Annotated in this window: 44 protein-coding genes (1 of these 44 running past the window's edge); 33 read left to right on the top strand and 11 right to left on the bottom strand. The window is 28.1% G+C overall.

All coding sequences use genetic code 11. The annotated features are described in order from the left end of the window. Window positions 1-859 carry the 5' portion of a TAXI family TRAP transporter solute-binding subunit gene (locus Q0H31_RS01205; RefSeq protein ID WP_295295191.1) on the bottom strand. 86 nt of this gene lie to the left of the window's left edge, so the window shows 859 of its 945 coding nt (coding positions 1-859); the start codon lies at window positions 857-859; the stop codon falls past the left edge of the window. Window positions 860-1154: 295 nt separating this feature from the next. On the opposite strand from Q0H31_RS01205, the gene Q0H31_RS01200 reads away from it, so the two are divergent. The 8 genes from Q0H31_RS01200 to Q0H31_RS01165 all read left to right on the top strand — a co-directional run bounded on the left by Q0H31_RS01200 (window position 1155) and on the right by Q0H31_RS01165 (window position 13437). Continuing rightward, window positions 1155-2849 carry an FAD-dependent oxidoreductase gene (locus Q0H31_RS01200; protein WP_295295190.1) on the top strand — a complete coding sequence of 565 codons (1695 nt, stop codon included), beginning with the start codon at window positions 1155-1157 and terminating at the stop codon, window positions 2847-2849. Between the two features lie 285 nt (window positions 2850-3134). Beyond that, window positions 3135-4163: a leucine-rich repeat domain-containing protein gene (locus Q0H31_RS01195; protein ID WP_295295189.1), complete on the top strand. Its 1029-nt coding sequence runs from the start codon at window positions 3135-3137 to the stop codon at window positions 4161-4163. Window positions 4164-4387: 224 nt separating this feature from the next. Beyond that, a complete protein-coding gene (gene flgK / locus Q0H31_RS01190) occupies window positions 4388-6301 on the top strand; it encodes a flagellar hook-associated protein FlgK (RefSeq protein WP_295295187.1) in 1914 nt (637 codons plus the stop codon). A 155-nt stretch (window positions 6302-6456) separates the two neighbouring features. Then, on the top strand, window positions 6457-9258 hold the full coding sequence (locus tag Q0H31_RS01185) for a methyl-accepting chemotaxis protein (RefSeq protein WP_295295185.1): 2802 nt from the start codon (window positions 6457-6459) through the stop codon (window positions 9256-9258). 78 nt (window positions 9259-9336) lie between these two features. Further along, the gene (gene lnt / locus Q0H31_RS01180; protein ID WP_367117120.1) at window positions 9337-11376 is read left to right on the top strand and encodes an apolipoprotein N-acyltransferase; all 2040 of its coding nucleotides are present in this window, start codon (window positions 9337-9339) and stop codon (window positions 11374-11376) included. 12 nt (window positions 11377-11388) lie between these two features. Then, entirely contained in the window at window positions 11389-12516 is a 1128-nt protein-coding gene (locus tag Q0H31_RS01175; RefSeq protein ID WP_295295180.1) for a chemotaxis protein CheB, read from the top strand. Between the two features lies 1 nt (window position 12517). Beyond that, entirely contained in the window at window positions 12518-13006 is a 489-nt protein-coding gene (locus tag Q0H31_RS01170) for a hypothetical protein (RefSeq protein ID WP_295295178.1), read from the top strand. A 23-nt stretch (window positions 13007-13029) separates the two neighbouring features. Further along, window positions 13030-13437 carry a hypothetical protein gene (locus Q0H31_RS01165; protein ID WP_295295176.1) on the top strand — a complete coding sequence of 136 codons (408 nt, stop codon included), beginning with the start codon at window positions 13030-13032 and terminating at the stop codon, window positions 13435-13437. Here Q0H31_RS01165 and Q0H31_RS01160 read toward each other — a convergent pair. Beyond that, window positions 13434-13910 carry a hypothetical protein gene (locus Q0H31_RS01160; protein WP_295295174.1) on the bottom strand — a complete coding sequence of 159 codons (477 nt, stop codon included), beginning with the start codon at window positions 13908-13910 and terminating at the stop codon, window positions 13434-13436. The genes Q0H31_RS01165 and Q0H31_RS01160 overlap by 4 nt on opposite strands. A gap of 423 nt (window positions 13911-14333) precedes the next feature. Between Q0H31_RS01160 and Q0H31_RS01155 the strand changes: the two genes are divergently transcribed. From Q0H31_RS01155 to Q0H31_RS01130, 6 genes are all read left to right on the top strand, one after another. Next, the gene (locus Q0H31_RS01155; RefSeq protein WP_295295172.1) at window positions 14334-14462 is read left to right on the top strand and encodes a CAT RNA binding domain-containing protein; all 129 of its coding nucleotides are present in this window, start codon (window positions 14334-14336) and stop codon (window positions 14460-14462) included. Window positions 14463-14465: 3 nt separating this feature from the next. Beyond that, window positions 14466-15182: a PRD domain-containing protein gene (locus Q0H31_RS01150; RefSeq protein WP_367117119.1), complete on the top strand. Its 717-nt coding sequence runs from the start codon at window positions 14466-14468 to the stop codon at window positions 15180-15182. A 107-nt stretch (window positions 15183-15289) separates the two neighbouring features. After that, window positions 15290-17215, top strand: a complete 1926-nt coding sequence (locus Q0H31_RS01145) for a beta-glucoside-specific PTS transporter subunit IIABC (RefSeq protein WP_295295168.1) — start codon at window positions 15290-15292, stop codon at window positions 17213-17215. A 209-nt stretch (window positions 17216-17424) separates the two neighbouring features. Then, window positions 17425-18861 carry a 6-phospho-beta-glucosidase gene (locus Q0H31_RS01140; RefSeq protein WP_295295166.1) on the top strand — a complete coding sequence of 479 codons (1437 nt, stop codon included), beginning with the start codon at window positions 17425-17427 and terminating at the stop codon, window positions 18859-18861. 365 nt (window positions 18862-19226) lie between these two features. Beyond that, window positions 19227-20930 carry a tetratricopeptide repeat protein gene (locus Q0H31_RS01135; RefSeq protein ID WP_295295164.1) on the top strand — a complete coding sequence of 568 codons (1704 nt, stop codon included), beginning with the start codon at window positions 19227-19229 and terminating at the stop codon, window positions 20928-20930. 314 nt (window positions 20931-21244) lie between these two features. Beyond that, complete coding sequence (locus tag Q0H31_RS01130) at window positions 21245-22342, top strand: ankyrin repeat domain-containing protein (protein ID WP_295295162.1); 1098 nt, start codon at window positions 21245-21247, stop codon at window positions 22340-22342. Window positions 22343-22440: 98 nt separating this feature from the next. Here Q0H31_RS01130 and Q0H31_RS01125 read toward each other — a convergent pair whose 3' ends face one another. Continuing rightward, window positions 22441-22836 carry a hypothetical protein gene (locus tag Q0H31_RS01125; RefSeq protein ID WP_295295160.1) on the bottom strand — a complete coding sequence of 132 codons (396 nt, stop codon included), beginning with the start codon at window positions 22834-22836 and terminating at the stop codon, window positions 22441-22443. Between the two features lie 125 nt (window positions 22837-22961). Between Q0H31_RS01125 and Q0H31_RS01120 the strand changes: the two genes are divergently transcribed. From Q0H31_RS01120 to Q0H31_RS01105, 4 genes are all read left to right on the top strand, one after another. Next, window positions 22962-23432 (top strand): hypothetical protein, encoded by a 471-nt coding sequence (locus Q0H31_RS01120; protein ID WP_295295158.1) that lies wholly within the window; start codon window positions 22962-22964, stop codon window positions 23430-23432. Window positions 23433-23852: 420 nt separating this feature from the next. Further along, a complete protein-coding gene (locus Q0H31_RS01115; protein WP_295295156.1) occupies window positions 23853-25223 on the top strand; it encodes a phage terminase large subunit in 1371 nt (456 codons plus the stop codon). Window positions 25224-25631: 408 nt separating this feature from the next. Then, window positions 25632-26741 (top strand): hypothetical protein, encoded by a 1110-nt coding sequence (locus Q0H31_RS01110; protein ID WP_295295154.1) that lies wholly within the window; start codon window positions 25632-25634, stop codon window positions 26739-26741. 276 nt (window positions 26742-27017) lie between these two features. Next, complete coding sequence (locus Q0H31_RS01105) at window positions 27018-28157, top strand: cell surface protein (RefSeq protein ID WP_295295152.1); 1140 nt, start codon at window positions 27018-27020, stop codon at window positions 28155-28157. A 315-nt stretch (window positions 28158-28472) separates the two neighbouring features. Here the strand turns inward: Q0H31_RS01105 and Q0H31_RS01100 are convergent, their stop codons facing one another. The 4 genes from Q0H31_RS01100 to purF all read right to left on the bottom strand — a co-directional run bounded on the left by Q0H31_RS01100 (window position 28473) and on the right by purF (window position 35323). Next, on the bottom strand, window positions 28473-29381 hold the full coding sequence (locus Q0H31_RS01100; RefSeq protein WP_295295150.1) for an Rpn family recombination-promoting nuclease/putative transposase: 909 nt from the start codon (window positions 29379-29381) through the stop codon (window positions 28473-28475). Window positions 29382-29441: 60 nt separating this feature from the next. Further along, window positions 29442-30725, bottom strand: a complete 1284-nt coding sequence (locus tag Q0H31_RS01095) for an adenylosuccinate synthase (protein WP_295295148.1) — start codon at window positions 30723-30725, stop codon at window positions 29442-29444. A 291-nt stretch (window positions 30726-31016) separates the two neighbouring features. Next, window positions 31017-33554, bottom strand: coding sequence for an endopeptidase La (gene lon / locus Q0H31_RS01090; RefSeq protein WP_295295147.1), 2538 nt, complete (start codon window positions 33552-33554; stop codon window positions 31017-31019). A 377-nt stretch (window positions 33555-33931) separates the two neighbouring features. Continuing rightward, a complete protein-coding gene (gene purF / locus Q0H31_RS01085; protein WP_295295145.1) occupies window positions 33932-35323 on the bottom strand; it encodes an amidophosphoribosyltransferase in 1392 nt (463 codons plus the stop codon). 170 nt (window positions 35324-35493) lie between these two features. Between purF and Q0H31_RS01080 the strand changes: the two genes are divergently transcribed. From Q0H31_RS01080 to Q0H31_RS01060, 5 genes are all read left to right on the top strand, one after another. Further along, the gene (locus Q0H31_RS01080) at window positions 35494-36552 is read left to right on the top strand and encodes an ATP/GTP-binding protein (protein ID WP_295295143.1); all 1059 of its coding nucleotides are present in this window, start codon (window positions 35494-35496) and stop codon (window positions 36550-36552) included. A gap of 4 nt (window positions 36553-36556) precedes the next feature. Continuing rightward, entirely contained in the window at window positions 36557-37222 is a 666-nt protein-coding gene (locus Q0H31_RS01075) for a DUF3226 domain-containing protein (protein ID WP_295295141.1), read from the top strand. 348 nt (window positions 37223-37570) lie between these two features. Continuing rightward, a complete protein-coding gene (locus Q0H31_RS01070; RefSeq protein ID WP_295295139.1) occupies window positions 37571-38815 on the top strand; it encodes an extracellular solute-binding protein in 1245 nt (414 codons plus the stop codon). A 147-nt stretch (window positions 38816-38962) separates the two neighbouring features. After that, the gene (locus Q0H31_RS01065; protein WP_295295138.1) at window positions 38963-39835 is read left to right on the top strand and encodes a carbohydrate ABC transporter permease; all 873 of its coding nucleotides are present in this window, start codon (window positions 38963-38965) and stop codon (window positions 39833-39835) included. Between the two features lie 273 nt (window positions 39836-40108). Beyond that, window positions 40109-40957 carry a carbohydrate ABC transporter permease gene (locus Q0H31_RS01060; protein WP_295295136.1) on the top strand — a complete coding sequence of 283 codons (849 nt, stop codon included), beginning with the start codon at window positions 40109-40111 and terminating at the stop codon, window positions 40955-40957. 310 nt (window positions 40958-41267) lie between these two features. Here Q0H31_RS01060 and Q0H31_RS01055 read toward each other — a convergent pair whose 3' ends face one another. Further along, window positions 41268-42428, bottom strand: a complete 1161-nt coding sequence (locus tag Q0H31_RS01055; protein WP_295295134.1) for a hypothetical protein — start codon at window positions 42426-42428, stop codon at window positions 41268-41270. Window positions 42429-42543: 115 nt separating this feature from the next. On the opposite strand from Q0H31_RS01055, the gene Q0H31_RS01050 reads away from it, so the two are divergent. From Q0H31_RS01050 to Q0H31_RS01040, 3 genes are all read left to right on the top strand, one after another. After that, the gene (locus Q0H31_RS01050) at window positions 42544-43506 is read left to right on the top strand and encodes a viral A-type inclusion protein (protein ID WP_295295132.1); all 963 of its coding nucleotides are present in this window, start codon (window positions 42544-42546) and stop codon (window positions 43504-43506) included. A gap of 15 nt (window positions 43507-43521) precedes the next feature. Then, window positions 43522-43836 carry a cell division protein ZapA gene (locus Q0H31_RS01045; protein WP_295295130.1) on the top strand — a complete coding sequence of 105 codons (315 nt, stop codon included), beginning with the start codon at window positions 43522-43524 and terminating at the stop codon, window positions 43834-43836. 97 nt (window positions 43837-43933) lie between these two features. Then, window positions 43934-44560 (top strand): queuosine precursor transporter, encoded by a 627-nt coding sequence (locus Q0H31_RS01040; RefSeq protein WP_295295128.1) that lies wholly within the window; start codon window positions 43934-43936, stop codon window positions 44558-44560. A gap of 87 nt (window positions 44561-44647) precedes the next feature. On the opposite strand, the gene Q0H31_RS01035 is transcribed toward Q0H31_RS01040, so the two are convergent. The 3 genes from Q0H31_RS01035 to Q0H31_RS01025 form a co-directional block, all read right to left on the bottom strand. Beyond that, window positions 44648-45508: a flagellin gene (locus Q0H31_RS01035; protein ID WP_295295126.1), complete on the bottom strand. Its 861-nt coding sequence runs from the start codon at window positions 45506-45508 to the stop codon at window positions 44648-44650. 750 nt (window positions 45509-46258) lie between these two features. Continuing rightward, complete coding sequence (locus tag Q0H31_RS01030; protein ID WP_295295124.1) at window positions 46259-49426, bottom strand: efflux RND transporter permease subunit; 3168 nt, start codon at window positions 49424-49426, stop codon at window positions 46259-46261. A 41-nt stretch (window positions 49427-49467) separates the two neighbouring features. Further along, complete coding sequence (locus Q0H31_RS01025; protein ID WP_295295122.1) at window positions 49468-50970, bottom strand: TolC family protein; 1503 nt, start codon at window positions 50968-50970, stop codon at window positions 49468-49470. Between the two features lie 894 nt (window positions 50971-51864). Between Q0H31_RS01025 and Q0H31_RS01020 the strand changes: the two genes are divergently transcribed. The 7 genes from Q0H31_RS01020 (at window position 51865) to Q0H31_RS00990 (ending at window position 57508) form a co-directional block, all read left to right on the top strand. Next, window positions 51865-52323, top strand: a complete 459-nt coding sequence (locus Q0H31_RS01020; protein WP_295295120.1) for a hypothetical protein — start codon at window positions 51865-51867, stop codon at window positions 52321-52323. Between the two features lie 38 nt (window positions 52324-52361). Continuing rightward, window positions 52362-52724, top strand: a complete 363-nt coding sequence (locus tag Q0H31_RS01015; RefSeq protein ID WP_295295119.1) for a hypothetical protein — start codon at window positions 52362-52364, stop codon at window positions 52722-52724. Between the two features lie 486 nt (window positions 52725-53210). Continuing rightward, a complete protein-coding gene (locus Q0H31_RS01010; RefSeq protein WP_295295117.1) occupies window positions 53211-53765 on the top strand; it encodes a TetR/AcrR family transcriptional regulator in 555 nt (184 codons plus the stop codon). Window positions 53766-53871: 106 nt separating this feature from the next. Further along, window positions 53872-54588 (top strand): phosphoribosylaminoimidazolesuccinocarboxamide synthase, encoded by a 717-nt coding sequence (gene purC / locus Q0H31_RS01005; RefSeq protein ID WP_295295115.1) that lies wholly within the window; start codon window positions 53872-53874, stop codon window positions 54586-54588. A 131-nt stretch (window positions 54589-54719) separates the two neighbouring features. Then, complete coding sequence (locus tag Q0H31_RS01000; protein ID WP_295295114.1) at window positions 54720-55382, top strand: late competence development ComFB family protein; 663 nt, start codon at window positions 54720-54722, stop codon at window positions 55380-55382. A gap of 54 nt (window positions 55383-55436) precedes the next feature. After that, a complete protein-coding gene (locus Q0H31_RS00995; RefSeq protein WP_295295112.1) occupies window positions 55437-55976 on the top strand; it encodes a hypothetical protein in 540 nt (179 codons plus the stop codon). Between the two features lie 62 nt (window positions 55977-56038). Continuing rightward, window positions 56039-57508, top strand: a complete 1470-nt coding sequence (locus tag Q0H31_RS00990) for a M17 family metallopeptidase (protein WP_295295110.1) — start codon at window positions 56039-56041, stop codon at window positions 57506-57508. Window positions 57509-57671: the final 163 nt, after the last annotated feature.

Here is a 57671-nt window from a genome sequence, read left to right as displayed (position 1 = left end):
TATCTAATTCCTCACCTTTAGCATGTGCTGTAATCAAGTCAGCTTGTTTATCAAACAAAGTTTTTAACATATTATAAACAACATCTTCAGGTATATTGTTATTAACAGCTATTGTAGCTTTTACAGCAAGTGCCTTAGTATCAGAAGTAACTCCCTTATAAGTATTAGCAGGTATAACCGCTTCTGTATAATAATTATATTTCTTCATTATATCAGCAATCTCAACATCGTCCAAACCAACCATTACTATATCAGTAGATAATGATAATTCCTGTAAAGCAGCATTAGGAATTCCTGCAACTATAAAACAAGCATCTAATGTGCCATTTTGTAAACCATCGCTAGATTCTTTGAAAGAAAGACTTGATTTTTGTATATCATTAAAAGTTAAACCATAAGCTTCTAATATTTGTTTAGCATTAAATTCAACACCGCTTCCAGCATCTCCTACTGATACTCTCTTTCCTTTCATACTTGCTATATTAGTAATACCGCTTGATTTTGTAGCAGCTATTTGAACAATCTCCGGATATAATGTAAGCATTGCAGAAAAATTAGTTAAAACCTCTCCGTCAAAAATATCACTTCCATTATAAGCATAATACATAACATCATTTTGAACTAAAGCTAAATCCGCCTCATGCATATTTAATAATCTTAAATTCTCAGCAGATGCACCAGTAGACTGTGCAGTAACATTCATAGCCTCTATATTGCTATTCCATATATTAGCTATAGCCCCTCCAAATGAATAATATGTACCGCTAGTACCGCCTGTAGCAAAAATATAATTCTTATTATTACTCTTACTGCAGCTGAGCAATAATAAAAAACTAAAAATAACAATAACTTTTTTCATAACAATTCCCCTTAACATAAGTTACTTGATTATAATATAATTTATTGCCAAAAAGTCAACATTACTATTTACGATAACAAAATATTTTTATATATTTTTATTATACAACAATTCACATATTAAAACATAATGTTAGTCAATAAAACATTATTAATACCTATTATAATACCCATAAACCCTTTTAATAAAAATATTTTTTGTTAAAAAATTTTAAAAAAATGCAAAATAAATTTGACTTTAATTATAATATACCTATACTATGTACATATAAAAAATAAAAATGGGAGATTATTTCATGAAAAAAATACTAATAGTTGGAGGAGTAGCTGGAGGAGCTTCTGCAGCTGCAAGACTTAGAAGATTAAACGAAGAAGATAAGATTATATTATTTGAAAAAGGTCCTCATGTTTCTTTTTCCAACTGTTCTCTTCCTTATTATGTCGGAGGCCTCATACCGAGTGAGGAAACTTTACTTTTAATGTCTCCCGAAAAGTTTTTGAAGCAGTTTAACGTAGATGCAAGAGTTAATAGCGAGGTTATAGCGATAGACAGAGAGAAAAAAGAAGTTACGGTGATAAGCGAGGGTAAAGAATATAAAGAGAGCTACGATAAACTTATATTATCTATGGGTGCTAAGCCTATAGTTCCTCCGATTAAAGGAATTGAAAAAGTTAACATTTTCACTGTTAGAAATGTTGTTGATATAGCTAAGATACATTCTTTTTTAGGCGGTAAGAAAAATGCTAAGGTTGCGGTTATTGGAGGCGGTTTTATTGGTATAGAAATGGCTGAAAATATCAAAGAAGCTGGTCATGATGTAACTATTATAGAAGCTTTGCCTCAAATTATGAAGCCTTTCGATTATGATATGGTTCAAATTCTTCATAGAGAGCTTATAGATAATGGTGTTAATTTAATAGTAGAAGACAAGGTTGAGAGTTTTGAAGAGAATACTGTTGTGCTTGCTTCTGGTAAAAAGATAGAGGCTGATGCTGTTATACTTGCTATAGGTGTTGCTCCTGAAACTGATATTGCTGTTAAGGCGGGTATTGAGCTTGGTAAAACTAAGTCTATTAAAGTTGATGCTAATTATAGAACTAATGACAAAGATATTTATGCTATAGGAGACGTTATAGAGATTTACGGAGCTTTATGTCAAGATTATTACAGACTTGCTTTAGCTGGTCCTGCTCAAAAACAAGCACGTGCTGTGGCTGACCATATAAACGGAAGAACTGTTGACAACAGAGGATATATCGGCTCTTCTGTAATTAAAGTATTTAGATATAATGGTGCTTCTACTGGGCTTTCTGAAGGATATATTAAAGCTATGAATCTAAATATTAATTATGACACTGTAGACATTATACCTTTTGATAGCGTTTCTATTATGCCTAATGCTAAACTTCTACATTTCAAATTAATATATGAAGTGCCTACTGGTAAGGTATTGGGAGCTCAGGCTATTGGAAGAGGAAATGTTGATAAGAGAATAGATGTTATTGCTACATTGATAAAATTCGGCGGTACTATTTATGATTTGAAAGATTTAGAATTATGTTATGCTCCTTCTTTTGGTACTGCTAAAGATGTTGTGAACTTTGCTGGTTATGTTGCTTCTAACCTCATGAATTGTGATTTCAAGCAAGTACATTATAGTGATGTAAGAAATATTTTAGAAAAAGACCCTGAGGCTTATTTCTTGGATGTAAGACTTAAAGAAGATTTTGAAGCTGGTCATTTGGAAAAAGCTGTTAATATACCTCTTGGTGCTTTGAGAAGCAGATTTGACGAAGTACCTAAAGACAGACCTGTTTATATTACATGTAAAACTGGATTAACTAGTTATACAGCTTGTAGAATATTAACAAATTTAGGATTCACCAATGTTGTTAATGTTTCTGGTGGATTCATAGGTTTATCACAGTATGAATACTACAATGATAAATTCTATAACAGAAAACCGATACTAACCAAATATTTTGCATAACTTCTTATATTGTTGTATATGGGAGGCTGTTCTGGCCTCTCATTTTTTTGCATATTAAAAAACTTATTGTTACTACATGTAATAATATATCATTTTTACATACATAAAAGATTTTTTTATGTAGTTTCCGGTAACATTTTTAAAAAATATTATTAATTTTTATGTAATAAATTTGACCTTTTATATATAAATGATATCTCTTAAAAAAGATATTATAAAAATATACTCATATACAACAATAAATACAAATATATAGAAAACAACAATATTAAGAGGTTTATGAAAATGAAAAAAATACTTATTTTAATTACAGTTTTAATGCTACTCTCATGCAAAAATAATTCTACAAATGCCAGCACTTCACAAGATAACAATAACTCAGGCAACGCAGGCGAAAACAATGATAACAATACTACTGAAGAAGAAAAAGAAAAAAAAGATATGGAAATTATACTGCCGGCAGAAATAGCAAAATATGCAATAGATATTAATACTGCTACTAAAGAAAATATAGAAGAAGCAATAAAAAAATATGCTCAAGATCACAATGGTGAAAACAAAGTAATATTTAGAGGTAATTGTAAAAAAACATATGATGGTATGAAATACGGAACTACAATAGCAGGAATGATAAGATATCTAAAATTAAATAAGGTTATAGTATCTCTTGAATATGTAAATTTTAAAGATAAAAAACTTCCAGATAATATAGTAGGAGGTTCTCAAAATTATAATGACAATATAGTAAAAATTATTATTCCAGATGATATAACAGTGATAGGAAAAGACGCTGTTACTTGTTCAAAACTTGAATATATAAATATTCCTTCAAATTTAGTATCAATAGAAGACGGGGCTTTTTATGCTTGTAAATTCAAAACATTAAATTTTCCAAATACTTTGAAAAAAATAGGATACTTTACTTTTCCTATATGTGCCCTTGAAAATTTAACAATACCTAATTCTGTTACAGATATTGGAGCAAGAGCTTTTGAAAACTGTGCTAAATTAAAGACAATTAAATTATCTGATAATATGAAAGTATTAGAAGAAAATCTTTTTTCAAGTTGTCATTCATTGCAAAATATAACGATACCTTCAAATGTTAAAGAAATAAAAAGAAGAGCATTTGATTCTTGCCGCTCATTGGATAATATTACATTTTTATCAGCTAATCCTCCAATTATAGGAGAAAATGCCTTTATCGGTACAGTTATAAAAACTATTTATGTGCCAAAAGGAAGTAAATCACAATACGAACAATTAAAAGGTAAGTATGGCATAGAACAATCTGTAAACATAGTTGAATTATAATAAAAGATTAGCTTTAAAAATAAAAATTCAATATTTGACTTACTAAAAATGCTCTTTTATTAGAATATTCTATTTGAAACATTTCAACAGCCACAAAGGTAACATAATGTATATTTATTATGTTACCTTTTGTTACAATAATGATAAAAAAAATGTAATAAATTTTTTTATAAATACGATAAATATAATAACAAGCAGTAAACTATTTTTTAAGGAGCATAATAATGTCAACAAGCTCATTTTTTGGTATAGAATTAGGAAAAAGATCCCTTCAAAACTTCAAAACAGCTTTAGAAGTAACAGGACATAATATAAATAATGTAGCCACTAAAGGATACAGCAGACAAAGAGTGGTAATGCGTACATTTGACAAGCCTCTCGAAGAACCAAGTTTAAACAGAGCAGAGCGTGCAGGACAAATAGGTCAAGGTGCTGAAATAACTACAATAGAAAGATTAAGAGATGAGTTTATAGATTCAAAAATAATGGTTGAACTTGGAAGCGATGGATATTGGAAGACAAAAAATAACTATTTGCAGCAATTAGAGGCTATATATAATGAGCCCGGTGAATATAATTTAAGAAATGACTTAGATGCATTTTGGGACGCTTGGCAGGAGATGAGTATTAACCCTGCTGAGAGAGGAACAAGAATGACTTTGGTAGAGAGAGCTGATAGGGTAAATAATTCATTTAATCAGATGTATAATCAAATGGACTCAATGAGAAACAACTTAAACTCTCTTGTAGAAAATAAAGTTAATAGAATTAATGATATAGCTAACTCTATTAGAAGTTTAAACACTGCCATAGTAAAACAAGAAGCATTGGGTCAAAGCCCTAATGATTTATTAGATAAAAGAGATTTATTATTAGATGAATTATCTTCTTTGGCTAATGTTGATATAAAATCCATTGACCCTGATGAGACAATGATTTATATAGGAAGCCGTTCATTAATACAAGGAAATGTAGTAAATAAATTAACTTTAGAGAGAAGTGCCGCTAATGATGGAATGTTTGATGTTTATTGGGAGAATGACCATGTACAGCTTAATTTGCAGGGCGGAGAATTAAAGGCTTTATTAGAACTTAGGGATATAGATACTGTTGATGCTATAAATGATTTAGATACTTTAGCTGTAAATTTGGCTGACAGTGTAAACGAAATACATAGAAGCGGTTTCGGTTTGAATCAAGAAACAGGAATTGATTTCTTTACTATGACTAAGAAAACTCCTTCTGTAATAGGAAACTATGATTTAAACAATGACGGTACTGAAGATTCTACTATAATGTTTAAGGTGAGCGGTGTAAATAGTGTTGATATTAATGCCAGCATAGGAAGCAGCGGAACATTGGTGTTTGGAAGCAAAACAAGAGAGGGTGCTGATGTTGCTATAGATTATACTGCTCAAATGAAAGTAAAAGACTTGATAGACAAAATAAACTCAAGCGATGCTAATGTATCAGCATATTTAGATGATAAAAACAGACTCGTATTAAAGGCTAAGGGTTTTGATGATTATGTTAAGCCTTCATATTTTATTAAGCATATAGAAGATTCCGGAGACTTTTTGGTTGGCATATCTGGTTTGTTGAATCAGTCTGGAGCTAATGGTGCTTATAATTGGCAGGCTACAAATCAGGTTAATCAATTAGCTGGAGATTTTAGAAACTTTACTGTAACACCAGAAAAACACCCTGCTGCTGCAATTAGTGTTAATGATATAATAAGAAACGATATTAATTACATAGCAGCTTCAAAAGGTATAGATACTACCGGTAATGGTTTTAACGATAAATGGAATGGTATTGGCGATGGTTCTAATGCTTTGGCTATAGCTAATTTGAAAAATAAAGAAATAATGGTTGAAAGTAAATCTACATTTAATGATTTCTACACAGGAAGTATTTCTCAAATAGCTTCAAGAACTGAAACAGCAAATTCCGAAAGTGAAAAACAAACTATTGTTATGGAATATCTTGAGAAATTAAGACAGTCTGTTTCAGGAGTTAACTTAGACGAAGAAGTAGCACAGATGGCAATGTATCAGCATGGATATAATGCTTCTGCGAGGGTTGTCAGTGTTATGGACCAGCTTCTTGATGTGGTTATAAACAGAATGGGAGTATAATTATTCTTTTCATCATATAACAACTAAAGCGGTATCTATTTTTATAGATATCGCTTTTTTAATTTAAGTATTGTATAATTAAATACTATATAATGCACTAAAAAATATACTTAGTTATTCCGACATTAATAGTAATATAGTAGGAGCTTTTTTAAATGAGTATAAGACTTCGTATCACTTTAATGATATTTGCTGTAATGGCTTTTATCGCTATTAGTTCTAATTTCTTAAGCAGCAATTTAAATATAGAAACTTTCTATAAAGTAATAGATGATAATATGAATAATAGCTTCAAAATTATAGCTAATGATTTTGAAAATAGATTCTATGCCTCAAGAGAAGAAGCAAATAAATTAGCCTACAAATCTGCACTAATTTTTAATACACCAGACAAAAGAAGTGATACATATCTAAACGATAATGCCTCCAACTTTTTAATGGAAAATATTAATGAATCAAACCCATATATTAATAGAACTCTAAGTATTTTATTTATACCAAATTATACTTTGGAGTTTAATGAACTTCCTAAATCATACAATATAGATACAAAAACTACAAATTTTATAATTATAACTAATGATATAAATGGAATATGGAGTAATTTAAATACATACTCTCCTACTGATGTGTATTATAAGACTTTTTTATCTTCTATGTATAATAGAACTATGCTAAATATATCCAAAACTATTGTTGAAAATGGTACTACCATCGGTGTTGCAAATGTGGCTGTATTATTTGACTATACAAACAGCAGCGAAATAAAAAATATATTTAATATAAATTCATCTGAACTTTTAGTTATTAATAAAGAAGATTTAACTATTATTAACTCTAAAGACAATAGATTAAACAAAAGCAAGCTTGATATAATTTATCCTGTTTATTATCAGTTATTTAATTCAAATTTAGCTAAAGATGAAATAGTAACAGAAAACATAAACATATATGATAAAGATTATAGAGTTTATATAAAAAGCATATCTGATGTTTTAAATGTTGTTATGATGATTCCAAATGCTTATTATGATTCGCAGATAAGTTATATGAATAGGTCTATAGTTTATACTATTATTATGGTATTTGTTATATCTGCTATCATAATAGGATTTTTCATAAAATTGATATTCTCATCATTAACTAGAATTTCTGATATAGTAGGCGATTCTATTAATAATAAAGATTTATCTGTTGACATACCAGAGCTTTCCGGAGGCGATGAAGTATCTGAAATTACAAGATGGATGGGAATACTAAATAATAATTTTCAGGCTACTATAGCAAATGTAAAAAAAATTATATCTATATCTAAAAAACAAAGTGATAGATTTACAAATCAAATATCTTCAAATGCAGACATAATACACAATATAAATGAATCTATAGAAAATATAAAAACTAATATTCATGAAGAATTAAATAATTTAGAGATAGTAGAAAACAGTAATAAAAATATATTGGAATATATAGATATTAACTCTAATAATATAGATGAAATAGACAGAGATACTAAAGAACTTCAAGAAAAAATAATAAAAGAGGGTGATAGTATAGAACAAATATCTGTGTCTGTCGAACAAATGTCTAAAACTATAGAGGGTATAGATAATATCATATTCAATGCTTCAAATAAAACAAAAGACTTGCATATAGCTTCCATGAAAAGTAAAGAAAAAATGCAAGCCACATCAACAGCTACAAGCGATTTGAGAAATGCTTTAGGCTTTATATCGAATTTCGTAAGTTCTATAAGAAACATAGCACATCAAACAAACTTACTTGCTATGAATGCCGCTATAGAAGCAGCTCATGCTGGTAAATACAGTTCTGGTTTTGCGGTAGTTGCTGAGGAGATAAGAAAGTTATCAGAAGTTTCAAACGAACAAGCTGATAATGCCAATAAAGTATTACAAACAATAGAAGAAAAAATCATAGTAACAACTAATGATTTAACAGAATCTACAGCACAATTTGATATGTTGGCTAGAGATGTACAAGAAGTTACAGAAATAATGGGAAGCGTACACAACTCTTCTGTTGAACAATTAAAAGCTATTAATGAAATAGTTAATTCAATTACTAATATATCTAATTCAAGTGATAATATTAAAAAACAATATATAAATGTAGCAAGCAAATTGGGAGACATAAAAAATAATATTAACACTTTAAATACTTTATCTGTTAGTGCTTCTAAATCTATGACTAAGCTTAGAACTACATCAGATGCCATATATGAAAACATAGATAAAATATATTCTAATTCTAATGAACTTTCAAGTTATGCAAATACAATGAACAAATTTGCTAATGATAATAATAAAATACTAACAGATTTAGATAATGAAATATCAAAATATAAGATAAATACTAAAGCTTCTTCAGCAACAACAACACAAAGGGTAAGAGGAATATCTTTAATAATATTAAAAGACTTTGTAAGAGAAAAGTTTGGCGAAGAGGGTTATCAGAAATGGCTTACTGCTATGGAGCCTGCTTCTTCATTAATATTTAAAAATGATATATCTGTAAGAGAATGGTATCCTTTTATGGCTGGTTTCCACAACCCTCATAAACTTGTATGTGATTTGTTTTATAATGGTGATAATGCCGGTATAAGAGATATTGCTGAATACCACTACAACAGACTTATACCAAAATATTTTAATATAATATTGCTATTTGTCCCTAGATATTACATCTTACGTTATGTGGCTGAAGTAATATTTAAAGAAATACATGACCCTGTTAGAATTGAGGTTATTAAAAGCAGAAAAAGATTATTAGTAGCTCATATGAAAAACTTTACAGGAAACCCTGAGATATTAGAGTTATCTTTAATGGCTTGGTCTTCTCTATTGTTAGGTTCTATTACGCACGTTAAATCTTCTTTAGAGATTACCAAATCTATTAAAGACGGAGAGCTTTATACTGAATTTGTTTTGAAATGGTAAAATATATTCAGTCATATAAAATATTTTGATATTTTTAACATTATAATCTATAATAGATATTAAAAAAATTGGGAAATTATAAAAGTGACAAAGAGTAATTCATATACTTACGGAATAATTATATTAAGCATATCTTCTGCAATGCTTTTAGCTTTTGCTTTTCCTCCGCTTAATTTCTTCCCCATAGCATTTATAGCTCTATTTCCTCTAAATATTATTATATATAAAGCTGACAAGATTAGATATTATATACTATCTTCTTTCTTGTTTGTGATAGTATTTTTTGGATATTTGCTTGTATGGGTGGCAGCATTTATGCTTAAAGAGACAGAAGCTGCTGTTTCTTTTTTAGCTTTATTTACAATATTATTTTTACTTACTCTGCTATTTTATTTCCCTGCTATGATAGTAAGCGGTTATCTTTCAAAACTTTTCCCTAACATAAGATTTTTAATAGTACCTGCAGTGTTTACTGTTATGGAATATATGAGAAATGTTGGATATTTGGGCTTTACTTGGGGTATTATAGGATATTCTCAGTGGAATTTCTTACCATTTATACAAATAGCCGACACTATAGGAGTGCTTGGAATAAGTTTTTTAGTTTATCTGTCTAATGCTGTTATCACTCATTATTTAATATTATATATAGAAAAATCTGAAAGTATAAAAAATAATAAAATAATATCAAACAAAAAGATTTTTATACCAGCTGCAGCAACTGTATCAGTATTTTTTGTTATTTTGGTATACGGCCTAATAAAACTAAATTATGTAGAAGCAAAAAGAGTTTCTATGCCTAAAACTAAAATGGCTCTCATACAAAAATCTTTTGACCCAAACATTCCTTGGAACAGCATATATACAGGAGAACCTTATAAAAGAAACTCCCCCGGTATACAAGGACTTGCTGAGAGGTTTTTATTAAAATCAGAGAAATTCCAAAGTGAAGAAAAGCCAGACGGATATACTCAAAACAGCACCATATCTGTAAAGAGAATATGCAAATTGGCAACCGATGCAGCATTATCAAAACCTTCTCTAATAGTATACCCAGAATCTGTAACAATGGATTCATATAACTATTATTTATCACGTTATGAAGAGATGTTTCAATATGGTATGGTTTCAAATTCTACATATCCTGCAATTTTTAATACTTACATTTTGTATAATACTATAAGAAATACTCAGACTCATCATTTGCTTGGTACAACAATTATAGAAGAAAATACAAATGAAAATGCATATAACCCTTATAAATATTATAATGGAATAAATTTTATAAATGAACAAGGAAATATTGTTGACGATTACAGAAAAATAAAACTCGTTCCGGGAGGAGAAGCTTATCCTTTTCAAAATAATAAGTTTCTTCTAAATACTTTTCCATTTAAAAATATTATAGCTCTTATCTATGAACAATTTGACAAAGCAGGAGCAAGCAGATGGGAGATAGGTGATAAAATTTCAGTATTCGAGCATCCAAATGGTTATAGGTTTTCTGGAATAATATGTTATGAGAGTGCTTTCGGAGATTTTGTAAGGAAGTTTGCATATGACGGAGCTCAAACTATAGCTGTTATTACAGAAGATGCTTGGTCTTACAGCGATAACTCTTTACTTCAGCACTTTTATATGTCTGTATTTAGGGCAATAGAAAACAGAAGAGATATAGTACATAATGGAAACTCCGGAGTAACTGGTCATATATCAAGCAGCGGTAAAGTGATATCTACACTTCCTTTCTGGAAACCTGATTATATGATTGCTAATGTGGCTTTGAATGATAATATTACAATATATACCAGATTTGGCGAATGGTTTGTTGTGCTATGTTTTATTGGAATAGTTTCTTTATTTATCATAAAATTAAGCAGCACTATTAAAAATATTTATCAAAAAATAAAAGATAAAATATATACAAAAATTAAAAAAACTAAAGTAAAAAATAATAATAATAATAAAGATTTTAAATATACAGACAATGAAAAACATATTTACGATATAAATAAAAAAGAAAAAAACACTCAAAGTATATTCGATCAAAATACTTCAGAAATATTTAATACTTTAAACGAAATTATAGAAGAAGATGAGAAAAATAATAATAAATAATTTTGGTGTATTATGGGATTATTTATCAATGTATTAATAGCGGAAGATTCTAAAGAAACTTCTGATAATATAAAAAAAATACTTCTCAAAAACCCTGCTGTAAAGATAGTAAATATTGTAAATAATGGTATAGATGCATATAAAACTATAATAAATAATAAAACAGATTTTGCTTTTGTTGAATTTAATTTGCCTATGATGGGAGCATATGAGCTTCTTAAACAATTGAAAAATGATAATATAAACACTAAAGTAGTAGTATTATCAACTAAAGATAAAAATGATGATTTAAATAGCAGATTAACAAATTTAGGTGCATTTAAAATTATAAATAAAAATATAAATATAGAATATATAGAAAAAGAAATATTAAATACAATAGCAAATAAAAATACTAAACAACAAGAAGAAATAAAAGCAAAAGAAACTATAAACAATAATTTTTTTGAAAATATTAGTATACAAAGAAATACCATCAATACTTTCCCCTACCATGTAAACAGAGTAAATGAAGTCATAAATAAAATAAATTATTCAGATTTTAAAAAACCCAAACTCATAGCTATAGGAATATCAACAGGAGGACCTAAAGCTTTAAGAATATTAATCCCCTCTATACCAAAAGACTTCCCCATACCGATACTTATAGCACAGCATATACCAAAAGATTTTTCATATTCTTTAGCAAAGGGCTTAAATGATGTATCGCAAATTACAGTAAAAGAAGCAGAGGATAATGAAGAAATAAAATCCGGCTTTGCGTATATTTGCCCCGGAGAAAATAATATGGGTATATACTTAGATAATAATAATATCAAAATAAAATTGCAGCCTAATTTAAAATCAGACTTACCTTATATTCCATCAATTAATTATTTATTTAACACAATTAATGATAATATAAAAAATCAAGCAATAGCAGTAATAATGACCGGCATGGGAAATGACGGCACAGAAGGAATTATTAATTTGTATAATAACAAAAACCTCACTATTGCACAAGATAAAATTACAAGCACTATATTTGGTATGCCTAAAAGTGCTATAGAAAATAATGCTGTTAATTTTATAATATCGCTTTATGATATGGCAGATTTTTTAATACAATATACAACAATAAAATTAAAAGGAAAATATTAAAATGAATAAAAAAATTTTATTGATTATAATAACTATTTTTATACTCGTATCTTGCAAAAAAGAATATAAGGCAGATTCAGAATATGGTGCTTATATGTTTGAAAAATATATATCAACATTAATATCTGCAAAAGATACTTTGGAGTTTACATCAAATATTGTTACTAATCTCGATGAAAATACTGTAGAAAAAATAAATGAGATGTATGTATTATATGAGCTTACAACTGCAGATATTATAGAATCTATAAGAAACAGAGCTTCTATATATCAGAGAATATTTTCAGACGATGAAGAAGCACTTTGTAATTATTTGCCCAAAGACGGCGGATATTATGATGTTGCTATAACATACAGAGAATATAAGGATATAAAAATAGCACAAATAGAATATCCTTCATTTAATAAAATTTCTAAAAACTCTATTGAGATTGTGGGAATATATTTAAATGATAAATGGAATATTTTAACTATTAACTTTTTTAATTAAAAAATAATATATAAGGATAAAAAATGAAAAAAATCATTTTAATAATAATAAGCCTATTTACTGTATCTTGCCTTGATGATGTTAACACTATTAAAAAAGAGAGTTTGTTTTCTTTTTACACAGAAATGAAAAATGAAATAATAAATGAAAACATAAAATGGCTAGAAAAAAACTCTAACATAGAAAATATAAACCAGATGGAAAATATAATACTAAAAAATAATGATTCTATTAAAAATATGCTATCATTAGAAGATGGAGAATATTCTTCTACAATAAATTATATAACAGCTGAAGCTAATAAAAATGACAGAGGAAGCTATATTATAAGAAATACAAAACTAAGCCCTACTTATTATTATATAACATTAATATACGAATCTTCTAAATGGAAAATAGAAACTATAGATAAATTGCCTTTAAATAATTAACTTTTTATTTCTGATATTTTAACTTCTTTTACTTCTTCAGTATTAGAAACTTTTTTTAAAGTCATTTTTTCTCTGTCAAACTCGGCAATATAATAATTATTTCTTAAAGCTAAGACTATATTTTTAGCACCGTTAATGCCGTCATTTTTTTTATAAGAATCTATCATAATCTGTAGAAGAGAAATTGTTGAAGGAAAACCAATATAAGCTATTGCCACACCCAAAGAAGGTATTGTAGCTAATGATGAAACTAATACACTTTTTCCTTTACTCAAAGTTTTGGAAGATATAATCGCAGTTACGGCAACAACAACTCCTCCAATAAGTAATCCCCAAGCTATTTTACCTGTGTTTTTGATATTAGATACTTTTTTGCCCAAAGAAGATTCTATACATATAACATCTTCATCTCTCATAATAGCATCAACTATATCGCTTTCATTTTTGCATATAATAACTTCATTTCTATCCATAATTTACTCCCACTTTATTATATAATAAATCTATTAATAAACAAGATAAATGAACTTTTTTATTAATTATTCTATTTTTATAAAGACTATTAAATATTTTAAAAAATTTACTTACACTCCCCGCCCTATTTTGTTTATAACTTTTATTTGAAATTGAAGCATTTTTATTTTCTAAGACCTAAATAGAATTTTTTAACTCCCGCCCAAGCTTTATTTATAATATTTACACATATATAAAAAAATGGTTGACAATAAACATTATATAGATTATCATATAATAACATATTGGATAGTTATTGTTTATTTTCTTTGCAGATATTTTTTAATAAGCAAGCTAAACCTATTTATATAAAGGCAAAATTGTAAAAATTATGTATTTTGTTTTTATATAAATAGGTTTTTTTATTTTTAGGAGAACTCCTTATGAAAATAGGAAAAATACTCAATAATAATGTGGCTGTTATTTTTGAAGAAGATGGCAAAACAGAAAAAATTGTTATGGGAAGAGGTATAGCTTTCTCTAAAAAAATTGGAGATACAATAGATGAATAAAAAATTGATAAAACTTTCCTATTAGAAAATTCAGATAATAATAATAAATTGCAGCAGCTATTAAAAGATATACCAATAGAATACTTTAATGTATCAGAAGAAATTATTGAATATGCTAAAACTAAAGCAGAAAGAAGTTTAAATGATTTTTTATATATCACTTTGATGGACCATATATACATGGCAATAGTAAGAACTAAAGATGGCGTTAATATCAAAAATATGATGCTTTGGGATATAAAGAAATTCTATAAAGATGAATACAGCATAGGTTTAAAAGCTTTAGATATTATAGAAAAATATTTTAATATAAAACTTCCAGAAGATGAAGCAGGATTTATAGCTTTGCATATAGTTAATGCTCAAACCAATAGCGATTTTAATTGCATAGATGAAATAGAAGACATTACAAAACTTATACAAAAAATAGTTATGATAGTAGAGAAACATTTTGATATAAAGTTTAATGAAGATTCTGTCTACTACAATAGATTTTTAACACATTTAAAATTTTTTGCTTTGAGGCTATTTCAAAAAAATATTTATAATGGCAAGGAAGATGAAGATTTACTTGCAATAGTTAAATTAAAATATAAAGAAGCTTATGAATGCACTTTAAAAATAGCGGAATATATTTCACTTTCTCATTCTTATGATATAAGCGATGAGGAGAAATTATATTTAACTATACATATAGAAAAAGCAAAGAGGAAAGAATAAAAAAGTATTTATTATTATATGATTTTTAATATATTTGGATGGTGACATTAAGTTGGCCAAACCTTCATTATTATAGATAAAAATTTATTATATTGGAGGATACGCTGATGGGAAAATATGAATCATTAGCAAAAGAAATTATTAAAAACGTAGGGGGCAGAGAGAATATCAACTCTCTCACACATTGTGTTACTCGATTAAGATTTAAGTTAAAAGATGAGAGTAAGGCAAATGATGAAATATTAAAAAATATGGACGGCGTTGTTACAATAATGAAAAGCGGCGGACAGTATCAAGTTGTTATAGGCAATCATGTAGCAGAAGTTTATGCTGATGTTTCAAGTGTTGCTGGAATAGAAAACTCTTCATCAAATGATGTCGAAGAAAATAAAAATACAAGTTTATTTAACAGAGCAGTTGATACAATATCTGGAATATTTCAGCCTATATTGGGAGTAATGTCTGCATGCGGTGTATTAAAAGGTATTAATGCTCTTTTTATTGCTTTAGGTCTTTATACTAATAAATCAGGATCTTATATACTTATAAACGGTATGGGAGATGCTTTATTTATGTTTCTTCCTTTGTTTTTGGGTTTTACTTCCGCTAAGAAATTCAATTTAAAACCTACAATAGGATTGGCAATAGGTGCTGCTATGTGTTATCCTTCTTTGCAACTAAACACTTTATTAGGAAGCGGTGAACCTTTATATACATTGTTTAATAATACAATATTCTCTTCTAATGTTTATCTTAACTTCTTTGGTATTCCTATTATTTCTATGAATTACACATCAACGGTTATTCCTGTTATATTTGTCGTTTATTTTGCTTCAAAATGTGAAAAGTTTTTTAGCAAAATAGTACCTGACGTTGTGAAATTTTTTCTTCCTATGATTGTAATATTTGTTTCTTTATCTGTAGGATTTATAGTAATAGGACCTGTTACAACTTTTGCTTCGCTTATAGTTTCAAAAATAGTATTTACCATAAGAGATTTCAGTCCTTTAGTTTCTGGTGCTATAGTTGGAGCTTGTTGGCAGATACTTGTAATATTTGGTATGCATTGGGCTTTTCTACCTGTTCACTTTAATAACATCATTACATTAGGATATGATACTATAATAACTCCTTATTTCGGCTCTACATTTGCTACGGTAGGAGTTGTATTTGCCATATTATTAAAAACAAAAAATAAAAAAGTTAAAGATGTAGCTTTTCCAAGCGGAATATCTGCGGTATTTGGTATAACTGAGCCTGCTATTTACGGTGTTATATTGCCGCTTAAAACACCTTTTGTGGTAAATTGTGCGGTTGCTGGTATAGTTGGAGCTTTCTTTGGTTTATTTGATTTGCATAAATTCTTTATGGGAGGTCTTGGTGTATTTGCTTTTCCTGGTATGATAAATCCAGATGGTACACATACAAATTTAATTATTTATGTAATTGGTGCTTTGGCTGCTGTTATTTTAGCATTCATAATCACTTGGATAATATATAAAGATAAACAGCCTAAAGAAAATATTGATAAAACTGAAAATACTGCTGTAAATCAAAATCAATCTAAATTATTAGACAAAGAAACTATATTCAGCCCTCTAAAAGGAAAATTATTGAAATTAAAAGATTCAAAAGATGAAACATTTGCTTCTGAAAGCTTAGGAAAAGGTGCTTTAATAATACCAGAAGAAGGCAAAGTGCTTTCCCCTATAAACGGCACTGTTACTACTGTTACACCAACACTTCATGCTATAGGTATAACATCTGACAGCGGAATAGAAATATTAATTCATATAGGTATTAATACTGTAGAACTAAATGGAAAATATTTTAAAAGCACTTTAAAAGAAGGTGATAAAGTTTCTGTTGGAGATATTTTGATAGAGTTTGATATTGATTCAATTATTAAAGAAGGCTATTCAATAGAAAGTCCAATTATTATAGTAAATACTGATAAATATTTAGATGTATTAGAGACAGAATATGATGTTAATATAAATTATAAAGATTCAATATTAACAGTGATAAAATAATTATAACTACTTAATTTATTGGCAAGATTTGATTATTTTAGTATATAAAAGTTCTTTTATACCAATAAAAGAACTTGGGGTGCAGGGACTAGTCCCAGCAAATAATCAGTATAAGAAACTAATTTTTGACAAAATATATTTGTTTAGGTATATATCAAACAACTATATTTTTATAATATAAAAATCTAAATATATAGGAGTTAAAAAATATGGCTTTTGACAAAAACTTTTTATGGGGAGGTGCTACTGCTGCTAATCAGTGTGAGGGTGGTTTTGACAAAGACGGCAGAGGTTTAGCTAACGTAGATGTTTGCCCTATTGGTGAAGATAGAATAAAAGTAATATCTGGAAAAATGAAAATGTTTGATTTTGATGATAAGCATTATTATCCTGCAAAACTTGGTATTGATATGTATAACCATTATAAAGAAGATATTAAACTTTTTGGTGAGATGGGATTTAAAGTTTATCGTTTATCTATTGCTTGGAGCAGAATATTTCCTAAGGGTGATGAGGACAGACCTAATGAAGAAGGCTTGAAGTTTTATGAGGATGTATTTAAAGAATGTTTGAAATATAATATTAAGCCTTTAGTGACAATAACACATTTTGACTGTCCTATACATTTAACAAAGGAATATGGAAGTTGGAAAAATAGAAAGATTGTAAAATTTTATGAGAATCTTTGTCATGCTATCTTTAACAGATATAAAGGTTTAGTTGAATATTGGATAACTTTTAATGAAATAAATGCTATACTTCACGCTCCTTTCATGGTAGCAGGATTATATTTTGAAGATGGAGAAAATGTAGAGCAGCTTAAATATCAGGCTATACACCATCAGTTTGTTGCAAGTGCATTAGCTACTAAAATAGCACATGAAGTTGATCCTAATAATAAAGTCGGATGTATGTTTGCAGCAGGTACTTATTATCCTTATTCTTCAGAGCCTGAAGATGTATTTGCAGCTCAGCAGAGAGGAAATATGTCTTATTTCTTCATTGATGTACAATCTAGAGGAAAATATCCTAATTATATGCTCAAAAAATTTGAAAGAGAGAATATCAATATAATTATGGAAGATGGAGATTTGGAATTAATAGAAAAATATACAGCAGACTTCATTTCTTTTTCTTATTACAGATCAAGATGTGCAAGCGGAGATCCTAGCAAATATGAAAAGGATCAAGATAGTGTATCTAATATAGCATTGGATATAAAAAATCCTGTATTAAAGCAAACAGAATTTGGATGGACTATAGATCCGCTTGGTTTAAGAGTAACTTTAAATGATATTTATAATAGATATCAAAAACCATTATTTATAGTAGAAAATGGTTTAGGTGCTTATGACAAACCAGATGAAAATGGATATGTTGAAGATGATTATAGAATAGATTATTTAAGAGATCATATAAAGCATATGAGAGATGCTGTTGTTTTGGACGGAGTGGAATTATGGGGATATACTACTTGGGGTCCTATAGATTTAGTTTCAGCTGGAAGCGGTGAGATGTCAAAGAGATATGGCTTTATATACGTAGATAGAGATGATTTTGGAAAAGGAACTTTAAAAAGAACTAAGAAAAAATCTTTTGAATGGTATAAAAAAGTTATAGCATCTAACGGTGAAGATTTAGATTAATATTTAGATTCATTATCACGCACGGTGAGCAAAATTTAAAATATATGTTTATTAAAAACAATAATTTAAACTATATAAAAAAATGCATTTACCGTGCGTTAATAAAAATTCACTAATCTAATAAACGCTTGGGCGGGTGTGCTTTTACTAATATGAGCATTAAAAAATAAAGAAAATGATAATTGCAAATTAACACAAAAAATTTTAAAGGGCGGGGCATGTAAATAAAATTTTTAATTTTTTTATAACTATAATTCTAAAAAAGAACTATATATAACTTTTAATATTTTAAATTCGAATATTTTTATACAAATTAATAGATAAAAATCAAATATTGTTTATAATATTAAAGGTGGGTTTGTATTATGAAAGAAATTATATTCAATATAATATTAGTTTCTATAACTTTTCTTATTGTATATAAATGTTATAAAACTAGTACAACTATAGTATTCTATACTGTAAAGACAAAATATAAATTGTACAAGATTCTTCACAAATACTATAATTTATTTTTTATAATTTTATTTATTATATCCTTATTTTCTTTTGCTTTTATATATTTTTATCATACCAACAACGTAGAAAAAAGATTCAATAATGCCCTTAAATCATACGAACAAAGCTTATCAAATATATTTAATAATTTATCAATAGAAACAAATAATTATACAAATGAAAGTATAGCATCTAATACATCTTCATCATGCACAAGTATAAGAGATAGAATATCAATAAACAATAATAATATTATGAATGTGAGTGAAGGAAATGGTTTTGACGAATTAGAAAAATCTTTTGAAATAGGTTTAGATTTACTAAAAGCATCACTTTCAGAAATAATGAAAAACTCAAATGATGTACTCACATTCTGGTTTGCTTTTTTATCAGTAATAATGGTTGTATTTACTTTTGCAGGTTATTTTATAAATAATAATATTTTAGAGCAATCAAAAATTCAATTAAATCTTGTAGAAAAAGAGGTAAAACAATTAATAAAAAATACAGTTGATGAATACAATAAGTATATAAGAATATTCCAGTTATTAAATTTTTCTTCACTTGCATATGATAATAAAGATTATACCTCTGTAATCAATTATAATTTAGAAATAATAAAATTATATGGAGATATTGATAATGTAAAAGATAAAAATCATATTAATAATTATTCAGGTGCTTTTTATAATATAGGCGTAGTTAAATATGAATTAAAAATGTATTATGAAGCTATTGAATATTTTAATAAATCTGTAAAAATAAATCCTTATTTTTCTAATGCTTATGTTTATATAGGTATGGTTTATTATCAATTAGAAAAATATGAGAAAGCTTTAAATAATTATAATAAATCAATAGATATAGATTTTAATAATGAATATGCTTACACAAATAGAGGACTTGTTAAAGAAAAGTTAGGTGATGATAAAGGAGCTTTAGAAGATTATAATAGAGCTATAAAGCTAAATCCTAATAATTCAGAAGCTTACAATAATAGAGGTATTATCAAAGAAAAATTAAAAGATAATGAAGGAGCAATAGAAGACTATAATAAGGCTATAGAATTAAATCCTAATTATTCAGGAGCTTATAATAATAGGGGTAGTACTAAAAAAGATTTGGCTAACGTTTATAAAAATATAAATTATTTAGAAGAAGCAATAAAAGATTTTAATAAAGCTATAGAATTAAATCCTAATTATTCAAAAGCTTACTATAACAGAGGTAATACTAAAAAGGATTTAGCTAATGCTTATAATAATATTGATTATCTAGAAGAAGCAATAAAAGATTATAATAAAGCTATAGAGTTAAATCCAAATAATTCAGAAGCTTATTTTAATAGATATATATCTAAATCATTATTATTAGCAAAAATAGTTGTTAAAAATTCAGAAGAATACAAAAAAGCTTTTGATGATGCATACAATGATTTAGATACTGCATACAATTTAGCTAATGAACAATTAAAAGAAATAATAAAAAGTCAAATTATTGATACAGCTAAATCAGGAAATGAAGTAGCAATAAAATTCTGTGATGATAAAGGCTGGGAAATAAAAATTTAATTACACTCCCCGCCCTCTATGTTTATTGCTATTATCTAAATTTCTTAGCTTTCTATTTTCTTATTGCCTAATAAAAAATATTAACGCCCACCCAAGTTTTATTTTAATTTTTTAAGTTTTACTCCCCGCACGCAGAATAAACTATAAATATTATAGCAGCTAAAATTATAACCTAAACTATAAACAAAAATTTTCTAAACGTGCGGTGAATAAATTGTTGCTTTAATCAAGTTTTTTATAGCAAGCATTCAATATTATATATACGAATTCCGAATTTGTAATAAGGCTAAAACTATATTTGAGGAATATTTATTATGCGTTATATTAGTTTGATTTTTATACTTATTTTTAATATATCTTTTTTATTTTCTCAAAATACTAATACTGGCAAATTAGACCAATTATTAGATTATGCTAATACAGGTAATATTAATGGAATAAAAAGATTAATTTCTGCTGGTTCTATTTCAAGCTATATAGATTTTGGTGATATGCAAGGACATAATGCTTTAATAACAGCTACTTTTAGAGGTTATAAAGATATAGTTGTTTTGCTATTATCTCAAAAAATAGATGTTAATGCTAGTTGTATACATGGAAAAACTGCTTTAACTTATGCGGCAGAAAACGGATATGTTGATATAGCTTCTTATTTGCTTGCTAAAAATGCCAATCCAAATATCAAAGTTAATAACGGCACTACGGCTTTACTTCAGGCAGCTGGCAAGGGATATTATACTATAACAGAAATGATTATTAATGCTGGTGCTGATGTTAATATGTCTGGTCTTTATGTTAATCCAGATGATGCTAATTATAATATGACTCCTCTTATGGTTGCCGCTTATAATAATCATGATGATATAGTTAAATTATTGCTTGATAATGGAAGTGAGATAAATAAAGTTAATAATGTTGGAGCTAATGCTTTATTTTATGCTATAGCTAAAGGCAATGGAGAAGTGGCTAAAATGCTTCTTGAGAGAAATGCTGATGCTAATGTGGTATCTAGTTATGGATATTATGGAAATATTACAACACTTGCTTTAGCTTCATCTTTGGGGTTGAATGATATAGTGTCATCGCTTTTAATAGGTAAGGCTGATATTAATTATAGAATGGCTGACGGAAGAACTGCTTTAATATGGGCAAGTATATCAGGCAAGAAGGATATTGTTTTATCATTAATTAATGCTAATGCAGATGTTAATATTAAAGATAATGACGGAAAAACAGCTTTGATGTTTGCAGCAGAAAATGGAGATTATGATTCTGTAGAGTATTTACTTGACGGCAATGCAGATTTAAGCATAACAGATAACTTATCAAAAAATGCTTTAATGTACGCTATGGAAAACGGCAACACGGATATAGTAGATTTAATTACAAAAAGAAGCTTGGTAAAGAAATGATTTATTAAAATATAGAAAGTGTATGGGGTTTAGATTATATAAAAAGGCTTTGAACCAACGTTTAAAGCCTTTTGTATTAATTAAAATATTTATTATTTTTATTGTTTTGTAATAGTACCGTTAAAAGTATCTTGACCATCAGAGATACTAAAAGTTCCGCTAGTATCATCATTAAATTTTAAAGTTAATATATATGTTCCAGGATTAGGGTCTTGATCTACAAATTTTACATCATATGTTTCATTTCCTTTATCAGTAACATCTGTACTTTTATCAGCAGGACCTGTAGCTGCTTCTCCAATACTAACCGAACCATCGCTTGATATAATTAGAATTATATCATTATTTACTTGTTGTATATAGGTATACCAAGTACCAGCATAATATCCTAAACCTTTGCTAGAAGTGTTAGAGCCTGTTTTATTTGCATTACTGCAGCTTACAGCTAAAACACTTATTAAAAATAAAACTAAACTTAATATTTTTTTACTCATATTTTACTCTCCTTTCTTACTTTTATTAAATATAACAAAAAAGCCGCTTTTTCAAATAAATTTTTAATTATAATTGCTTATATTTAACACTTAAATATATATTAATTTAAAAAAAATGGAACACTATGAATAAATATAATAAAAAAATAGAAAATAAAATATTTAATCTTATAAAAAAAACTAATCCAACAATTGAAGAAATAGCTAATGAATTAAATATAAGCTATGATAAATTAAAAACCTATATTAATAAATCAAGTAAAAAATATAAAAAAACTCTAGTAAAAAAAATTAGAAAAGCAAGAGATGAATATTTTTTAGATGCAAAAATAAAAATAGAAAATGCATTAATAAAAAAGTCATTGGGTTATTACAGTAAAGATATTATAAGAGAGATAAAAATAGATAAAGAAGGCAATGAGTCTAAAACAAAAAAAATAGTTTATAAATATAACCCTCCAAGCGAGAGAGCTATGATAGTATTTTTTGAGTTACTAAAAAAGCGTAATGATAAAAGGTTAGAATATATAAGAAAAAAAATAGAAGAGAAAGAAAATAATAATAAAATTAATATAAGAGTAGGGTTCAACAATTAATAAAAAAACCTATGCTAAAAAATAGCATAAGTTTTAAAAGGGACGAAAGAAAATAAAATTTGATTTACTGATTATATAAATTTTATATAAAAATACATTTGAAGTATTAAAAAAAATTGAATACTTCAAAAATTATTTGTTATTTGAAATAAATAACTTTATACATCCCCGCCCTATAATTTTTATGAGCTAACTAAAAAACTAATAATTTTATTTATATTTAAAAACATAAATTAGAAATAAAAGCTACCCACCCCATAACTATTATGAAATTTATATTTTTATTAACGCACGGTAAGTATACTCTATAAATAAAAATAATTTTGATTAATAACTGTTTTTATATTTTTTATCTTCACACCGTGCGTGCGGAAATACTTCTTAATAATAAGTTATAATTTTACACCTTTGAGAAAATTTATGAATATTAATATAAACATTTTAAAACCTTTTGAAAAATGGATTAACACTGAAAAACGATTAAAAATAGCATTCGGCGGACGAGGCGGCGGAAAAAGTGAATCTATCGCAAGAATATTAATAGCTAAAAGTTTTGAAACTAATGGAGTGATATTATGTGCGAGGGAGATTCAAAAATCTATTTCTTATTCAACCTACCCTCTTCTTATAAGCATTATAAAAGAACTTAATTTAAATGAGTTTTTTATAGTAAAAAGAAATGAGATAATAAACAAAATTACAAACTCAAAATTCATATTTTTAGGAATTAGAGAATGTTCTATAGAAGAGATTAAATCTATTTATAATGTAAAAATATGTTTTATAGAAGAAGCCCAAACTCTCACACAAAGAAGCTACGAAATATTAGAGCCTTCTATAAGGGCTGATAAAAGTGAGATATGGCTTGCGTTTAATCCTCGCTTTGAAACTGATTTTATTTATAGAGTTGTAAGTCAATTTAGTTTGGAGAATAAAGTTTATAGAGATAAAACAAACAAAGAGTATTATTATAAAGAATATGAAGATGCTAATATATTAATTACTTTTATTAACTATGACGGCAATTATTATTTTAGCGAGATATTAAATAAATCAAGATTATCCACATTAAAACTTATGCCGAAAATGTATGAACATATATGGCTTGGCAAAATTAAAAATAAACAAGGAAAAGTTTTTTTGTATTCAAAATTAAAGTTCTATGATGAAAATAAAGAAAGAGAAAAAATATATTCTTATGAGCATAAAGCGATAGTGGACCCTGCATTTGGCGAGTATAATTGTTTTACTGCTGTTATAGTGTATGCACAAATTAATAATGATATTTATTTGATAGACAGCGGACTAATGCGTAATGATTCAAACTCAACAACAGATGAAAGCATTATAAAGTTTTTAGCAAATAGAAATGTGAAAAAAATATTCTGCGAAAGTAATTTTGCACAAAAGGAATTAGTGAAAAGACTTGAAAAACATTTTGAAGTAACAGCGTTTTTTGTTCATAAAAATAAAATAGAGAGAATAGTAAATGCAAGTTATGTGATATATGAAAGGGTGTATTTTCCTATAGGCTGGCAGGAAGTGCCTGAAGGTTCTGATACAGATAAATGGCTTCAAACAAATAATGGACGCGGATATATAGCCCTTCGCCAATTACTTAATTTTGATGATTCTATAAGCAGTATTAAAGGAGATGTTTTTAGTTATTTGGATTTTCCAGATGCTTTATCAAGCTTAATAAACTTTGGAATGGAAGAGGCAGAAGATAATGAAAAAATTGAAGTAGAAGATGAGAATAATAGTTTGATGGATTTTATTTTTGGGAATTAATTTTTTTATAAATTTTTTATTGTTATTTTTCCCGCGTACGAGCTGTACCACCTTGCCGCACGGTAATGCTATGCTTTAATTATAACTTCTTAGTAGTGCGGGGGAGTGCATTTTAATGTACAATTAAATTATAAAATTTATAATAAAAATGCAGCCCTTTTGCTTCTTTGTGCCACGCCGCAAAAAGTTGCAAAAAATGCAAGTACTATAGTTTTGTATGTTTTGAATATGTATAATTGTAATACCAACATTTTAAGCTAAAACAATGCAGTTCTTTTTAAGCTAAAACAATGCAGTTCTTTTGCTTCTTTTATACCAATAAAAGAAGTGGGGGCTCGGGGGCTAGTCCCCGAAAGCAATAAAAACATAAAAAAACTTAAATTTTTTAATACATAAAAAGGAGCACATATGGATAATAATTTAAACTATATAAAAGAAATGAATGAAGAGCTTATTAAAACTCAAGCTTATATAGGCAATATTAATAATGCTATTGGTGTTGAATTAAAAGAAAGCTCTAATGTTGCTGCTGACTCTATTAACTTAATTAAAGAAAACATAAACCAAATAGATATTAAAAGTTTTTCTTCTGATATTAACAGCATACTTTCAAGCACATCAACTTTATATGGAAGTATATCATCAAGCTTCTTTTCATTTTTTGATTATGACTTGAGTATTTATGACAACGCTATTAATGAAGCAAAACAAAAGCTCGAAGAGTTTAATAATTATCAAAATGAGCTTAGAGAAAGCAACAAAGAAAAAGAAGATGAGTATTATAATGACTTTTTAGCTCGTTTAGATGAAGAGTTAGAACTTGCTATAGAAAATAATGATTTGATGAGTGCTGAGGCTATAAGAATAAAAAAAGAAGAGATAACAAAAAAAAGAGAAGAAGAAAATAAATTATTATTATTAGAAAAAGAGAGTAATGCTCAAAAAGAATTATTGGAAAGAAACTTAGCAGAAGCTGAATATAAGAAAGATTATGCCAAATGGGAAAATGAAGTAAAATTAGCAGAGATGGAAAAAAGTAAGGCTATTGCCGATGCTGTATTAATACCTTCTCTTGCAATAGCAAAATCTGCATTAGGTGTTGCAACATCTTTTGCTGAGGGCGGCTTAGTTGGCTTTGCTGCCGGGTTGGCTGTTTCTGCCACAACTATTGCTTCTGCTGTTTCTGCTGCTTCTGGAATAGTATCTTCAACAAATGCTTTAGACAGTGTAAAATCTAATCCCCCTACCCCTCCAAAATTTGCATTTGGCACTACAGGTTACACAATACCAGATGGTGGTACTGCTATAGTTGGAGAGATGGGGGCTGAACTTGTTAGAAACAATGGTGGTAAAATTACTGTTCAAAGCAATGCTCAATTAAATGATAATTACAGTTCAAGGGACTCTATGCATATAGAAAATGTAATTTTTAATGTATCTCAAGTATTAAGCGAAGAAGAAGTTTATAAGTATATGAATGACTATAAATACAGAAACTCTCAGATGTATGTAAGATAATTAAAAATATATTATTTAGTATTTTTTATATTATGTTAATTTCTATAAAAAATCACAAAAAAGTTTTACAAAATGAATTTTTTCTTGTTTTTTATAGACAAATTGGAGGTTTTGTCCTAAATTTATCAAAAATCATATTGACATTTTCTAAAAATTCCATATATTTAAAGCTATGAGTAATTGGTTCTCTTAAGGTGAGAACATTTTTATTTATTTTTTGTTTTAGGAGTTAATGCCCTAACAGGTATAACTATAAAAAAATTTAGGAGAAAAAAAATGAAAAAGGTTTTATTAACCGCTATGGCTTTATTAACTATAGCAAGTACATCAGTGTTTGGTATGTACGGTGCAGATTCTGACTGGATTGATTTCCTTGTACATGGTAATCAATTGAGAGCAAGAATGGATAGATTAGGTTTTGTTTTAGGTAATGATATGATTAGAGGTACATTTGGTCTTACTTCTGAAGGTACTACTTTAGGTGCTATAATGGATACTAAAGTAGCTGATAGCAAACAATTCTTTAATTTCCTTCCTACAGTTTCTGCCGGTATTGGTTACACTTCAGAAGTATTCAGCATTGGTGTTGGTTATAACTATGCATACAGACATAGTAAACTTCAAAACATTGATAAAAAAGGCTATGGTTTAAGCGTACATACTCCTGTAATTACTATGACAGCTATGAATGACAGCTTAAGAATAGCAATACCTGTACAAATAGCTGCTAAAAACGGTGATAAAGCTAATATTTCAGATAAAGAAAAATATATGGGTATAAGCATGGATCCGCAAATCAGATACTATACTGGTATTGAAGCTTTCAATGAAATAAGACTTTATATTAAATATGGTATGAATGAACTAACTAGGCAAGTTGGTACAAAACAAACAGGTTCTTCATTTGGTTTTGACTTCAGAGCATATTTTGGTGCTACAGTAGGAGATGTTGCTCTTAAACCTTTCTTAAAAGTTACTTATGATACAGCTTTAGATGCTAAAGGTAAATATGGTGATGGTTCTTATAGTGTAAAATCTGATTCTTATGTTTTTAATAATGAACCTATGATTGGATATACCGCATATGATTCTAACCCTTGGCAATTAAAAGTATTACCTACTTTAGGTATGTCTGCTAATAGCGATATAGTTTCTATATATGTTGAAGCTGGTTTAGGTTACAAAGCTACAGATACTGGTTACAAATTGAATGCTGGAAACAATGGTGTAAAACATGAGTTAGCTTGGAGCTCTTACGGTGAGGTTTATATCACTCCTGTTAAAGATTTGGAATGGTACTTCGAGGCTGAAATTGGCAACTACAACTTAGACAATATTGGTACTGGAAGTATTGGCGACCTTAATGTTCAGTTCAATGCTTCTACTGGTATTACTTGGTATTTACCTGCTCTATAATAGAGTGTTAAAAGCTTAAAAAAACAAGGGGGGCTTGATTGCCTCCCTTTTTTATTGCATAAAATGCAAGTGTTTTGGCTTTATATGTTTGGAATATGTAAATCTAAAACAATATATATATTTTATATATATAAAAAGTTGGGATTAATGAAATGCAGTCTTTTTGGTTCTTTAGCTCACGCCTCAAGGGCACTTCCTTCGGTCGCTGTACGGACTTCGTCAAAGAGCAAAAAGTGTAAGTGTTCTGGCTTTATAAGTGGACTATCTTCATATATAAGAAATATAATGATTTTTAAAAACAAAAATTGATAAACGTTAAAGGTTATTTATTTCTTCTTCATTTAAACCTGTTAGCTCCATTATTGTGTTTGCGTCCATTCCCTTATCTTTCATAGCTTTTGCTATTATCAATGTGCTGTATTTTTTACCTTCTTCTCTGCCTTCTTCTCTGCCCTCTTCCCTACCTTCTTCTCTGCCTTTCTCTATACCTTGTTCTATTCCTTTCTCCCATTCTCTATGGAGTGTTTCTTTTTGAAAATATTCTTCTGCTTCCTTTATCTTATATACATCAAGTAATGGATTTTCTGATATAAACGATTTGCATTTTTTATCTACTTCATCAAATATTGTGTTTTCTTTTATTAGGTTTGACATTCTCTCGCCTCCAATAAAAAATTTGTACCAACTATTTAAGTCTTTGTTTAGTTGTTTATCATAATTAAATTTCGGCAATTCCAAAAAATGAAATTGACAATGGTCGGTAAGTATTTTGTTGTGTTTTAATTCTTTTAATATATAACAACTATAACAATCTTCTATGCCTTCAAATAAAACAAAATCCAAAATATTTATACTTATAACGGGGAGAAGTTTATTATAATCATCGCCTTTATTTAGGTTCAAACTATAATTACTTGCCCAATAAAATAATGTTCTTTTAATAAAAGTTTCATTGCCTTGTAATTGTATCTCTATTATAACAACTTCTCCAGTATCTGCCGTGCATTTTATATCTACTACACTTTCTTTTGAATTAAGATATTTCTGTAAGTTAAACGGGTTTAGTATCTCTAAAGTTTCAAAAGTTTTGAAATTTAAATTATCCATCACAGCATTAACAAAATTTAATACTATTTTCTCGTTTCCAAGATTTGAAAAAAGATATCTTACAAAACAGTCGTTCTTTTTGTTTAATGTATCTACAGTGATGTTAAAATCATTCATAAATATATTATAGCAAAATAGAAGCTAAAAGTCAAAAACACTATAAAATTTAATATTCAATTAAAAAATATCTTTAATAATGATAGTTTCATCTCTTCCAGCTCCAACAGACACTATAGATATTTCTGTGTCAATTACTTCGCTTAATCTTTTTAAGTATTTTTTAGCATTTTCTGGAAGCTTATCATATTCTCTAATATTTGCAGTGCTTGTTTTCCAGCCGTCAAACTCTTCGTATACAGGTTCAACTTTTGAAAGTATATCCAAATCAGCTGGATAATCTTCTAATATTTCGCCGTTATATTTGTAGGCAACGCATATTTTTAGTTTATCCAATTCATCTAATATATCAAGCCTTGTAATAGCTACAGAATCAAGTCCATTGATGTATGAAGCATATTTTATCACGCAAGCATCAAGCCAGCCGCATCTTCTTGCCCTTCCTGTAACAGTGCCGTATTCGCCTCCCTTGTCTCTTATAAACTGCCCAATATCATCAAAAAGCTCTGAAGGAAAAGGTCCTTCCCCAACTCTTGTAGAATAAGCCTTAACAACCCCTATAACATTATCTATCTTTCTCGGTCCAACTCCAGAACCAGTACAAGCACCGCCCGCAGCAGGATATGATGATGTTACAAACGGATAAGTTCCATGGTCTAAGTCAAGCATAGTAGCCTGAGCACCTTCAAATAATATATTCTTCTTTTCTTTTATTGCTTTATTTAATATTGTAGTAGTGTCAGCAACATAAGGTCTTAATCTATCAGCATATTCCAAATACTCTTTTAATAACTCTTCATAATTGATTCCTTCATGATTATAAAGCTTTTTAAGAAGTTTATTTTTAAGTTCAACATTAAACTTTAATTTTTTAGCAAATGTCTCTTTATTCATTAAGTCAACTATTCTTATCCCCAAACGGCTTGCTTTATCCATATAACAAGGACCTATTCCATTTTTAGTAGTGCCGAGTTTATTTTCACCCAAATCCTCTTCCTGAAGTTCATCTAATATTTTATGATAAGGCATAAGAACATGTGCTCTGTTAGATATTTTTAAATTAGACATATTAACTTTTTTTTCTATAAGGCCGTCAATCTCGCTTAAAAAAACTTTAGGCTCTATTACAACACCATTACCTATAATGCATACTTTATCTTTATGAAGTATACCAGAAGGAAGAAGCCTTAATTTATATTTTACATTATCAACGACAACGGTGTGTCCTGCATTACTTCCGCCCTGAGAACGAACTACATATTGAGCCTTATTAGCAAGATAATCAACAATTTTTCCCTTGCCTTCATCACCCCATTGTGTACCGACAATAATAACTGAAGCCATAAACATTTCCTCCTAACAAAAATACGTGCAATTTTTTATAAAAACACAAAAAACATTATATAAAAAAATTAACACAATTTCAAGCACTAAAAATCAATAAAGTTTTTGCTTATTTTTTGTTTCAGCAATTTTTATTTTTTAATTTAACTAAATTTTTTATTTACATGAATAATATGTGTATATTTTTTGTATTTTAATTTTTGAAACGCCAATGATTGTTTATAATTAATAATAACAAAAAAGGCTCAAACTTTTAAGTTTAAGCCTTTTATATCATAAACATTTTAATAATTATTTTTTTGTTTTTTTAGATTTACTTGATGCTTTATCATTTTTAGTCTTTTTATTAGATTTATTTAATTTAAACATAAAGTCAAACACCTCTTCTACCTCTTTTACAGGGTGGAAAACAAGAGAACTTTTAACTTTATCAGGTATTTCATCTAAATCTCTTTTATTTTCAAAAGGTATTATAATATGCTTAATAAAACCCAATCTCTTAGCGGCTATAGTTTTTTCTTTAAGCCCTCCAATAGGAAGTACTTTTCCATTAAGAGAAAGCTCACCTGTCATAGCAGTATCATTTCTAATAACTTTATTCATAGCAAGCGATAATAAAGCAGTAGCTAAAGTAATACCGGCAGAAGGACCGTCTTTTGGAGTAGCACCTTCTGGTATGTGCAAGTGTATTATAGCGTCATTAAAATAATTTTCATCAACGCCGTAATTCTTAGCAACACTTTTTACATAGCTATAGGCAATCTGCACACTCTCTGTCATCACTTCTCCAAGCTGACCTGTTATGTTTATAGTGCCTGCATCCTTTTTCTCTTGTACTTTTATAGACTCTATAGTTAAAGTAGCCCCACCCATAGAAGTCCAAGCTAAACCTATTGCATTTCCAGGCTTTAAGTCTTTTTCTGTAAAGTCTTCTGTAAAGATTGGTTTTTTTAAATACTTTTCTAAATCTTTAGAATCTACCATTATGTTATAGTTTTCTTTATTGTTTGATACTATATCGGCAGCAATTTTTCTGCATATCTTTTCTATCATTCTCTCGAAGTTACGTACTCCCGCCTCTCTTGCATAGCCATTAACTATATTCTCTATAGCCTTGTTTGTAAACTTGACATTTTTAGCAATTAAACCATGTGCTTTTAATTGTCTTGGAATTATATATTTTGTAGCAATTTTTAATTTCTCTTCCATGATATAGCCAGATAGTCTAATTACTTCCATTCTGTCAAGCAAAGGTCTTGGAATAGTGTCTAATGTATTTGCTGTTGTAATAAACAAAATATTAGATAAATCAAAAGGCAAATCAAGATAATGGTCTCTAAAAGAAGAGTTCTGTTCTGGGTCTAACACTTCAAGCAATGCACTTGAAGGGTCGCCCTGAAAACTTGCACCTAATTTATCTATTTCATCAAGCATTAAAACAGGATTTTTAGATTTAACAATTTTTAGAGCCTCAATTATTTTTCCAGGCATAGCACCAATATATGTTCTTCTGTGCCCTTTAATTTCTGCCTCATCTCTCATACCGCCTAATGAAAACCTAAAGAATGGTCTGTCTAATGCTTCTGCAATGCTTTTTCCTATAGATGTTTTACCAACTCCCGGAGGGCCTACAAAACAAAGTATTGAAGATTTTTTCTCTGGGTTTAGTTTTCTTACAGCCAAAAACTCGTATATTCTCTCTTTTACATCTTCCAAACCATAATGGTCTCTGTCTAATATTTTTTTGCTTCTTGTTATGTCTTCTCTCTCTTTATTTTCTTTGTTCCAAGGAAGTGCAAACAATGTATCGAGATAATTTTTTGAAACTGTGTACTCTGGAGAATGTGTATCTATTGTAGAAATTTTTTCTATTTCCTGCTCCATTCTCTCTCTTACTTCATCTACAACTTTTAATTCTTTTAAGTCTTTTTTATATTTATCTATATCTTTTTGTTTAGGGTCTGTGTCATACCCTAATTCTTTTTTTATTTCTTTTAATTGCTCTTTTAAGAAATAATCTCTTTGCTGTTTTTGTATTTTAGAGTTAATGCTTCCTTGAATTTTTTGCTGAATTTTTGTTATTTCTCTCTCTTTTTGAAGAAGCAGTAAAACTTTTTCTAATCTTTCCTGTACATCAAAAGTTTCTAATATTTCTTGCTGATTAGCTCTATCCACATTTATCATAGAAGTAACAAAATCTGCCAATTTACCCGGATCATCAACATTCACCATAGTAAGACGCATCTCTTCTGTAAAAAGAGGATTGCTCTCACTTAATGATTTTACCTCAGAAAGTAAAGCTCTTGTATATGCTTTTATTTCTTTTGCTTCTTTATCATTATTGGTTGTTATTATGTCTGGTATATATAAAGGCTCTGCTCTAATTACAGGGTCTGTTGAAATATATCTTATTACTTTATATCTTCTAATTGAATTAATGAGAAGATTAAGTCCGCCATCTGGAAGATTAAGTTTTTTAAATACTTTTACAACAACACCTACTTTATATATTTCATCTATAGTTGGTTTCTTTATATCTTTAGCTTCATCTTGTATATATAAATTAAGCCCTAAAAAACCATCATTTTCTGCAATAGCTCTATTTACAGCATTAGCCTGAGAAGCTGGTATTGGAAATGGGGCATAAAGTCCGGGAAAAAGCGGCTTTCCCATTACAGGTATTATTATTAATCTTGATGGAAGTTTGTCTTCAACTATTGATACTGCATTGTCAGAATTGTTGTTATCGTTATTAGTTTCAATAGTTTCATTTTCTATATTTTCATTTTTTTCTATATCATTGTTTTTATTTTCATTATTCTCATTCATTTTATTATTCTCCAAAAATATGTTTTTACATTATAAACAAACTAATTATTTTGTCAAAATTTAATATATTTTAAATATAAAAAAATAAATAACATAATAATTATTTTTTTAAACATGTATAATTATATTATTGTAAATAATGAACGATTTATAGTAAAGATTTTTAAAGTTTATACTATACGTGAGGCTTTAGTCACGGTGATATTTGACAAAAGGAAGTGCCTGCGACTGAAAGAAGTACCTTTAGGTGTGGTATTAGTATATAAAAAAGCAAAAGAACTACATTGTTTAGCTTAAAATGTTGGTATTACAATATAGTTTATACAGAATAAAATAAAAATTTACACCAAATACATTTATTTTATTATATATATTTTTTATTGCTTAGGTGTTGCTGTTGGATACTCTCCGTTAAAACAGCCTATACAATAGTTTGTGCCGCCTAAAGCTTTGAACATATCTTCTATAGATAAATATTCTAAACTATCTGCATTAATTTCTTTGCGAATCTCTTCTACAGAAAGTTTTGCCCCTATAAGTTCTTTTTTTGAAGATATATCAACACCATAGTAGCAAGGGCTTTTTATAACAGGAGAAGCTGACCTAAAATGAACCTCTTTGGCACCTGCTTTTCTCACTATATCAATAAGTATTTTACTTGTAGTACCCCTTACAAGTGAATCATCTATTAATATAACTTTTTTACCGTCTATTAGATGCTTTAGAGGATTGAATTTTAATTTAACAGTTTCTTCTCTGCTTGACTGCTCCGGCATAATAAACGTTCTTCCAATATATCTATTTTTAACTAAGCCAATGCTGTAAGGAATTCCGCTTTCTTTTGCAAAGCCTAATGCTGCAATGGTTCCAGAGTCTTGTATACCTATTACAATATCAGCGTCTACTGTATTTTTTTTGGCAAGTAAAACACCTGTTTGAAATCTTACATTATATACATTAATGCCGTCTATATTACTTTCAGGTCTTGCAAAATATATATGCTCAAATGCACAAGGACAATTTTTTACTTTAGTATTATTGTATTTAATAGACTGCACACCGCTGTCATCTATAATTACCATTTCACCAGCGTCTATATCACGTACAAATTTAGCACCAACAGCATCTAAAGCACAAGATTCTGAAGCTAAAAAATAATCTCCATTAGAATTAGTACCTAATGATAAAGGACGTATTCCATGCGGGTCTCTAATTCCAATCAATTTACCGTCTACCACTATAACCAAAGCAAAAGCCCCTTCTATTATATTGATAGTTTCTTTTATTCCGTCTATAAAATTATTTACAGTTTTTCTTGCTATTAATTTAATTATAACTTCACTGTCAGAAGTAGCATTAAATGTAGCACCTTCCTGTTCTAACTTTTCTCTTAATTGATTAGCATTGGTAAGGTTGCCGTTATGTGCTATGGCTATTTGACCTAATCTAAATAGGTTTTCAAGAGGCTGAGCATTTTCTATCCTGCTTTCTCCTGTAGTGGAATATCTTACATGACCTATAGCAATATTTCCTTCCGTTTCTTTAGGGATATTACTCGAAAATAAATCTGAAACAAGCCCCATAGATTTATAAGTAAATAAATGTTTATAATTTGATATTGTTATACCAGCACTTTCCTGACCTCTATGTTGAAGAGCATATAGTGCATAGTTAAGAGTTTTTAATATATCTTTTTTTATTTCTTTTGAGTATATACCAAATACTCCGCATTCTTCTTTAGGTTTGTCGCATTTAAAAAATTCATTCATATATTTATTCAACCAAGTTTTATTTTTTGATTTATATATATTATAATTAATTAGTGTTTTACACAATAGAGTTATTGAAGAATTTTATTGTTTGTATATATGTTTAAATATTTTGACAATAAATGTTTATTGATATATTATTTATTTATATAAAGAGATGTAGGTTTTTTATGGATAATATTCAAATACCAAATATAAGCATAAGTAATTTTAAATGTTTTAAAGAGTTTAAAATAGATAGTTTTAAAAGGTTTAATTTAATATTTGGTAAAAACAGTGTAGGAAAAAGCAATCTTTTAGAGGCTTTGTATTTATATTCCAATATGTTTAGAAGTGATGCTATTTTAGCTATATTTAGGCAAAGAGGCATAATTTTAAACAATAATTTAGAATTAATATTTCATAATTTTGATTATAGTAATCAAATAAATATAAAAACTACAAAGAAAGAATTAAATATATATCCTATAAAATCGTTAGCAGATTATTCGTTAGATGGTATTTATTACGAAATAGAAAATTATAATAGAAAAATAATAAAACTTCCAATGCTTACAAATATCAATAGAAAATTAGATAATAGTTTTATTCCTATTAATAATAATTTTTTATTTGATAATAAAAAAATATTATCATCTATTATTGATGCAGTATTATTTAATTTTGCTTTTATAAACGAATATAATACATTTGAAATATCAACTAAAATGAGTACAGCAGAAGCATTTAATAAAATTCAAAATTTAAAAATGGATAAAATAGTTGTAGATTCTTTAAAACCAATAATACCAAATATAGAACACATCAGAATTTCATTAAATCAAATTTTTGAAGCAGATATAGGACTTAACAGATATTTGCCTTTAAATTCTTTAGGAAATGGAATATTAAAAATATTTAATTATGTAGTAAAAGCACTATGTGTTCCAAATGGGGTTTTACTTATTGATGAAATTGATAATGGTTTTCATTACAGTTCATTGCGTAATTTATGGATTTCTTTATTTGATGTAGCATATAGAAGCAATGTTCAGATTTTTGCTACTACTCACTCTTATGAATGCATAAAGGCTTTTAATGATGTTTATAACGAAGTAAAAAATAAATATAATTCAAATGATGATATTCAAGGTATAAGAATAGAAGCTGACAAAGAAGAAAAATATCACCCTGTTATATACAATAGTGAAGAATTAAATAATGCTATGGATAATTGGGAGGTAAGATAAAGCAATGTCTGCTCCTATAAAACCTATGGCTAAAAAGGTTCTTCTTGTTGAAGGTAATGATGAAAGAGATTTATGCTCTCTTTTAATCAATAAAAAATTAGGATTAAAATGTATATCGAGTCAAAATATTGAAACCTTTATAAAAGATAATGACACTGTTCATATTATACCTCTTAATGAAGTTGATAATAAAAGTAACATTACTTCATTTATGAAAAGCCCTAATTACAATGAAATAGAAAAACTCGGTATCGTTATAGATGCTGAAAATAATGTTCAAAAAAGATTTAATATTTTTAATGATATTATAAAACTCGAATATAATGCAAATCAAAATATATACTATGATAATAATAAAGGCTTATTTCTAACAACAAAAACTAATGATAAAACTTCCGGTTGTTTAGAATGTTTGGTTGAAGATATTATTTTAGAAAAAGATAAAGATTTATATAATGAATGTGTTAATAAATTTTTTGATTGTGCCAATAATTATATTAATCAAAGAAATAATGAGTATCACATACTAAAATCTAAAATACTTGCATTTATATCTGTAAAGTGTAATAAAAGAAATAGTATAGGCGGTTTATTTCAAGATTGTAATGATTATTTAGATTCAAAAATATTAGACAGTATTATAGATTTTTTAAAAAAATTATTCAATTAGTTTGAGTTTGTTTATAGTAGTTATTGGCACTTTTACTCTTAAAATGTAAAAATATTTTAAGTAATAGTGATGAATACGAATTTATACTAAAGTTATTGACTTTTTTATGTTTTTATTTTAGCATAACTATACATAATTTATTGGCGTTTTTAAATGTTTGATAATCTAACAAAATCTAACATGTTCGCTAAACTACGCGATAAAATAATCTTATCTAAAAAAGATATGGAAGACACCCTCGTAGGTAATAAAAAAATGAAAACTTAAATTAATTTTTTTAATATATTAACAAATAATAATGCATATTTTTTACTAATTATATTCATTACAAATTCAGGAGTAACAAAAATGAAAAAAATAGTTTTATTGTTAATGATTTCATTGTTAACAGCATTTTTTACTGTTTCATGCGGAGAAAAAAACAGTGCCTCAAATAATTCAATAACAGTAATGGTTCCAGATTGGGCTGTACCTTCTGATGAAATGTTAGATGCTTTTACAAAAGATACAGGCATTACAGTTAATATGAATGTTATAGCTTGGGAAAATATCAAAGATAAAATATCAATCGCTGCTGCAGGCGGAACAGCTGCTGCTGATGTTGTAGAAGTAGATTGGTCTTGGGTAGGTGAGTTTAACAGTGCTGATTGGCTTGAACCTATAGAATTAAGCAAAGAAGAAATTGATGCTATGCCTTCTATACAGCCTTTTATAATAGAAGGTAAAGTTTTAGCTCTTCCTTATGCTAATGATTTCCGTTTGGCTTATTATAATAAAAAGCACTTTGAATCTGCTGGCATAACTGAAGCTCCAAAATCTTGGGATGATGTTTATGCTGCTTTGAAAGCTATAAAAGCTGCTGGTGTAACTCAATATCCTTTCTCTATGCCTTTAAATGCTGATGAATCTTGTACAACTTCATTAATATGGATGGCTTATTCAAAATACGGAGTAGTATTTAATGAAGATGGTACTTTAAATAAAGATGCAGTATTAGGAGCTTTACAATTCATTAATCAAATGATAAATGTTGATAATTTAATAGACCCAGCTTGCAAAACTTCTACAGGTATGGACGCTTATAGAAGAATTAACTCTGGAGAGGCTAGCTTTATAGTAGGTCCTACTTCATTTGTAAGCAGAGTACAAGACCCTAATGAATCTCAGGTTGTAGGCGATGTTATACCTATATTGCTTCCCGGTGCAACTGGTCCTTCACCAAAAACTTTTGCTTTACCAGAGGGTGTTGGTGTGATAAAATTGTCAAAAAACAAAGAAGCAGCAATGAAATTTGTAAAATGGTTTAATTCTCCAGAAATACAAAAACAATTAAATTATGTACAAAATACAATGCCTACAAGAACAGCTGTTATGGAAGAGCTTATAAATGAAGGCAAACTTAAAAATACAGGTGCTTTACTTGAAGAATCTACTTTAATATCAAGCCCATTCCCAAAAGGTGTTCCTAGCTATTATTCAGAAATGACTACAGCAATATTCAATGCAGTTAATGAAATGGTATTAGGTGCCAAAACTCCAGAAGAAGCATTTAATGCAATGGATACAAAAATAAAAGAATTGGTTGCAAGATAATTAATTCTTAATTAAATGTTATAAAAAATAGGGCATTGCTTTTTTAAGTGATGCCTTATATTATATTTACAATATATAATTATTTATTTTACTATTTTTAATAAATTTTTTATTCTTTATATAAGAATTATATAATATTTTTGGATTATGAAAAAAAGTAAGACTTTACCTTATTTATTAATTTTACCGTCATTTATAATCATGGTGGTTTTTGTTGTTTATCCTATAATAGTTACATTCTTTTATAGTCTTAGAAAGATGAAACTGACTGCCCCTAAAGATACTGCTTTTATCGGATTTAATAATTATATAGTAACTTTGAAATCTTTTGATTTTTGGTATTCGCTTCAAAACAGTATAATGATTATGATTATAGTTGTTGTTATATGCATAGTATTTGGACTTTTATTTGCAAGTATATTAAACTTTGAAAGCAGATTAAAAAATATTTTGATGGCTATAGCTGTGATACCTTGGGCATTGCCTCCAGTAGTTAATGGCATACTTTGGAAATGGATATTCTACCCAGGATATGGTTTCTTTAATAAAATATTATATAATCTCAATTTTATAGATGAACCTATACAGTACTTATCAAATAGATATTCATTAATGCTTATAATAGGAATAGTTATAGCATGGAGAAATATACCTTTTTGTTCTATCATTCTTCTTTCAGCCATGAGAGCTATACCAGATGTGGTTTATGATGCTGCGAGTATTGATGGAGCTAATAAAGTTCAAATGTTTACTAGGGTTACTTTACCGCTTTTAATGCCTGCTTTGGGCATTATACTAACATTTACATCTATATCAGCAATAAATGTATTTGATGAAGTGGTGGCTATTTCGGGGTATAGTAACTTAGGAAAAACTATACTTCTTGAGGATTATATGATTACATTTTCTTTCTTAGATTTTGGACGAGGAAGTGCTTTAACATATTTAATAATGATTATTGCAGGTATTTTAGGAATGTTATATATAAGAGCTATGTCAAGAAAAATTGATTATATATAATAATTTTTGATTGCAAAAGTGTATTTTTAATATAATATAAAATTGCGGTGGTTGTTATTATGTTCAAAAAGTAGTGAAGGTAGAAAAAAGAAAGTTTAGAGTTATTGAATAATATTGGAATAAATGCATATAATGATTTGCTTGATATTTACAGTATTAGTATGTGTGCAAAAGAGGAAATAGGTAAACGTTAAATCAGTATCAGAAAGATATATGGCATTGAAATTGGTATTACAATGCTAAATGGTTATAAGTGTAGAATATATATATTTTATGAAAAAGAAAAAAAGTAAAAGATTAAGTTTTTTATATTATTTATCTATAGTATTTTTTATAATAGTAGTTTTAGGTCCTATTATTTGGGCTATTATTGTAAGTTTCACCCCGGAATATGAGATGTTTAAAAATACATCTAATTTCTTGCCTAAAGAACCTACAATAGATAACTATTTGAAATTATTTACAGCCTCAGATAGACAGTCAAAAATGTTTTTTATAGGAATACTTAATTCTATAAAAACAGCTTTTATAACAATATTTTTATGTCTGCCTTGTTCAATAATGTGTGCTTATGCCATATCAAAAATGAAATTTAAAGGCAGAAGTATTATAAAAACATTAATATTAATATCTATGGCAATACCAGTATTCACAACTATTATACCTCTTTATAGAATGTTTTCGCTTTTATCGTTGCTTGATAATTTATTTTCTTTGTCTTTAATATATGTAACTTCATTCTTGCCTATTAATACTTGGATGATATCAAATTACTTTGAAACAATACCTGTTGAAATAGAAGAGGCATCTTATATAGACGGATGTAATGAAATTGATGTTTTATTAAGAGTGATGATTCCTATATCAGCACCTATTATTTTATCAGCTTTTCTGCTTGTATTTTTAATGTCTTGGGGACAATTTCAAATACCTCTTATTTTAGCAAGTTCAGCAAATACGAAGCCTATATCAATAGTAGCATCTGAGTTTGTTTCAAAAGATAGCATACAATATGGTATAACGACAGCGGCAGGACTTTTGGCAATATTTCCTCCTGCATTGCTTGCTGTAATATTTAGGAAGTTTTTAGTAAGGGGAATAACAGGCGGTTCAGGAAAATAAAATATATATAATGAGTGTGTTAATAAATTTTTTGAATGCGTAAATAATTATTATATTATAGATTCTTTAAAAATTTATTTAGAATCCCCGCCCTTTATACTCATAACGTTTTATTAAATTTTTAACTTAAATTATTTTTTAATGACTATTTAGAAATGTTAACACCCGCCCAAGCTTTTAATTAAATAAAAAATCTATTTAACGCACGGTTAGCAGACTTTATTATTTAATTAAATTTAAACTTATAATTAGTTAAATGAAAAAAAGTTTGTTCACCGTGCGGTGTGAAATTTTTTTATAAATTTAGAAATTAAAATAAAGCTTTCATAGCAATATAGTACCTTCCGTCTGTAGAGCCTTGAAAACCAAAGTAAATAGGGTCAAATTTTACATAAGCACTGTATTCTAAACAAAATAAATCCTTACTTTTATCAAATCTGTTTTTATCATTATCATGCTCAACAGGTATGTAAAACAAAGGACGTATAGCAATATTAAGCATTTTCCATTCAAGCCCTAATTCAAACCTTAAATAATGAGCATCATTGTCTCTCCAAGTATATTCTCCAAGCATATTAAGCCAAAGCTGATTATCTAAGAAAGGCACTCTTCCCATAGCATAAAGCTGTATTATATGATGAGTATAATCGTTTTCTAAATTGTAATTAATATTGTTTTTATCAAAAGCTTCCGGAGAGAGAGAAGATTTTTTATTGTACTGATATAAAAACTGTACTTTGAAATAATCTCCATTAATTTTAAAAACCGCAGCCAAAGGAGAAGAGTTTTCAGTAAACCCTTGAGAATAGGAAAGCTCATAATAATGCCCAATAAATCCAGTTCTAAAACCCATAGCATTGTTTACCCTCGGTAAATACCAATGAGGAACATCTTCAAAACTTTCAAGAGAACTATCAACCACAGAAGGCAAAAGCATAAAAGTAGATTCATTAATGTCATTAACAGCCTTCATTCTAAAAGATAGTAAAAGCCTTGTTAATGTTACTGTTTCTATACCAGCATCATAAACTTCTATGTTTCCATTAGCATTAACTTTTCCGTTTTCACTAAACACATTTAATTTACTTGAAAGTGTTACAAAAGGAGTAGCTGAAAATATCCAATCATAATGAAAACTTTTGCCCACAGAAAGATACATGTTAGGCATAGAAAAGTTGCCGTTTTTTAGGTTCACCCCAATTACAGTATTCATATGAAGCTCTATAGTTGATAATTCATATAATAACCTTGAAGAGAAAATCCTCGGGTCTGGATTATCCCTCTTATAGCTTTCATGTATATAGTCATAAGGTATATATGATGTAGTTGGTCTAATAGGCTCTAAACCTATATACGGCCAAACATTTACTATTCCTTTTAATAATTTCTGTTCTTTCTCGGAATATGGAGATTGTGCATTTAGTGCTAAACAATTAAGAATAGCAAGAAGAATAAATATTAGTTTTTTCATTATATACGTTTTATTAAGTTTTATTTTATTTGTTTAATTTTATCATATAAATAAAAAATTGACAATTGCATTATATGTGATATAATTTTTTATACTATGCTATTGGGGGAAGAAATTGAAAGAGTTTAGTGTATTAGAAAACAAAGTAAAAGAGTTATTAGAAGAATGGAAAGTCCTCTCATCAGAAAAAAATGCTTTGCATAAAAGTATTAATGAACTAGTCTCAGAAAAAGAAAATCTGCAAAATAATATAAATGAATTACAATCCCAATTGCAATCTCTAAAAGAAGATAAAACTATATTAGAAACGGATAAAAGAAATATTAATAATAACTATATCTCTCTCAAGGAGGAGAGAGATAATATACTAAAAGAAAAAGATAATTTATTAAAAGAGTTAGAAGCTACAAAAATAGAAAGAGACAGTCTTAAAACAAATATAGAAAGGTTTGAAAAAGATTGTTTAACTCTTATGGAAGAAAATGATAATCTTAAAAAAGAGCTTCAAACTATAAGCAGCAATATAGATAATATTAAAAAAGAAAATGAAGAAGTTCAAAGCAGTGTATTTAGCTTAATTAGCAAAATAGACAAGGCTATGATAGATGATAATATTTCTGATAAACAAAATACAGATAATAATATTACTGATTTAGATATTAAAAAAATTAAAGAAAGCATTGAAAATAGCTCTGCTGCAGAAAATGTTATAGAAGATAAAGAAGCACAATTAGAAGAATTAAAATCAAATATTGTAGTGGAAGAAAGCTTTGCTTCCGAATCAGAAGATGATGTTAAAAAAGAAGAATATAATAATAAAAACTCTAATTATAATAATGTTGCTAATGTAAAAGTAAATGAAGATGAGGACCCTTTTTCTAGTGCTTATGATGCAAGTTGGGACTCAGATATAAATGATAATAATGATAATATAGAGACTATTGAAGAAGAATATAAAGAAGTAAGCCATCAAGACAATAATGATTCTTCTTATGATTTTGATGTTAATGAGGAAGATCAGTATATGTTTGGAGACGACGATGATGAGGATTTCTTCTTTGATGATGACTCTAAATAATAATTAGGAAATATTATGGGAAGCAATTTAGAGGTTAATATATTTGGAAGAAATTTGAGTATTAAATATGATGAAGAAAATATTGAATACTTAAAAGAGTTGGCATCATTTGTTGATGAAAGTATGAAAGAGATATCAGAAATTTATGGTGATAAACAGCCAAGAGATGTTATAGCTATACTTGCTTGTCTTAATATCGCTGATGCTTTTAAAAGAGAATTAAAAAATACTAAAGCCGGAGAGGATACTCTCTCTGCTTTTAAAGAAAGCATAGTATCAAGGTCTAATGAACTTATTAGGCTTATAGATGAAGTAACCTTAAAAGAATAATTAAAAAAATAATCAAACAACATTTTCTTTCTGAAAACTCATCGAAAATACAGAGTAAATATCTATTTTATTATTATAATAAATAAAGGAAAAAACTATGGAAAAAAACTACGAATACCAAATTTCATTTATTAGCATAATCATTATTGGTTCTTATATAGCTTGCCAGATGATATCAAATATAGCAAGCGTAAAGATAGCAAATGTATTAAATTTAGCTGTAGATGGAGGAACTTTTCTCTATCCTTTAGCTTTCACAATAAGAGATATGTCTCATAAAACAATAGGTAAAAAAAATACACAAAAACTTATATTAGTTTCAGCTATAATCAATATATTTACACCAATTTATTTTTACATAATATCAAATATACCAGCAGACAGCAGTTGGCAATTTAATGAATCTTTTCAATTAACATTAAGCCCAGTGCTTAGAATATCAATAGCTTCAATTGTTGGCTCTACAATAGCAGAATTAGTTGATACAGAGATATATCATTTCTTTGTAACAAAAATCACTAAAAGATATCAATGGCTTAGAGTCTTGATTAGTAATGCTTTTAGTATACCTGTTGATAATTTATTGTTTGTAGCGATAGCATTTTATGGAGCATTACCTTTTGAGGCTTTAGTTGGAATATTTGTATTTAATTTCTTTGTAAAATATGCAGTAACTATTATAAGTGTACCTATGATATATTTGGTAAAAGAAAACAAACAATAAATAAAAAATTATTTAAAAATCACATAGTAATAAAAAAGCTGCTCTCGTTTTGAGAACAGCTTTTTTTTAATCAATCAATAAAAATTATCATTGAACTAAACGTAATACGCCTTGGTTCATAGTGTTAGCTTGAGCAAGCATAGCTAAGTTAGTTTGACTAAGTATTTGATCTTTAGCAAATTTAACAGAAGCTTCAGCCATATCAGTATCTCTTATTCTGCTTTCAGAAGCCATAGTGTTTTCATAACCTATCATTAAACCTTGAGCAGTAAGCTCTAATCTGTTTTGATAAGCACCAAGATTAGATCTTTGTTTAGAAACTTTCATTAAAGCTTCATCTAATAAACCTATAGCAGTATTAGCACTGTCAATAGAAGAAATAGAAAGGCTAGTACCATCAGCAGTGTTTTGTAAACCTAAAGCAGCAGCAGTCATAGTGCCTATATAAACTCTTCTTCTTTCGTCCATATTAGCTCCCATGTGAAACCACATACTTGCAGCAGGGTTACCGCCGGCATTAGGGTCAGCAAATCTACCAGTAAGCATATTAAGAGTATTGAATTGAGCCTGACTAGCAATACGGTTAACTTCATCTACTAATTGAGAAACTTCAACTTGGATAAGCATTCTGTCATCATCAGTATAGATACCGTTAGCAGATTGTACAGCTAATTCACGAATTCTTTGTAAGATGTCTTGACTTTCTTGAAGGTAGCCTTCAGTAGTTTGAATGAAAGAGATACCATCCTGAGTGTTTCTTTCAGCTTGACGTAAACCGCGAATTTGTGTACGCATTTTTTCAGATACAGCTAAACCAGAAGCATCATCTCCAGCTCTGTTAATTCTTAAACCAGAAGATAAAGAAGCCATATCTTTAGCAAGGTCTACATTCCTAAATTTTAAAGTACGTTGTGCATTTACTGCACTGATATTGTTATTGATGATCATCGTCATCCTCCCTGATAATTTATTCAAAAAGGCATCCGTGCCTAATTGGCAAAAAATATTAAAGAGAATTTATGACTTTCCGAGATTTTAAACAAATTAAGGTTTTGATAAGTCATAAACTCTCTGGGTATTCTTATCTGCAAATAAAAATACCAAAATATGGTTTATCAATTAATAATAAAAACGAAAGGTTCGAGACCGCCAAATCTTTGGACCTTCGTTTTTCTATATATTAATTCTCGGCTCTATCGGCATAAACTTAAATTTGGTTTAGCATTTTTTTATTTTTTTTTATAATTTTTTATTTTTTCTATAATAAAATGTATTAAATTACATATTTTTAACTACTAATCATAAAAAATCTAAAAAACGCACGCAGAACATTATTTTGAAATGTAGAAAAAGTATAATATAATATCAATTTTTAAACATAATTCGGTTCACCGTGCGGTTGAAATAGCAAATTTTTAAGATGTATGTTAATTTTTTTGTTGTCCTTTTTTCCGTAGCTACGCTGTGCGTACCTCGCCAAACTTTTTACCCTTCAGGCACACTTCGCGAAGAACTGCATTTTTAACCAAAATATAGTGTTTATGCTACATTTTATATATACTCCTAAAGAATTAGATATAGTATGTGCGTTTTTTGCAACTTTTTTGAGCGACAAAAAAGTTGATAACTTCTCTATAATGTGCAGAAATTGAGAGAATGTAGTTGTTTCAGTATACACTCAAATTAATATTATAAAAATTATTTGTACTTCACTTTTACTAATTTTAAATCTACAGATATCATAAATAAGCTCGGCAAAAATATTAATGTTAAAAGCGAAGCAAATAAAAGACCATAAGCCATAGCCATAACCATAGGTACAATTAAATCTGCATTGCCGCCAATTCCATAAACTGTAGGAAGAAGCCCAAATATTGTAGTAACTGTAGTTAAAAATATTGCTCTAAACCTATCTCCTGCCCCTTCAATTACAGCATTAAATACATCTTGTTTTGATTGTATGTTTCCTTCTTCTAATATTCTGTTTATTAAGTCAACCATTATAATACCATTGTTAACAACAACTCCCGCAAGCCCTACTATACCAACAGCTCCTACAAATGACATAGGCATTCTATGAGCAGCAAAACCTAATATAACCCCCACAACCCCAAAAGGTATTATTCCAAGTATCATAAGCGGCTGAACAAATTTATTGAATTGTAATAGAAGTATTAAATATATTGCTATAATAGCTACAACATATCCGTATGCTATGCTCTTCATAGGCTCTTTAGTTTCTTTTACTTCGCCTCCAAACTCTATAGTTATATTAGGATAATCTTTAGAAATAGAATCAAAGAATTTCTGAACAGAATCTGTTACTCTTATAGCAGTAGTTTTTCCTAATACTATATCAGTTGTTAGGGTTATAGATTTTTTACCGTTGTAGTGCCTTATGCTTGATTGATTATTTGTAACTTCTATTGTTGCTATATCTTTTAATTGTATAAGTCTTCCGTATGTGCTTGGCATATATAAATTATTTAATACATTAGTGTCGTAAGTGTATTTTTTATCCATTCGCACTCTAAAATCAAGCTTGTTTTCAAATTGCTGAATGGAAGTGGCAACTATTCCAGAATATGCAGCCCTTAATTCTCTTGCAGCATAAGCCACATTTACACCAAGCTCGCTCATTCTGTCATAATCAAATAACACTCTAAGCTCTTCCATACCAATCTTGTCATCATCATCATAGTTTATAACGCCCTCTAATGTTAATAAGTGTGCTTTTATTTTGTCTTTTACTTCTTTAACTTTTTCAGTGTCATTTCCTATTATTTTCACATCCACAGCTTTACCGGGTGTTATAGGGAGTTTTGTATGTATTGTAAGAAGTGCTAATTCATCTCTAAGACCAGCCTCTTCAACTGCTTTCTCCAAATCATCTGCTATATCGTATGCTACTTTTTTCCTGTTGTTTGCAGGCACTAAATATATAATTGTTCCTGCAAGATTGTCCATCTCTTCAGAAATATCAACAGTGTTTTTGTCTAATTGCTTTCCAAGTAAACTATAAACTGCAATCATATCATTAGTATCTACTGTTTTATAAATAATGTCCTCTATTTCACTTAAATATTTTTCTGTTTTATATAATGGAGCTCCAACACCTGCATCCATATTAATAACAACAACATCAGCACTAGTATCATAAACAAGTATAAATTGAGAAAATACTATTTTAAATATAAATATGCTTATAATAAATATGCTTATAAAAAATATTAATACTAAATATCTATGTTTGAGAGTAAGTTTCAAAAATTTAACAAAAGGTATTTTTAGCTTATCAAACAATTTATCTTTATCAAAATCAAGAGGATTTTTAAAATTAAATCTTTTTTTCTTTTTTATGCCTGTTAATTCTTCATTAGTTATTAAATTGTTTGGAAGTATCAATACAGCCTGAAATATACTTGCAATTAAAGCTATTATTACAACCTTAGGATATTGATTAAGAAGCCTTCCCATAGTGCCGCCCACAAAAAGAATAGGCACAAAAGAAGCAACTGTTGTGAGCGTTGATATAAGCATAGGCATAAATACTTCATGAACAGCATTCTTTGTGGCATCTAAACCTTTAAAACCTCTTTGGTGAAAGTTAAATATATTTTCTGATACAACTATAGAGTTATCTACAATCATACCAAGTACAGTAATAAGCCCTCCAAGAGATATAATATTAAATGTAATTCCAGAGTATGTCATAAATATCAAAGAAACTGATATAACAATAAGCATTCCGAGAGAAGTAAATATTGCACTCTTAAAATCTAAAAATATTATTAGTATTATAAATATAATAATAAAACCAGTGATGATATTTGATGATACAGCATTAAGAAGGTCATTGATAGTTCTTGAGTTGTCAAACATAGGAACTATTTCTATATTGCTTGGAATAGTGGATTTATTTTTTTCAAAGTAAGCATTAACATTTTCTATTGTTTTTAATATATCAGCATCTTCTTTTTTTACTATGTTTATAGAGTATCCATTTTCTTTATTCACTCTCATATACACAGTTTTATCAACAAACATCTCTTCCACTCTTGCAACGTCTGCTATTCTTATAGGCTTTCCGTTGAATATAGAGCGAACTATAACATTGGTGATTGACAGAGGGTCTTGAAATTGCCCTGTTGTAACTAATAATTTATTGTTGGCATCAAGCCCATCGCTTTCGTCCGGCTTCATACTTCCGCTTGTAAGCCTCACATTTCTTAAAGATAATGCCTGCACTATTTCGCTTAATGACGTATAGTATTCTTGAAGTTTATATGGGTCTGCTATAATCTGAATTTCTGGGTCTGTTCTTCCATATACTTCAACGGTGGCTACTCCATCAACATATTTAAGCTCTTTTTCAAATCTTTTTGATATATCATAAAGCTCTTTTTCTGTGCCTTCCATGCCTTCTTTAAACTTTATTCCTATATTGTATATTGGAAGCCTATTAGCATTAGCCTCTGTAATTTTTATCTCTGTAACATCTTTAGATACATTCGGAGCATTTTGAAGTCTTCTAAATATTTCATCTTTTATAGGTCTTGTATCTTTTATCTTCATGTCTATTCTAATTGTAAGAATACCTGCATTTTCTATCATTATAGAATAAAACTCATCAATACCCGCTATAGTTTGAAGCTCATCTTCTATAGGTATCATAGCATTTTGCTCAACATCTTCCGGCGAAGCACCGGGATATATCACCTGCACTATCATTACATCAAAGTTTGTAGAAGGGAAAGCCTCTTTTTTTATAGCAGTATAAGAAAACATACCAACTGCTATAGTGATTAATATTATTACATTTACTAATAATCTGTTTTTAGCAAATAGTTCTACAATTTTATCCATAATACCTCTTTATTAATAATACCTCGAGTTTTATTATGTTTTTAGTTGTTAAGAAGCACAAGCGAATTATAATCCATCACTGTGCTTATTATCATATATTCCAAATTAAGAAGTTCTGCCCGAGCATTTACTAAATCTAATCTTGCATTAATTATCTCATCAACAGGAAGCCTTCCCTGCCTAAACCTTTCATTTTGAGTTCTCACTCTCGAGAATAAAGCCTGTACTTCAAGTTTTTTATCTTCGAGCATTTTTTTATACGCTTCAAACTCATCATAATAAGTACCAATCTGCACATCAAAATCTCTGTTTACCCTGTCAAAATCTGCAGTAACTGCTGTTAAAGCATTGTATGCATCTTCCATCTTAGCTTTAGCATCTCTTCCCCCTATAGGATAAGAAAACATTAAACCCACAAAATATTCAACATTCGTCATAGTTGAAAAAGAATTAAAATAACCACTGTCATCTAAAGTGGATAATGATACACTTCCAACTATAGATAAATCTGGAAGAGAATTATTTTTCATTATAGATAATGCATATTCGCTTCTTAATTTTAATTGATAAGCCATTTGCCCCTGAGCACTCTCCAAAAATGGCACCACATTTATTTTTGTATTAATTGAAGTTTCAAGCATATTCTCCCAATCATCTTCATTAGGCTCAACATTCTCTTCTGGTATAAAAAACTGTATGTTTCTAATTATCTTTTTTAAAATTAACTCTGACTTGTTTCTTGCTTCTCTATATTTAAGTGTTTGTCTTCTTGCATTTTGATAGGCATCATTATCTATTACGCCGCTTGTGTATCTTTTGTATATTTGATTTTCAAAAGCCTTAGCCTCTCTAATCATTTCATCATAGAGTTTAATTAGTTTTTGAGACATAATCCACTGATAATATATTTTCTGATATGATGTTAATACGCTGTTGTCATCTATTATTCTTTTTAGTTTTGCTATTGTAAGCTGATATTCTGCATCCTTTATTGGGTACATATCCAACTTACCAAAAAAGTCTCTTAATATTGGCTGAGCTATTTGTATTTCTATGCTTGGGGCGTAATATTTAAAATTGTTTGTGCTTAAATTAGGAAGTCTTCCTACAACCGTACCGAGCGGTGTATCTACAGGTATTTCTACCTCTCCCATTTTTAAATCACCAAAATAGCTGTCATGCTGTATTTTTACTGACCATCTTGTGCCTGAATATGGTATAAGTCCGCTGAAACCTGCACCTATTCTCATACCGTTATGCATAAAGTCTGATGTTGGTATAATATTATATTCATCAAAATGTTTTTGTGTGCCTATTGCCCCTGCCTGCAAATCAAACTTAACATCTCCGGAGCTTTTTGCTTTGGTTAGATTATTATAAGCATTACTCTCTTGTATGGCTGTTAATTTCATCTCTGGTATTATATTTTTTATTCTTTCAATATACTCTGCATAAGAGAGTATTTGAGCATTGGTTTGCGAGTATATGGAACTGCTTAATAAAAATAAAAATGCGGTAAAATAATATAATAATTTTTTTGACACTTTTGTACAAAACCTCATTATTATTATAGTTTATATTTTATTTATGATTATTATTATATCAAGTACAGAAAAATTACTATTGTATGATAAACTACATATTTTTATTTTTGTAAATTATATTTAAAATAAATTACATTATTATTAATATATATAACAACTATATTACTTTATATTTATATATTAAGAATATGTATCAAGTATGAAATAATACCAAAATTTTAAGTTAAAAAATGTAGTTCTTTTGGTTCTTTTATACCAATACCGAAAGGTACCTACTCGGTAAAAGAACTGGGGGCGTGGGGGCAAAGCCACCACAAGCAAAAAACTTAAATTCTTTTAAGATATGTTAAACAACTATATTTTACAATGTAATTTTTTGTTTTATTCAACTTTTTTGTCGCTCAAAAAAGTTGCAAAAAACGCAAATGCTTTAGCTTTGTATTTGATAAATATTTATAAAAGAAGTAATACCAATATTTTAGCTAAAAAATGCAGCCTTTTTGGTTAATCTTTACCAACAAATATGTTATTTTTTCATATTTTTGTTGACATATAAAAAAAAATATATTATACTAAATTACATGTTATATTTAAACTTTTATCTAAACAGTCTACAGTCTACAGTCTACAGTCTACAGTCTACAGTAAATTAATCAACTATTTATTATTAATAATACTTAATATCTTTTCTTTTGGTATTGCATCAAAAAATAATGACTATAGATATAGTTTTTTATTTTAAACAAAGGAGATCTTAAAAAAATGAAAAAATTACATAAATTATTTATTAATACATAATATACATATAATCTAAATAAGCATTGTAAATAAAAATAAATTTTTTAAGGAGAATATAAAATGAAAAGATTTCTTTCGTTAATTTTAGTAACAACAATGTTTCTATCTTTAATAACTTGCGGTTACGGGGAGCAAGTCAATAATGTGGGAGTTACAAAAAATGCAATTGCATATCAAGTCAATAATGCACCAGTTAAAGTTAATGTGGTAGATAAAAAGAATATACCTGAAGATATTTATGCTGGACGATTTTTTCCAAGAGTGCAACTAATTATTGAAGTTTCTAACAACTCTGATAAAGATATAAAAGGTGTTTCTGGTGTTTTAACAATAAAAGATTTATTTGGTAAACATATAATATCTCTTACATGTGACTTTACTGGAAAAAACATTGCTGTTGGCAGTACGGTAACATATTCGAATTTAGGTATGGATATCAATGAATTTATGAGTAGTCATACTAAATTATACAGTAAAAAATATTCAGATTTGATTTTTGAATACGAAGTAGATTCTATTGTATATTCTAATGGAGAAAGAGAATCATTTAATTAATAAAAATATAATATTTTAATACAGTTGAGGTTATTTAAATGAAAAAAAGCAAATTATTATTAGCTTCAAGCATTATCGGAACACTTTATTTAATATATCTAATTTTTTATTTTACAAATAACTTTATTATGTCTAAGGATGGGGCTGAAATTATTGGTGCTGGGCTTGCTGCTGCATTAGTAATGCCACATACAGTATGCGTTGGTATTGCTGTCATATTTAATTGGCTTGGATGGGCACTTAAAGTTCGTTGGGGAGCACTGGTTGCAGGAATTATGTATGCTGTTTCTATGGTATGTATGTTTTTATATGCGGTATTTGTACTTATCGAAATGATCTTTTGTTTTATTGCATTTGCTAAAATGAAACATGCATCTGAAAAAAATAATAGCAATTCTTAAAACCTTTAATCCAACTTATTTTATTTAAAAAATCTATGTATTTCATTAATGCAAATATATCGATTTTTTATAACTAATAAATAATAAAAGATATATAAATAAAAAAACTGAAAAGCTAAACCACTAGGTATATTGTAAAAATTTAATTAACTAAATCTTTAATTATACTAAAACAAATATAGTTTGTCATAGAATTTTTTTCTTCAACTTTTTCCCGCCGCAAAAAGTTGCAAAAAGTGCAAGTTATATGTTGTAATATGTATTAACATAAAATAATATATGATTTTGGATATGCTTAAAAGTTAGTTTTTTTAATGCAGCCTTTTTGGTTCTTTGTGGCACGCCGCAAGGGCACTTCCTTCGGTCGCAAAATAACTGGGAGTGCTACCCTACGGGCACGCTTCGCAGGAGTCAAAGCCCTGCAAATAATAAAAAACATGAAAACTAAATTTTGACAAAATATAATTGTTTCAGTATAATCTAACTATGATAGAAGAAAATAAAAAAGATTTGAGAATCATAAAAACTCAAAAATTATTAAAAGAATCTTTACTCGAACTTTTTAAAACTCACTCTTTTAACGATATCACAGTTACAGAAATATGCGAAAAATCTATGATTAATAGAGTTACTTTTTATGACCATTACAACAATAAAGAAGAACTTTTAAATAGCATCATAGAAGATATAAAAGAAGATATTATAAAAGAATTGAGAGATGATAATTTAATCTATAATTTTAAAAAGAACTACAGAAAAATAATAGAGAAAATAATAAACTATTTTGACAATAATAAACAATATTTTAATACTTCATTAGTTAATTATAACAATACTCTTTTATTTATATCACTTCTTCACAAGATTTTATTAGGGTATTTAAATGAATGGTTAAAAAATGAAGATAATATAGTAATACAAGAATTCATATCCGGAGGTCTTGTTTCTATAATATATCATTGGATAAAAGAAGATAAGAATATAGATAAAGATGTTTTAATTAATAATATATGCAAGCTATTAGAGAAAACTTTAAAATAATTTTACATATTAATGTTAATAAAAAAATACAATAAAAAAGATATAGTAAAATAATAAAAAAGGGTATATAATAAATAATCGTTTTTATAAAACAGGAGTATAGGTTATGTCTAAAGAAAAAAAAGAAATGATTTATGAAGGTAAAGCCAAAAAGGTTTATTCTACTGATAATGCTGATGAGATAATAGTTTATTACAAAGATGATGCTACAGCTTTTAACGGTGAGAAGAAAGGTTCTATAAAAGATAAAGGCGTTATGAATAATGAGATTACTACTTTACTTTTTAAGATGTTAGAGAAAAATGGAGTTAAGACGCATTTTATAGAAAAGATATCTGACAGAGAACAGCTTTGCCAGAGAGTACAAATATTCCCATTAGAAGTGATAGTGAGAAATTTAATAGCTGGTTCTATGGCTAAAAGACTTGGCATAGAAGAAGGTACAGTTCCGCCTAATACTATTTTTGAGATATGTTATAAAAATGATGAATACGGCGATCCGCTTATTAATGACCATCATGCTGTTGCTTTAAAACTTGCTACTTATGATGAATTAAAATATATATATGAAGTAACTTCTAAAGTAAATAATTTATTAAAAGAAGCTTTAGATAAAATAGGAATTACTTTGGTAGATTTTAAAGTAGAGTTTGGCAAGAACTCAAAAGGCGAAATACTTTTGGCAGACGAAATTACACCAGATACTTGCCGCTTCTGGGATAAGGCTACTGGAAAAAAATTAGATAAAGATAGATTTAGAAGAGATTTAGGTTCTATAGAAGAGGCTTATATAGAAGTATTGAACAGACTTAATAATATGTAAATAAATTTATATTATTACTAGTTTTGATAGGGCTTAACTATTAGTTTAGCCCTTTCATTTTTACACGTATTTATTTTGACAAATAATATATAATTTTGTATAATGTAATATAAAGTTTAAGGAGTTTGATTATGTATTTAGTAAACCTAATGGAACAAAAAGTTTCTAAGTTGGCAGATGCATATTTACAGAAAAAAAACATTCCAGTTAATAGCAATATGCGTATGGATATTATTGCATATACATTAAATAGAGTAAAACCAGAATATGTTACAAGTGCGAGGGGGGTATTATACAGTTATAAAGACCCTATAGAAAATAATAAAGAAGTTTTAAATATAATATCTCAAGCTTGTGAGGTTGTTACAAAAAGAAGGGAAAGTAATACTTCTTCTGATACTATACCTGTTATAGAAGAAAGCGGCTATTATATTACTTATCCGAGCATAATGGGTAATTTATTTGCTTCTAATAATACTGACAGAATAGAGAGTGCTAAGGTTTATATGTTTAGCAATAACACTCTATTAAAGGGATATGGAGTTAATTTCCCAAACCCTGCTATAGTTGCTAAAAATGTGGCTGGTAAATATATGTTTTGTTTTATGCCGCAAAAAACTGATTCTAATAAGAAGATAGATATTAATTTAGATATAGTGGTAGAAGCTGAGAATTATCAGAAGTTTAGAAGTTCTTTAACTTTTACTGTTCAGCCTGAATATTATAATGCAGGAGACATGCCATTATTTTCTGTTGAAGAAGTTAATGATATATCGCTTATAGAAAATAAATAAATAAAAATTTATTAAATAAATTAAAATATTTTAAGTTGATGTTATTGTAGATTAATGAGATTCGTAAAGTTTGTAGTATTAATATGTTTTATAATATTTGGTATAATGATACTAAACATCATACATAAAAATAAAACTGTGTATGATAAAAAAAATATGGTCCGTCCTTTTTCTTACAGCGATATACTTTATTGTGTAAATGGGGAGATAAAGTCCTTAGCTTCTCTCTCTTTTACTACTTCACTTGATGATTTATCTAATTTATTTGATATAGATAAAAATATGATTAACAATAATATTTTAAATAAAAATATTAACATATATGAAAACAATGCACAAATCAATGTATTTATCTCTCAAAAGAAAATAGAACAGATTACACTTAATATTACAAACAATATTGATGTGTCTTTAAGCAGTATATTTAAAAATTTAGACAACTGCAACATTGCATTAGAAACAGAGAGAATAGAAGATTCTAATGGCGAGAGCTTAGCTGAGATTTATACTCATAATGGAGATAGATATAAATTGGTGATAACTAAAACTCAAAATGATTTATCTGTTGATTATGTAAATTTAAAAATTAATTAATTGACATAAAATAAACATTATATATAATAGATATCATCATAGAATTCGTAAAGGACATATCGATGAAACTCAAACACACAAGCAATTTTATAAAAAAAGATACAGTTGCAATCTTTGTTAAGGTTGAAAAAGAAAAACCTAAAGTTTGCACATTTAATGATGAGTATATAAAATTATTTAACAGTTTAGTAAAAGACAAATATTACACCATATCAACTCCATTTGCATTTGCTTTTTCGAGCAATACGAGAGTGATTTATATTACTTATAAGGAAGTAAAAAACTATATTTATGAAACTTGGAAAAATGCCGGTGCTTCTTTAATAAGAATAATGAATCAGCTTCATATATCTGATATAGAAGTAGATATGGCAGAATTATTTGCTGAAATCGGTTCTGAGGAATCTTATATACAGTTTTGTTTAGGAATGTTTTTAGCATCTTATAGTTTTGATTATTATTTTGGAGAGAAAAGACTTAAAGAAAAAAATAACATTAATAATATTTTACTTGTTTCTGACCATAAGAAAGATACTGAAAATGCAATTAATGTTGCCTCTAATATATCTGAGCATATTTGTTGGGCGAGAGATATGGTTAATGAGCCTAGCAATACTATCAATTCTTTAACTTTTGTAGATAGAGCTAAAAAGATTGCTGAAAAGAAAAAAATCACTGCTGTTGTATTAGATGAGAAACAATTAAAGACATTAAAGATGAATGGAATATTAGGTGTTAATGCTGGAAGTAAGAATCCGCCAAGACTGCTTTGTATGCAATATAAAAAGCCTAAAGCTAAGAAAAATATAGTATTGGTTGGTAAAGGCATAACATTTGATACAGGCGGAATGAGTTTGAAGCCTGCTGACAGCATGCTTGGAATGAAAGATGATATGGCAGGTGCAGCTGCAGTGTGTGGAGCTTTATTCTTGGCTTCTGATATGGAGCTTGATGCTAATGTTACAGCTATTTGTCCTTTAACTGATAATAAAACAGGAAGCGGTGCTATTAACCCAGGCGATATATTAAAAATGTATAATGGTGTTACTGTTGAAATTATTAGTACAGATGCTGAAGGAAGATTAATACTTGCCGATGCTCTTGCTTATGGAATAGAAAAATATAAACCTGATTATATAATAGATATAGCTACATTAACAGGTGCTTGTTCTATAGCTTTAGGAAGACATGCTACTGGTTTACTTTCTACAGATGAAAAATTATCTAAGGCTATTAAAGAGGCTGGCGATGATACTTATGAAAGAGTATGGGAACTCCCTATGTTTGATGAATACAAAGAGCAAATAAAATCTGATGTGGCTGATATAAAAAATACAGGCGGAAGACATGCCGGTACTATTACTGCAGCACAGTTTCTTTCATACTTTACTGAAGGAACTAAATGGGCTCATTTGGATATAGCATGCACTTCTATATCTGAAGCTAATGAAAAATATTTAGCTAAAGGAGCTACTGGAGTTGGAGTTTATTTATTAGAAAAAACTATAGAAAAATTAATAGAAATTAATTAATTATTATATATATTTTTTAATAGTCCTGCTAATATTATAATATGGCAGGGCTTTTTTATTTTTAAATATTTTGTTTTTATTGCTAATTTAGGGGCTGTCCTAGATAACTAAAAAAGCTCCTTTCTTGCTAAATTATATATAATTTCCAACTGTTTTTCAACTT

The sequence above is a fragment of the uncultured Brachyspira sp. genome, assembly GCF_934747485.1.
Classification (GTDB): Bacteria; Spirochaetota; Brachyspiria; order Brachyspirales; family Brachyspiraceae; genus Brachyspira.
This window is presented reverse-complemented; position numbering and strand designations above follow the sequence as displayed.

Bases quoted from the DNA above. Each gene is read 5' to 3' on its own strand.
- Q0H31_RS01200 (WP_295295190.1), top strand. From the start codon at position 1,155: ATGAAAAAAATACTAATAGTTGGAGGAGTAGCTGGAGGAGCTTCTGCA.
- Q0H31_RS01195 (WP_295295189.1), top strand. From the start codon at position 3,135: ATGAAAAAAATACTTATTTTAATTACAGTTTTAATGCTACTCTCATGC.
- flgK (WP_295295187.1), top strand. From the start codon at position 4,388: ATGTCAACAAGCTCATTTTTTGGTATAGAATTAGGAAAAAGATCCCTT.
- Q0H31_RS01185 (WP_295295185.1), top strand. From the start codon at position 6,457: ATGAGTATAAGACTTCGTATCACTTTAATGATATTTGCTGTAATGGCT.
- Q0H31_RS01175 (WP_295295180.1), top strand. From the start codon at position 11,389: ATGGGATTATTTATCAATGTATTAATAGCGGAAGATTCTAAAGAAACT.
- Q0H31_RS01170 (WP_295295178.1), top strand. From the start codon at position 12,518: ATGAATAAAAAAATTTTATTGATTATAATAACTATTTTTATACTCGTA.
- Q0H31_RS01165 (WP_295295176.1), top strand. From the start codon at position 13,030: ATGAAAAAAATCATTTTAATAATAATAAGCCTATTTACTGTATCTTGC.
- Q0H31_RS01160 (WP_295295174.1), bottom strand. From the start codon at position 13,910: ATGGATAGAAATGAAGTTATTATATGCAAAAATGAAAGCGATATAGTT.
- Q0H31_RS01155 (WP_295295172.1), top strand. From the start codon at position 14,334: ATGAAAATAGGAAAAATACTCAATAATAATGTGGCTGTTATTTTTGAA.
- Q0H31_RS01145 (WP_295295168.1), top strand. From the start codon at position 15,290: ATGGGAAAATATGAATCATTAGCAAAAGAAATTATTAAAAACGTAGGG.
- Q0H31_RS01140 (WP_295295166.1), top strand. From the start codon at position 17,425: ATGGCTTTTGACAAAAACTTTTTATGGGGAGGTGCTACTGCTGCTAAT.
- Q0H31_RS01135 (WP_295295164.1), top strand. From the start codon at position 19,227: ATGAAAGAAATTATATTCAATATAATATTAGTTTCTATAACTTTTCTT.
- Q0H31_RS01130 (WP_295295162.1), top strand. From the start codon at position 21,245: ATGCGTTATATTAGTTTGATTTTTATACTTATTTTTAATATATCTTTT.
- Q0H31_RS01125 (WP_295295160.1), bottom strand. From the start codon at position 22,836: ATGAGTAAAAAAATATTAAGTTTAGTTTTATTTTTAATAAGTGTTTTA.
- Q0H31_RS01120 (WP_295295158.1), top strand. From the start codon at position 22,962: ATGAATAAATATAATAAAAAAATAGAAAATAAAATATTTAATCTTATA.
- Q0H31_RS01115 (WP_295295156.1), top strand. From the start codon at position 23,853: ATGAATATTAATATAAACATTTTAAAACCTTTTGAAAAATGGATTAAC.
- Q0H31_RS01110 (WP_295295154.1), top strand. From the start codon at position 25,632: ATGGATAATAATTTAAACTATATAAAAGAAATGAATGAAGAGCTTATT.
- Q0H31_RS01105 (WP_295295152.1), top strand. From the start codon at position 27,018: ATGAAAAAGGTTTTATTAACCGCTATGGCTTTATTAACTATAGCAAGT.
- Q0H31_RS01100 (WP_295295150.1), bottom strand. From the start codon at position 29,381: ATGAATGATTTTAACATCACTGTAGATACATTAAACAAAAAGAACGAC.
- Q0H31_RS01095 (WP_295295148.1), bottom strand. From the start codon at position 30,725: ATGGCTTCAGTTATTATTGTCGGTACACAATGGGGTGATGAAGGCAAG.
- lon (WP_295295147.1), bottom strand. From the start codon at position 33,554: ATGAATGAGAATAATGAAAATAAAAACAATGATATAGAAAAAAATGAA.
- purF (WP_295295145.1), bottom strand. From the start codon at position 35,323: ATGAATGAATTTTTTAAATGCGACAAACCTAAAGAAGAATGCGGAGTA.
- Q0H31_RS01080 (WP_295295143.1), top strand. From the start codon at position 35,494: ATGGATAATATTCAAATACCAAATATAAGCATAAGTAATTTTAAATGT.
- Q0H31_RS01075 (WP_295295141.1), top strand. From the start codon at position 36,557: ATGTCTGCTCCTATAAAACCTATGGCTAAAAAGGTTCTTCTTGTTGAA.
- Q0H31_RS01070 (WP_295295139.1), top strand. From the start codon at position 37,571: ATGAAAAAAATAGTTTTATTGTTAATGATTTCATTGTTAACAGCATTT.
- Q0H31_RS01065 (WP_295295138.1), top strand. From the start codon at position 38,963: ATGAAAAAAAGTAAGACTTTACCTTATTTATTAATTTTACCGTCATTT.
- Q0H31_RS01060 (WP_295295136.1), top strand. From the start codon at position 40,109: ATGAAAAAGAAAAAAAGTAAAAGATTAAGTTTTTTATATTATTTATCT.
- Q0H31_RS01055 (WP_295295134.1), bottom strand. From the start codon at position 42,428: ATGAAAAAACTAATATTTATTCTTCTTGCTATTCTTAATTGTTTAGCA.
- Q0H31_RS01045 (WP_295295130.1), top strand. From the start codon at position 43,522: ATGGGAAGCAATTTAGAGGTTAATATATTTGGAAGAAATTTGAGTATT.
- Q0H31_RS01040 (WP_295295128.1), top strand. From the start codon at position 43,934: ATGGAAAAAAACTACGAATACCAAATTTCATTTATTAGCATAATCATT.
- Q0H31_RS01035 (WP_295295126.1), bottom strand. From the start codon at position 45,508: ATGATCATCAATAACAATATCAGTGCAGTAAATGCACAACGTACTTTA.
- Q0H31_RS01030 (WP_295295124.1), bottom strand. From the start codon at position 49,426: ATGGATAAAATTGTAGAACTATTTGCTAAAAACAGATTATTAGTAAAT.
- Q0H31_RS01020 (WP_295295120.1), top strand. From the start codon at position 51,865: ATGTTTCTATCTTTAATAACTTGCGGTTACGGGGAGCAAGTCAATAAT.
- Q0H31_RS01015 (WP_295295119.1), top strand. From the start codon at position 52,362: ATGAAAAAAAGCAAATTATTATTAGCTTCAAGCATTATCGGAACACTT.
- Q0H31_RS01010 (WP_295295117.1), top strand. From the start codon at position 53,211: ATGATAGAAGAAAATAAAAAAGATTTGAGAATCATAAAAACTCAAAAA.
- purC (WP_295295115.1), top strand. From the start codon at position 53,872: ATGTCTAAAGAAAAAAAAGAAATGATTTATGAAGGTAAAGCCAAAAAG.
- Q0H31_RS01000 (WP_295295114.1), top strand. From the start codon at position 54,720: ATGTATTTAGTAAACCTAATGGAACAAAAAGTTTCTAAGTTGGCAGAT.
- Q0H31_RS00995 (WP_295295112.1), top strand. From the start codon at position 55,437: ATGAGATTCGTAAAGTTTGTAGTATTAATATGTTTTATAATATTTGGT.
- Q0H31_RS00990 (WP_295295110.1), top strand. From the start codon at position 56,039: ATGAAACTCAAACACACAAGCAATTTTATAAAAAAAGATACAGTTGCA.